56 protein-coding genes are annotated in these 54,865 nt (G+C 67.2%); 21 read left to right on the top strand and 35 right to left on the bottom strand.

Annotated features, from left to right (window positions below; genetic code table 11):
• Nucleotides 1-89 precede the first annotated feature (89 nt).
• Nucleotides 90-548 carry a GNAT family N-acetyltransferase gene (locus DK459_RS08055; protein WP_054471979.1) on the top strand — a complete coding sequence of 153 codons (459 nt, stop codon included), beginning with the start codon at nt 90-92 and terminating at the stop codon, nt 546-548.
• 77 nt (nt 549-625) lie between these two features.
• On the opposite strand, the gene DK459_RS08050 is transcribed toward DK459_RS08055, so the two are convergent.
• The 3 genes from DK459_RS08050 to DK459_RS08040 all read right to left on the bottom strand — a co-directional run bounded on the left by DK459_RS08050 (nt 626) and on the right by DK459_RS08040 (nt 2,737).
• Nucleotides 626-1,279 (bottom strand): CoA transferase subunit B, encoded by a 654-nt coding sequence (locus DK459_RS08050; RefSeq protein WP_006389331.1) that lies wholly within the window; start codon nt 1,277-1,279, stop codon nt 626-628.
• 12 nt (nt 1,280-1,291) lie between these two features.
• On the bottom strand, nt 1,292-1,990 hold the full coding sequence (locus DK459_RS08045; protein ID WP_006389330.1) for a CoA transferase subunit A: 699 nt from the start codon (nt 1,988-1,990) through the stop codon (nt 1,292-1,294).
• A 297-nt stretch (nt 1,991-2,287) separates the two neighbouring features.
• Nucleotides 2,288-2,737, bottom strand: coding sequence for a thioesterase family protein (locus tag DK459_RS08040; RefSeq protein ID WP_006389329.1), 450 nt, complete (start codon nt 2,735-2,737; stop codon nt 2,288-2,290).
• Nucleotides 2,738-2,849: 112 nt separating this feature from the next.
• Here DK459_RS08040 and DK459_RS08035 point away from each other — a divergent pair, with 112 nt between their 5' ends.
• From DK459_RS08035 to DK459_RS08010, 6 genes are all read left to right on the top strand, one after another.
• Nucleotides 2,850-4,496: an electron transfer flavoprotein-ubiquinone oxidoreductase gene (locus tag DK459_RS08035; protein WP_006389328.1), complete on the top strand. Its 1,647-nt coding sequence runs from the start codon at nt 2,850-2,852 to the stop codon at nt 4,494-4,496.
• Between the two features lie 13 nt (nt 4,497-4,509).
• Nucleotides 4,510-5,355 (top strand): NAD-dependent epimerase/dehydratase family protein, encoded by an 846-nt coding sequence (locus DK459_RS08030; protein ID WP_054496674.1) that lies wholly within the window; start codon nt 4,510-4,512, stop codon nt 5,353-5,355.
• A gap of 71 nt (nt 5,356-5,426) precedes the next feature.
• The gene (locus DK459_RS08025) at nt 5,427-6,545 is read left to right on the top strand and encodes a cytochrome (protein WP_110134632.1); all 1,119 of its coding nucleotides are present in this window, start codon (nt 5,427-5,429) and stop codon (nt 6,543-6,545) included.
• On the top strand, nt 6,542-6,886 hold the full coding sequence (locus tag DK459_RS08020; RefSeq protein WP_110134631.1) for an antibiotic biosynthesis monooxygenase: 345 nt from the start codon (nt 6,542-6,544) through the stop codon (nt 6,884-6,886). Before DK459_RS08025 ends, DK459_RS08020 begins: the two co-directional genes overlap by 4 nt.
• A 50-nt stretch (nt 6,887-6,936) precedes the next feature.
• A complete protein-coding gene (locus DK459_RS08015) occupies nt 6,937-7,818 on the top strand; it encodes a GntR family transcriptional regulator (RefSeq protein WP_110134630.1) in 882 nt (293 codons plus the stop codon).
• 196 nt (nt 7,819-8,014) lie between these two features.
• The gene (locus DK459_RS08010) at nt 8,015-9,349 is read left to right on the top strand and encodes an aspartate aminotransferase family protein (protein WP_110134629.1); all 1,335 of its coding nucleotides are present in this window, start codon (nt 8,015-8,017) and stop codon (nt 9,347-9,349) included.
• A gap of 38 nt (nt 9,350-9,387) precedes the next feature.
• Here DK459_RS08010 and ltaE read toward each other — a convergent pair whose 3' ends face one another.
• The 6 genes from ltaE to DK459_RS07980 all read right to left on the bottom strand — a co-directional run bounded on the left by ltaE (nt 9,388) and on the right by DK459_RS07980 (nt 17,358).
• On the bottom strand, nt 9,388-10,398 hold the full coding sequence (gene ltaE / locus DK459_RS08005; RefSeq protein WP_024068121.1) for a low-specificity L-threonine aldolase: 1,011 nt from the start codon (nt 10,396-10,398) through the stop codon (nt 9,388-9,390).
• Between the two features lie 42 nt (nt 10,399-10,440).
• Nucleotides 10,441-11,328 (bottom strand): DMT family transporter, encoded by an 888-nt coding sequence (locus DK459_RS08000; RefSeq protein ID WP_109442165.1) that lies wholly within the window; start codon nt 11,326-11,328, stop codon nt 10,441-10,443.
• A 152-nt stretch (nt 11,329-11,480) separates the two neighbouring features.
• On the bottom strand, nt 11,481-13,460 hold the full coding sequence (gene acs, locus DK459_RS07995) for an acetate--CoA ligase (protein WP_110134628.1): 1,980 nt from the start codon (nt 13,458-13,460) through the stop codon (nt 11,481-11,483).
• A gap of 267 nt (nt 13,461-13,727) precedes the next feature.
• Nucleotides 13,728-15,068 (bottom strand): MFS transporter, encoded by a 1,341-nt coding sequence (locus DK459_RS07990; protein ID WP_006389320.1) that lies wholly within the window; start codon nt 15,066-15,068, stop codon nt 13,728-13,730.
• On the bottom strand, nt 15,065-15,472 hold the full coding sequence (locus DK459_RS07985; protein ID WP_024068118.1) for a heme-binding protein: 408 nt from the start codon (nt 15,470-15,472) through the stop codon (nt 15,065-15,067). Before DK459_RS07985 ends, DK459_RS07990 begins: the two co-directional genes overlap by 4 nt.
• Nucleotides 15,469-17,358: a propionate--CoA ligase gene (locus DK459_RS07980; RefSeq protein WP_006389318.1), complete on the bottom strand. Its 1,890-nt coding sequence runs from the start codon at nt 17,356-17,358 to the stop codon at nt 15,469-15,471. Before DK459_RS07980 ends, DK459_RS07985 begins: the two co-directional genes overlap by 4 nt.
• Before the next feature lie 314 nt (nt 17,359-17,672).
• On the opposite strand from DK459_RS07980, the gene DK459_RS07975 reads away from it, so the two are divergent.
• Nucleotides 17,673-18,332 (top strand): C40 family peptidase, encoded by a 660-nt coding sequence (locus tag DK459_RS07975; RefSeq protein ID WP_026382559.1) that lies wholly within the window; start codon nt 17,673-17,675, stop codon nt 18,330-18,332.
• Between the two features lie 190 nt (nt 18,333-18,522).
• Here the strand turns inward: DK459_RS07975 and DK459_RS07970 are convergent, their stop codons facing one another.
• The 4 genes from DK459_RS07970 to DK459_RS07955 all read right to left on the bottom strand — a co-directional run bounded on the left by DK459_RS07970 (nt 18,523) and on the right by DK459_RS07955 (nt 22,935).
• The gene (locus DK459_RS07970) at nt 18,523-18,852 is read right to left on the bottom strand and encodes a DUF2325 domain-containing protein (RefSeq protein ID WP_006389316.1); all 330 of its coding nucleotides are present in this window, start codon (nt 18,850-18,852) and stop codon (nt 18,523-18,525) included.
• 237 nt (nt 18,853-19,089) lie between these two features.
• Nucleotides 19,090-20,034, bottom strand: a complete 945-nt coding sequence (locus DK459_RS07965) for a CysB family HTH-type transcriptional regulator (protein WP_006389315.1) — start codon at nt 20,032-20,034, stop codon at nt 19,090-19,092.
• Between the two features lie 93 nt (nt 20,035-20,127).
• A complete protein-coding gene (locus DK459_RS07960; RefSeq protein ID WP_006389314.1) occupies nt 20,128-21,621 on the bottom strand; it encodes a CoA-acylating methylmalonate-semialdehyde dehydrogenase in 1,494 nt (497 codons plus the stop codon).
• Nucleotides 21,622-21,717: 96 nt separating this feature from the next.
• Nucleotides 21,718-22,935 carry an ABC transporter substrate-binding protein gene (locus DK459_RS07955; RefSeq protein WP_006389313.1) on the bottom strand — a complete coding sequence of 406 codons (1,218 nt, stop codon included), beginning with the start codon at nt 22,933-22,935 and terminating at the stop codon, nt 21,718-21,720.
• Nucleotides 22,936-23,106: 171 nt separating this feature from the next.
• Here DK459_RS07955 and DK459_RS07950 point away from each other — a divergent pair, with 171 nt between their 5' ends.
• The gene (locus DK459_RS07950) at nt 23,107-24,027 is read left to right on the top strand and encodes a LysR family transcriptional regulator (protein WP_054499405.1); all 921 of its coding nucleotides are present in this window, start codon (nt 23,107-23,109) and stop codon (nt 24,025-24,027) included.
• A gap of 102 nt (nt 24,028-24,129) precedes the next feature.
• Here the strand turns inward: DK459_RS07950 and lptF are convergent, their stop codons facing one another.
• Nucleotides 24,130-25,230 carry an LPS export ABC transporter permease LptF gene (gene lptF / locus DK459_RS07945; RefSeq protein WP_026382561.1) on the bottom strand — a complete coding sequence of 367 codons (1,101 nt, stop codon included), beginning with the start codon at nt 25,228-25,230 and terminating at the stop codon, nt 24,130-24,132.
• Nucleotides 25,231-25,285: 55 nt separating this feature from the next.
• Between lptF and DK459_RS07940 the strand changes: the two genes are divergently transcribed.
• The 9 genes from DK459_RS07940 to DK459_RS07900 all read left to right on the top strand — a co-directional run bounded on the left by DK459_RS07940 (nt 25,286) and on the right by DK459_RS07900 (nt 34,095).
• A complete protein-coding gene (locus DK459_RS07940; protein ID WP_054496679.1) occupies nt 25,286-26,791 on the top strand; it encodes a leucyl aminopeptidase in 1,506 nt (501 codons plus the stop codon).
• A gap of 22 nt (nt 26,792-26,813) precedes the next feature.
• Nucleotides 26,814-27,275: a DNA polymerase III subunit chi gene (locus DK459_RS07935; RefSeq protein WP_020924681.1), complete on the top strand. Its 462-nt coding sequence runs from the start codon at nt 26,814-26,816 to the stop codon at nt 27,273-27,275.
• Between the two features lie 60 nt (nt 27,276-27,335).
• Entirely contained in the window at nt 27,336-27,782 is a 447-nt protein-coding gene (locus tag DK459_RS07930; protein WP_054437432.1) for a hypothetical protein, read from the top strand.
• Nucleotides 27,783-27,945: 163 nt separating this feature from the next.
• On the top strand, nt 27,946-28,656 hold the full coding sequence (locus DK459_RS07925) for a Bax inhibitor-1/YccA family protein (protein WP_006389307.1): 711 nt from the start codon (nt 27,946-27,948) through the stop codon (nt 28,654-28,656).
• A 66-nt stretch (nt 28,657-28,722) separates the two neighbouring features.
• Nucleotides 28,723-29,640 carry an aldo/keto reductase gene (locus tag DK459_RS07920; protein ID WP_024068112.1) on the top strand — a complete coding sequence of 306 codons (918 nt, stop codon included), beginning with the start codon at nt 28,723-28,725 and terminating at the stop codon, nt 29,638-29,640.
• A 4-nt stretch (nt 29,641-29,644) separates the two neighbouring features.
• Nucleotides 29,645-30,931 (top strand): NTP/NDP exchange transporter, encoded by a 1,287-nt coding sequence (locus DK459_RS07915; protein ID WP_006389305.1) that lies wholly within the window; start codon nt 29,645-29,647, stop codon nt 30,929-30,931.
• Nucleotides 30,932-31,022: 91 nt separating this feature from the next.
• A complete protein-coding gene (locus DK459_RS07910; RefSeq protein WP_006389304.1) occupies nt 31,023-31,985 on the top strand; it encodes a tripartite tricarboxylate transporter substrate binding protein in 963 nt (320 codons plus the stop codon).
• 31 nt (nt 31,986-32,016) lie between these two features.
• On the top strand, nt 32,017-32,994 hold the full coding sequence (locus tag DK459_RS07905; protein WP_024068109.1) for a succinylglutamate desuccinylase/aspartoacylase family protein: 978 nt from the start codon (nt 32,017-32,019) through the stop codon (nt 32,992-32,994).
• Between the two features lie 3 nt (nt 32,995-32,997).
• The gene (locus DK459_RS07900) at nt 32,998-34,095 is read left to right on the top strand and encodes a pyridoxal-phosphate dependent enzyme (RefSeq protein WP_110134627.1); all 1,098 of its coding nucleotides are present in this window, start codon (nt 32,998-33,000) and stop codon (nt 34,093-34,095) included.
• A 71-nt stretch (nt 34,096-34,166) separates the two neighbouring features.
• Here the strand turns inward: DK459_RS07900 and DK459_RS07895 are convergent, their stop codons facing one another.
• The 19 genes from DK459_RS07895 to DK459_RS07805 all read right to left on the bottom strand — a co-directional run bounded on the left by DK459_RS07895 (nt 34,167) and on the right by DK459_RS07805 (nt 51,142).
• Complete coding sequence (locus tag DK459_RS07895; protein WP_020924688.1) at nt 34,167-35,084, bottom strand: LysR substrate-binding domain-containing protein; 918 nt, start codon at nt 35,082-35,084, stop codon at nt 34,167-34,169.
• 19 nt (nt 35,085-35,103) lie between these two features.
• Entirely contained in the window at nt 35,104-35,691 is a 588-nt protein-coding gene (recO, locus tag DK459_RS07890; protein ID WP_026382568.1) for a DNA repair protein RecO, read from the bottom strand.
• Nucleotides 35,684-36,574, bottom strand: coding sequence for a GTPase Era (gene era, locus DK459_RS07885; RefSeq protein ID WP_006389299.1), 891 nt, complete (start codon nt 36,572-36,574; stop codon nt 35,684-35,686). Before era ends, recO begins: the two co-directional genes overlap by 8 nt.
• The gene (gene rnc, locus DK459_RS07880; protein WP_006389298.1) at nt 36,571-37,332 is read right to left on the bottom strand and encodes a ribonuclease III; all 762 of its coding nucleotides are present in this window, start codon (nt 37,330-37,332) and stop codon (nt 36,571-36,573) included. Before rnc ends, era begins: the two co-directional genes overlap by 4 nt.
• A 2-nt stretch (nt 37,333-37,334) precedes the next feature.
• Nucleotides 37,335-38,219, bottom strand: a complete 885-nt coding sequence (lepB, locus tag DK459_RS07875) for a signal peptidase I (protein WP_006389297.1) — start codon at nt 38,217-38,219, stop codon at nt 37,335-37,337.
• 22 nt (nt 38,220-38,241) lie between these two features.
• Nucleotides 38,242-40,035 carry a translation elongation factor 4 gene (gene lepA, locus DK459_RS07870; RefSeq protein ID WP_006389296.1) on the bottom strand — a complete coding sequence of 598 codons (1,794 nt, stop codon included), beginning with the start codon at nt 40,033-40,035 and terminating at the stop codon, nt 38,242-38,244.
• Nucleotides 40,036-40,259: 224 nt separating this feature from the next.
• Nucleotides 40,260-41,681 (bottom strand): DegQ family serine endoprotease, encoded by a 1,422-nt coding sequence (locus DK459_RS07865; protein ID WP_370445592.1) that lies wholly within the window; start codon nt 41,679-41,681, stop codon nt 40,260-40,262.
• A 109-nt stretch (nt 41,682-41,790) separates the two neighbouring features.
• Nucleotides 41,791-42,867, bottom strand: coding sequence for a MucB/RseB C-terminal domain-containing protein (locus DK459_RS07860; RefSeq protein ID WP_006389294.1), 1,077 nt, complete (start codon nt 42,865-42,867; stop codon nt 41,791-41,793).
• A complete protein-coding gene (locus DK459_RS07855; protein ID WP_006389293.1) occupies nt 42,867-43,376 on the bottom strand; it encodes a sigma-E factor negative regulatory protein in 510 nt (169 codons plus the stop codon). The genes DK459_RS07860 and DK459_RS07855 overlap by 1 nt, the downstream gene beginning before the upstream one ends.
• 12 nt (nt 43,377-43,388) lie before the next feature.
• Nucleotides 43,389-43,988: an RNA polymerase sigma factor RpoE gene (rpoE, locus tag DK459_RS07850; RefSeq protein ID WP_006389292.1), complete on the bottom strand. Its 600-nt coding sequence runs from the start codon at nt 43,986-43,988 to the stop codon at nt 43,389-43,391.
• Nucleotides 43,985-44,479: a hypothetical protein gene (locus DK459_RS07845; protein WP_006389291.1), complete on the bottom strand. Its 495-nt coding sequence runs from the start codon at nt 44,477-44,479 to the stop codon at nt 43,985-43,987. The genes rpoE and DK459_RS07845 overlap by 4 nt, the downstream gene beginning before the upstream one ends.
• Nucleotide 44,480: 1 nt before the next feature.
• Entirely contained in the window at nt 44,481-45,710 is a 1,230-nt protein-coding gene (gene fabF / locus DK459_RS07840; protein ID WP_020924694.1) for a beta-ketoacyl-ACP synthase II, read from the bottom strand.
• A gap of 189 nt (nt 45,711-45,899) precedes the next feature.
• The gene (gene acpP / locus DK459_RS07835; protein WP_005012191.1) at nt 45,900-46,139 is read right to left on the bottom strand and encodes an acyl carrier protein; all 240 of its coding nucleotides are present in this window, start codon (nt 46,137-46,139) and stop codon (nt 45,900-45,902) included.
• Nucleotides 46,140-46,355: 216 nt separating this feature from the next.
• Entirely contained in the window at nt 46,356-47,108 is a 753-nt protein-coding gene (gene fabG / locus DK459_RS07830) for a 3-oxoacyl-ACP reductase FabG (protein ID WP_006389289.1), read from the bottom strand.
• Between the two features lie 4 nt (nt 47,109-47,112).
• Nucleotides 47,113-48,048, bottom strand: a complete 936-nt coding sequence (gene fabD / locus DK459_RS07825; protein WP_054499409.1) for an ACP S-malonyltransferase — start codon at nt 48,046-48,048, stop codon at nt 47,113-47,115.
• An 89-nt stretch (nt 48,049-48,137) separates the two neighbouring features.
• On the bottom strand, nt 48,138-49,124 hold the full coding sequence (locus DK459_RS07820; protein ID WP_020924696.1) for a beta-ketoacyl-ACP synthase III: 987 nt from the start codon (nt 49,122-49,124) through the stop codon (nt 48,138-48,140).
• Complete coding sequence (gene plsX, locus DK459_RS07815) at nt 49,124-50,191, bottom strand: phosphate acyltransferase PlsX (RefSeq protein WP_026382573.1); 1,068 nt, start codon at nt 50,189-50,191, stop codon at nt 49,124-49,126. Before plsX ends, DK459_RS07820 begins: the two co-directional genes overlap by 1 nt.
• Nucleotides 50,192-50,250: 59 nt before the next feature.
• A complete protein-coding gene (rpmF, locus tag DK459_RS07810; RefSeq protein WP_006389284.1) occupies nt 50,251-50,433 on the bottom strand; it encodes a 50S ribosomal protein L32 in 183 nt (60 codons plus the stop codon).
• A gap of 52 nt (nt 50,434-50,485) precedes the next feature.
• Nucleotides 50,486-51,142: a DUF177 domain-containing protein gene (locus DK459_RS07805; RefSeq protein ID WP_049055362.1), complete on the bottom strand. Its 657-nt coding sequence runs from the start codon at nt 51,140-51,142 to the stop codon at nt 50,486-50,488.
• Between the two features lie 140 nt (nt 51,143-51,282).
• On the opposite strand from DK459_RS07805, the gene DK459_RS07800 reads away from it, so the two are divergent.
• From DK459_RS07800 to DK459_RS07790, 3 genes are read left to right on the top strand one after another with little or no spacing between them, the layout of a single operon-like run.
• Complete coding sequence (locus tag DK459_RS07800) at nt 51,283-51,885, top strand: Maf-like protein (RefSeq protein ID WP_006389282.1); 603 nt, start codon at nt 51,283-51,285, stop codon at nt 51,883-51,885.
• Nucleotides 51,882-52,592: an SAM-dependent methyltransferase gene (locus DK459_RS07795; protein WP_020924700.1), complete on the top strand. Its 711-nt coding sequence runs from the start codon at nt 51,882-51,884 to the stop codon at nt 52,590-52,592. The genes DK459_RS07800 and DK459_RS07795 overlap by 4 nt, the downstream gene beginning before the upstream one ends.
• Nucleotides 52,589-53,380, top strand: a complete 792-nt coding sequence (locus DK459_RS07790) for an N-acetylmuramoyl-L-alanine amidase (protein ID WP_370445591.1) — start codon at nt 52,589-52,591, stop codon at nt 53,378-53,380. The genes DK459_RS07795 and DK459_RS07790 overlap by 4 nt, the downstream gene beginning before the upstream one ends.
• Nucleotides 53,381-53,434: 54 nt before the next feature.
• Here DK459_RS07790 and msrQ read toward each other — a convergent pair whose 3' ends face one another.
• Nucleotides 53,435-54,088: a protein-methionine-sulfoxide reductase heme-binding subunit MsrQ gene (gene msrQ, locus DK459_RS07785; RefSeq protein WP_058207261.1), complete on the bottom strand. Its 654-nt coding sequence runs from the start codon at nt 54,086-54,088 to the stop codon at nt 53,435-53,437.
• Nucleotides 54,085-54,865 (bottom strand): protein-methionine-sulfoxide reductase catalytic subunit MsrP (gene msrP / locus DK459_RS07780; protein WP_233256780.1); only part of this gene is annotated, 781 nt, incomplete at its 5' end. The genes msrQ and msrP, both read right to left, overlap by 4 nt.

The raw sequence follows: 54,865 nt of genomic DNA, 5'->3' as shown, positions 1-54,865 counted from the left end.
AATTTATGTAACAGTGCATCAAAAGAAACGGGGTCGGTTTGAGGTACGCTAACCGCCCTGCCCCACCCACCCTTTTCGGACTATCTCGAATGCCCGTCTGGACCTGCAAACCCCACGCCGAACTGACCCTGGCCGAGCTGTACGCCGTGCTGCGCCTGCGCTCGGAAGTCTTCGTGGTGGAACAGAATTGCGTCTTCCTCGACCTGGACGGCAAGGACCTGCTGGGGCAGACGGAACACCTGATGGCATGGGAAAACGGCGAGCTGCTGGCCTATTGCCGCCTGCTGGAACCGGCGCTCAATGACGGCCAGGCGGTCATCGGCCGCGTCATCACGGCGCCTGCGGCACGCGGCACGGGCCTGGGCCACGAGCTGATGCGCCGCGCCAAGGACGAAGTGGCGCGGCTGTGGCCCGGCGCGCCGGTCTACCTGGGCGCGCAGGCCCGGCTCAAGGGCTACTACGGCGGCCACGGCTTTGTGCCGGTGACCGACGAATACATCGAGGACGGCATCCCGCACGTCGGCATGCTGCTGCGGGAATCGGCCTGAACGGCCATCCCGCGCGCCGCCGTCCCAAATGAAAAACGCCCTTTGCGGGGCGTTATTCATGATGCCTTGGCGGCGGATTACTTGACCGCCGACACGTCCAGCTTGGCGAGCGTCTTGGACTGGATCTCGTCCACGGTGACGCCCGGCGCCGTTTCCAGCAACTTCAGGCCCTTGTCGGTGACTTCCATCACGCCCAGGTCGGTGATGATCAGGTCGACCACGCCCACGCCGGTCAGCGGCAGGTTGCATTCGGGCAGCAGCTTGATGTCCTCGGTGCCGTCTTTCTTCTTGGCCACGTGTTCCATCAGCACGACCACGCGGCCGACACCGGCCACCAGGTCCATCGCGCCGCCCATGCCCTTGACCATCTTGCCCGGGATCATCCAGTTGGCCAGGTCGCCCTTTTCGGACACCTGCATCGCGCCCAGGATGGCCAGGTTGATCTTGCCGCCGCGGATCATCGCGAACGAGTCGGCCGACGAGAAGATCGACGAGCCGGGCAGCGTCGTGACCGTCTGCTTGCCGGCGTTGATCAGGTCGGCGTCGACCTCGGCGTCGGTCGGGAACGGGCCGATGCCCAGCAGGCCGTTTTCGGACTGCAGCCAGACTTCGACGCCCTTAGGCACGTGGTTGGCCACCAGGGTCGGCAGGCCGATACCCAGGTTCACGTAAAAACCGTCTTGCAGCTCGCGCGCGGCGCGCGCCGCCATTTCATCGCGGGACCATGCCATGTCGTCTTCTCCTTAGGCCGGGCGAGTGGTGCGTTGTTCGATGCGCTTTTCCGGATTGGCGTTCAGCACGATCCGGTGCACATAGATGCCGGGCAGGTGGATCTGGTCGGGGTCCAGGCTGCCGGTGTCGACGATCTGCTCGACCTCGACCACGGTGAACTTGCCGGCCATCGCCACGTTCGGGTTGAAGTTGCGCGCCGTCTTGCGGAACACCAGGTTGCCGCTGCGGTCGGCGATGTGCGCCTTGACCAGCGACACGTCCGGCACCAGCGAGCGTTCCATCACGTATTGCTGGCCGTCGAATTCGCGGATTTCCTTGCCGTCGGCGACGATGGTGCCCACGCCGGTGCGGGTGAAGAAGGCCGGGATGCCGGCGCCGCCAGCGCGCAGCTTCTCGGCCAGCGTGCCCTGCGGCGTGAATTCGAGCTCGAGTTCGCCCGACAGGTACTGGCGTTCGAATTCCTTGTTCTCGCCCACGTACGACGCGATCATCTTGCGGACCTGGCGTGTATTGAGCAGCTGGCCCAGGCCGAAGCCGTCGACGCCCGCGTTGTTGCTGACGCACGTGAGATCCTTCACGCCCGAATCGCGCAGCGCGGCGATCAGGGCCTCGGGAATGCCGCAGAGGCCGAAACCGCCGACGGCGATCATCTGGCCGTCCTTGACGATGCCTGCCAGCGCCTCCTGGGCGCTTGCAAAAACCTTGTCCATCGCTCCAACTCCTAGTTAAGGTCGAACTGAAGAGAGTCCGCCCGCCTGCCGGAACGCATGCCTCGAGAAGGAGGCGGGCGATCCTGGGTGGACCCTGTTTTACTTGGGGCGCGGCTGCCGGTTTCGCGGCCCGGCGGCATCGCGGCGTGGCCCGATGCCTGCTGGTTCGCGGCGCCGAGGGTGGCGCGCCCTGTCATTCGTATTGTGGTTCTGTCGTGGATTTTAACGGCATGGCCGGCAAATGCGGGCGCCGTTTCAAACGCCGCATTGAAGTCGGACTGCCGCCGCTCCCTTGCGCTAGGCGGCCGGCCGGAACTGCGTGGCCATTTTCGCCAGCACTTCGGGCGGCCACGGGGCGGACGTATTGGCCACGTAATCCATCCACACCAGTACGTTGCGGCCGCGGGCGTATGGGCCGCCATCATCGCCGACCTTCTCGAGCAGCAGCTCGAATTCGGCGCTGGAACGGCCGATACGCGTCACCTTGTGCGTCACGCGCACGGTCGCCGGATAGGTCAACGGGCGCAGGAAATCGCAGGATGCGTGGGCCAGAATGGCGCCGTCGTCGGCCGGCAATTCGAAGCCCGCGTCATACAGGATCCGCATGCGCGCCTCTTCCATGAGGCGGAAATACAGCGTGTTGTTGAGATGGTTCAAGGCGTCGGAATCGCCCCAACGCAAAGGCAAATCCACCTGGTGGGTATCGCCCACCGTCAGAATCCGCGCAGACAGTGTGTCCGGGTTCACCAAATACTCCTGATGGCTGAAAGAAATGCGAAGACGTGCAAGGTCTCCGCCTGCAATACAATCGCCGATAATACTTCCAGCCATATATGGAATACATACGGGGAGCTTTGCAATGTCTGAACGCGAGTCGATGGAATATGACGTGGTCGTGGTTGGCGGGGGTCCCGCCGGTCTGGCCACCGCTATCCGTCTGAAGCAGCTGGCCGCTGAAAAGAACCAGGAAATCGGCGTCTGCGTCCTGGAAAAAGGCGCCGAGCTGGGCGCCCACATCCTGTCCGGCGCCGTGATGGACCCGCTGGCGCTGACCGAACTGATCCCCGACTGGAAGGACAAGGGCGCGCCGCTGAACGTACCCGTGACGCAGGACAAGTTCCTGTTCCTGTCCGAGAACGGCGCGCGCGCCACGCCCAACTGGCTGCTGCCGCCCTGTTTCCACAATGAAGGCAACTACATCGTCCGCCTGGGCGACGTGGTCAAGTGGCTGGGCGAACAGGCCGAGGCGCTGGGCGTCGAGATCTTCCCGGGCTTTGCCGCGGTCGAGGTGCTGTACGACGAGAACGGCGCCGTGCGCGGCGTGGCCACCGGCGACATGGGCGTGGCCCGCGACGGCAGCCACACCGCCCACTACCAGCCCGGCATGGAACTGCACGCGCGCTACACGGTGTTCGCCGAAGGCGCGCGCGGCCAGCTCGGCCGCCAGTTGATCGAACGCTACAAGCTCGACGACGGCCGCGACCCGCAGGCCTACGGCATCGGCATCAAGGAAATGTGGGAGGTCGACCCGGCCCAGTCCAAGCCCGGCCTGGTGATCCACACCGCCGGCTGGCCGCTGGACGCCGACACCTACGGCGGCTCGTTCCTCTATCACCTGGACAACAATCTGGTCGCGGTCGGCATGATCGTCGGCCTGGACTACGCCAACCCCTGGCTGTCGCCGTTCGACGAATTCCAGCGCTACAAGACCCACCCCGCCATCCGCGGCACGTTCGAAGGCGGCAAGCGCATTGCCTACGGCGCGCGCGCCATCACCGCCGGCGGCCTGCTGTCGCTGCCCAAGCTGACGTTCCCCGGCGGCGTGCTGGTCGGCTGTGAGGCCGGCTTCCTGAACGCCTCGCGCATCAAGGGCAGCCACGCCGCCATCAAGTCCGGCAAGCTGGCAGCCGAAGCCGCGTTCGACGCGCTGGTGGCCGACCGCCGCCACGACGAACTGGCGGCCTATCCGGAAGCCTTCAAGAATTCCTGGCTGCACGCCGAACTGAACAAGGCACGCAACTTCAAGCAGTGGTTCAAGAAGGGCCGCACCGTGGCCACGCTGATGACCGGCATCGAGCAACTGGTGTTCAAGGGCAAGATGCCCTGGACGCTGCGCCACAGCAAGCCGGATCACGCCTGCCTGCAGCCGGCCTCGCAGTGCGCCCGCATCGACTATCCCAAGCCCGACGGCAAGCTGACCTTCGACAAGCTCAGCTCGGTGTTCATCTCCAACACCAACCATGACGAGAACGAACCCGTCCACCTGACGCTGAAGGATCCCTCGGTGCCGGTGCAGGTCAACCTGGCCAAGTACGGCGGTCCGGAATCGCGCTACTGTCCGGCCGGCGTCTACGAGTTCGTCAAGGACGATCACGGCGACGATCGCCTGCAAATCAACGCGCAGAACTGCGTGCACTGCAAGACCTGCGACATCAAGGACCCGACCCAGAACATCGTCTGGGTGGCGCCGCAAGGCGGCGAAGGGCCGGTCTACAGCGGCATGTAGCAGGCGCCCGGCCATGGCGGAACGCGTGCTGTTCATCGGTTGCGGCGACCTCGGCCAACGCGCCGCGCGCCGCCTGCTGGCGCGCGGCGACGCGGTCTACGCGTTGCGCCGCCATCCACCGGCGCACGACAGCAGCGGCATCCACTGGCTGCAAGGCGACATCACCCGCCCCGACGGCCTGCCGGCCTTGCCGGCGGGCATCACCCGCGTGATCCATGTGGCCACCGCCGGCGCGCGCGATCCGGCCGCCTATCGCGGCGTGTTCGTCGACGGACTGAACCACGTGCTGGATGCGCTCGACACGAACCGGGTCGAGCGCATCGTGTTCGTGTCATCCAGCGCGGTGTATGGCGAACATCACGGCGACTGGGTCGACGAAGACACCCCGCCGGCGCCCCAGGGCTTCAACGGCCGCATCCTGCTCGAGGCCGAAGCGACGCTTGCCGCGCGCGCGATCCCGCACACTACCTTGCGGTTTGCGGGCCTCTACGGTCCCGGCCGCCTCCAGTTGCTCGAGCGGTTGCGCGCGGGCAAGGCCAGCGCGCCGGTTGAGCCGCCGCACTGGGCCAATCGCATCCACATCGACGACGCCGCGGCCGCCATCGCGCACGTGGCGTTGCTGCCGGAGGCATCGCCGGTCTACATCGGCTGCGACGACACCCCCCTGCCGCTGCATGAACTCTATGCCGAACTGGCGCGGATGATCGGCGCGCCTTTGCCAGCCGACGGCCCGGCGCCCGCGGGCGTGGGCAGCAAGAAGCTCAGCAACGCCCGCCTGCGCGCCAGCGGGCTGGCGCTGCAATGGCCGGACTCGCGCGCCGGCTACGCCGCGCTGCTGGCCGACAGCATGCAGGCATAGTTCGGCCACGGCCGAATCGTCGAGGGCGCGACGCGGCGATACTGGCCTGCCCTCCACCCGCCGCGCCGCCCATGTCCACGCCTTTCCCGACCGATCCGCTGCAGGCGGTCACGCACGCCGATCCCTATCCCTATTACGCCGGCCTGGCCCGTGACCGGCCGCTGTACCGGGACGCCCGGCTGGGCCTGTGGGTGGCCAGCGCCCCGGGGACGATCCGCGACATCATGCGTCATCCCGCCGCCCGCGTGCGGCCCATGGCCGAGCCGGTGCCCAGGGGCATCGCCGCGGGACCGGCGGGCCTGCTGTTCGGCCGCTTCCTGCGGATGAACGATGGTCCGCGCCAGGCCCGTCTCAAGGCGCTGTTCCGCGCGTTCCTGGCGCGGCAGGCGCCGCTGGCGCCCGCGCCCGACTGGCCGCGGCTGGAGATGGACACCGGATCGGCCGGCGCCATCGACCGCTACCTGCATGCCGCGCCCGTTTTTGCGCAAGCCTGTGCCCTCGGACTGCCCGGCGCCGTGGCCGCCGACTGCGCGCGCGAGGTCGGCGCGTTCCTCGCCGCCCTGCCGCCGGCCGCGCCTGAAGACCGGGTCGCCGCAGGGCACACGGCCGCCGAGCGCCTCCTGGCACGGTTGGGCGCCCACCTGGACGATCGCGCCGCCAGCCCGGCCTTGCGCGAGTTGCGCGGCCAGGGCGCCGATGCCGGCCTGGAGCCGGCGCTGCTGGCCGCCAATCTGGCGGGCCTGCTGTTCCAGTCCTGTGAAGCCGGCGCCGGCCTGCTGGGCAATGCGCTGCTGCGGGCGGGCCGCCAGCGCGCGGGCGCCGCCCTGACGCTGGCGCAGGCATGGGAACTGGTCGACGCGACGCTGCGGCACGATCCCCCCATTCACAACACCCGTCGCTTCCTGGCCGGCCCCATCGAACTGGAAGGCCAACTCATGCAGGCCGGCGAGACCGTGCTGCTGGTGCTGGCCGCGGCGGCCATGGCGCAGCCCGAGGCGCACTGGACCTTCGGCGCCCAGGGCCATGCATGTCCCGGGCGCGACGCGGCGCGCCGCGATGCGGCCGGCGCGCTGGTCCATCTGCTGCGGGCCGGCGTCGACGACGCCGCCCTGGGGGCGCGCTTTCGCTACCGCCCCCTGCCCAATGCCCGCATTCCCCAATTTGATTTCACCGAGGAGCCCACCCCATGATCGCCGTGATATTCGAAGTCGAGCCCGCCGCCGGCGACCCCGCGCCCTATCTGAACATCGCCGCGGGCCTGATCGACGAACTGAAGACGATCGACGGTTTCATCTCGGTCGAACGCTTCCAGAGCCTGGCCACGCCGGGCAAGCTGCTGTCGCTGTCGTTCTGGCGCGACGAAGATGCGGTCAAGCGCTGGCGCACGCTGGAATCCCACCGCCTCGCCCAGGAGGCAGGACGGGGCGGCGTGTTCGCCAACTATCGCCTGCGCGTTGCCCAGGTGCTGCGCGACTACGGCATGCAGGAACGCGACCAGGCGCCGGGCGACAGCCGCGCCCGCCATGGCTGACGGCGCGCCGGTCCGTTACCATTGCTGCACCGTCGCTGCCACGCCCATCCATGCCTCCTGCCGCTCCCGCCCGCCCCACTGCGCTGCAAGTCGATCTGGCGCGCCTGATCGCGCAGGACATCGTGGCGCGGCGCCACGCCCCCGGCGCCCACCTGTCCGAGGAAGCGTTGGCGGCAGGCTACGAGGTCTCGCGCACGCCGGTGCGCGGCGCGCTCAGGCTGCTGGCCGCGCAGGGATTGATCACGCACCGCCCCAACAGCGGCTACACCGTAGCCGAAAACGCCGCCTTGGCCTCGCCCGCGATCACCGGTGCGGGTCCGACCCAGGATGAACTCTACCGCCGCCTGATCGCCGACCGCGCCACGCGCGCATTGCCCGAGCAGTTCACGGAACGCGAGCTGCTGCAGCGCTATCCCGCGCCCCGCAGTGTGCTGGCCAAGGCCCTGCTGCAATTGTCGGCCGACGGCCTGCTTGAAAAACGCAAGGGCCACGGCTGGCAGTTCGCGCCATCGCTGGAAAACCGCGAAGCGCTCGACGAAAGCTACCGCTACCGCATGATCATCGAATGCGCCGGCCTGCTGGAGCCGACCTTCAAGCTCGACCGCGACGCCCTGGCGCGCATGCGCGCGGCCCACGAAGCGCTGGTCCAGCGCGGCGATGGCGAGATCTCGGCCACCGAATTCTTCGGCCTGAATGCCTCGTTCCACGAAATGCTGGCGCGCTGCTCCGGCAACCGCTACATCCTGCAGGCGGTGCAGCAGCAGAACCAGCTGCGCCGGCTGGAGGAACACGCCGCGTTCCACCGCGATGCGCGCTTTCTCGATTCCAGCAACGAGCACCTGCGCATCATCGCCGCGCTGGAGGCCGGCGACCAGGAAGGCGCCTCGCAACTCATGCGCGAACACCTGCAGACCTCGCTGCGGCAATCCTGATCCCCCCAACTCCCGGGCCATCGCCCCGTCTTTTTCCGTTCCACCTGCTTCGTCTACGCATTCACCAGCGGGCCACCCTCCGCGGGGACTGCGGAGACGACGGTCGCGCCAGATCCGGCTCGCACACCCAAAATTGTATTTTTATTTTTATTAATACAAAATAGGCACACCTGAACTCCCTTGAAGCAGGAAGCCCATGCCCTCGTCCGCGCCTCTTTCGTCGTCTCCCCTCAATACCGACGCCTATTGGATGCCCTTCACCGCCAACCGGCGCTACAAGCGCGATCCGGTGCTGTTCAGCGCGGCCGAGGGCATGCACTACATCCGCCCCGACGGCCGCCGCGTGCTGGACGGCATCGCCGGCCTGTGGTGCGTCAACGCCGGCCACCGGCGCGCGGAGATCATCGAGGCCATCGCGCGCACCGCGCACGACCTGGACTATGCGCCGTCATTCCAGATGAGCCATCCCCTGGCATTCGAACTGGCCGAAAGGCTGTGCCAGCAAGCGCCGTCCGGCTTCTCCAACGTGTTTTTTTCGAACTCCGGTTCCGAGGCGGTCGACACCGCCCTCAAGATCGCGCTGGGCTATCACCGCGCGCGCGGCGAGGGCCAGCGCGTGCGCCTGATCGGCCGCGAACGTTCGTATCACGGGGTGGGCTTCGGCGGCCTGTCGGTGTCGGGCATCGGCGGGCATCGCAAGCCCTTCGGCAACCTGCTGCCCTATGTCGACCACCTGCCGCATACCTATGACCGCGAACAGATGGCCTACAGCCGCGGCCAACCGGACTGGGGCGCGCACCTGGCCGATGCGCTCGAACGCATCGTCGCGCTGCATGACGCCTCGACCATCGCCGCCGTCATCGTCGAACCGGTGGCGGGTTCCACCGGCGTGCTGGTGCCGCCGCGCGGCTACCTGCAGAAGCTGCGCGAGATCTGCGACCGGCACGGCATCCTGCTGATCTTCGACGAAGTCATCAGCGCCTTCGGCCGCGTCGACGGCGCCTTCGCCTCGGCCCATTTCGGCGTCACGCCGGACCTCATCACCAGCGCCAAGGGCCTGACCAACGGCGCCATCCCGATGGGCGCCACGCTGGTGCGCCAGCACGTCCACGACGCCTTCATGCAAGGCCCAGACAACGCCATCGAACTGGCCCATGGCTACACCTACTCGGGCCATCCGGTGGCGTGCGCGGCCGCCCTGGCCACGCTCGACATCTGCCATCGCGAAGGCTTGTTCCAGCGCAGCCGCGAACTCGGACGCTATTGGGAAGACGCGGCCCACAGCCTCAAGGGCCTGCCGCACGTGGTGGATATCCGCAACATCGGCCTGCTGGCCGCGATCGAACTGGCGCCCGAGGCCGGCAAGCCCGGTCAGCGCGGCTATGCGGCGCACCAGGCCTGCCTGGAACGCGGCTGCCTTATCCGCGCCGCCGGCGACACCATGCTGCTGTCGCCCCCGCTCATCATCGAGCGCGCGCAGATCGACGAGTTGTTCTCGGTATTGGCCGACGTGCTGCGCGCGGGCGCCTGACGCCAGCCCTCGTGGCCGCGCGGCCGGCCACGGCGGCATCAAGCCAGGTGACGCGCCACGGCCTCGATCACCCGGCGCACGTCGTCGCTGGACAGGTCCAGGTGCGTCACCATGCGCGTCGGGCCGCCATAGACGGCGCGCATCAGGATGCCGTCGGCCGCCAGCGCGGCGGTCAAGGCATCGCACCGCGCCGGCTCGAACTCCGCGAACACCATGTTGGTGTCCTGGCTCAGCACCCGCACGCCGGCGATGCCGCGCAGTCCTTCGGCCAGCAGGCGCGCGTTGGCGTGGTCTTCGGCCAGGCGCTCGACATTGTGTTCCAGCGCATACAGGCAGGCTGCCGCCAGCACCCCCGATTGGCGCAGGCCGCCGCCCAGCACCTTGCGCCAGCGGCGGGCGCGGGCGATCAGTTCGGCGCTGCCCGCCAGCACGGAGCCGACCGGCGCGCCCAGCCCCTTGGAAAAGCAGATCGACACCGAATCGAACGGCGCGCACATCTCGGCCAGCGGCTTGCCGCTGGCCACCGCCGCGTTGAACACGCGCGCGCCGTCCAGGTGCGTGGCCAGGCCATGGGCGCGGGCCCAGTCGGTGGCGGCACGCACGTAGTCGGCGGGAATCAGCTTGCCGTGGAACGTGTTTTCCAGCGCCAGCAGGCGGGTGCGGGCAAAGTGGGGATCGCCTTCGGGCTTGAGAGCGGCCGCCAGCTTTTCCAACGGCAGCGTACCGTCCTCGGCGTGTTCGATGGGTTGGGGCTGGATGCTGCCCAGCACCGCCGCGCCGCCGCCTTCGTACTTGTAGGTATGCGCCTGCTGGCCCACAAGATACTCATCGCCCCGCTCGCAATGCGCCATCAGCGCCGCCAGATTGCTCTGCGTGCCCGACGGGAAGAACAGCCCGGCGGCCTTGCCCGCGCGTTCGGCCACGGCTTGCTGCAGCTGGATGACGGTGGGGTCATCGCCCATCACGTCATCGCCCAGCGGCGCGCTGACCATGGCCTGCAACATGGCCGGGGACGGCCGGGTGACGGTATCACTGCGCAAATCGATCATGAAGCTTCCTTGAGGGAAAACGGAATCCGGTAAACGGGCCGGTCAGCCCGCGCGCGCGGCGGGCGCCGCTCGGCTCACGACAAAAATGCCGGCGAGAATCAAGGCCATGCCGCCCAACTCGACCGGCGACGGACGCTCGGACAGCATCGCCCACGCCATCAGCATCGCCACCACCGGCACGCCCAGGCTGGACAGGCCGGCGATCGAAGCCGGCACGCGCCGCACCACCTGCAGCCACAACAGCCAGCCGGCGGCCGTGGCGATCAGCACGATATAGACCATGCCGGTCCACAGTTGCCAGCCCCACTGCGCCGGGATCTGCGGCACCAGCCACGCCACCGGCGTCATCACCAGCCCGCCGAACAGCATCTGCCAGGCGGTGAAGGTCATCACGTCGGGCGCATGGCGATCGAACATGCGCTTGGACAGCACCGTGCCCACGCCCCAGCACAGGCCGCTGCCCAGTCCCAGCAGCACCGGCCGCAACTCGCCCACGCCGTGCCACGGTTCGATGAACAGCACCAGGCCGATCGCGGCCAGGCCGATGCCGACGCCGTGGCGGGCCGTCGGCCGCTCGCCCAGCAGGCCCCACGCGAACAGCACCACCCAGAACGGCATGGTATAGGCCATCAACGACACCTTGCCGACGCCGCCGGACACCAGCGCGGTCTGCACGAAGCCCTGGAAGCCGGCGGTCTGGGTCAGGCCGATCAGCAAGGTCAGCTTCCAGGAGGGCAAGCCGAGCGGCCGCCGAGTGGCGGCGGCCAGCGCGAACAGCACCAGCGCGCCGGTCACGTAGCGCAGCGCCACGAAATCGAAGGGGCCGATGTAGGGCACGATCAGCTTCATCGCGATCCAGCTACCCGCCCACACGAGGATGGTGCTGAACATCAGGGCAAGCCCTGCGCGATCGAAACTGCTGCGGCTCACGGCGGCGTCTCCGGTGGAAGATTGAACGGGAAAACTTGAATGGAAAAAACGACGATGCCCATGCCGGCAAACCGGCATGGGCACCTCACATTATGCTCCCGTCGAGGCGGGAACCGTCCACGCCGTCCGCATGACGGACGGCGCGCCCCGCATTACAGCGGCTTGGACAGCTGTTCCAGGATGGCGGGATTTTCCAGCGTCGACACGTCCTGCGTCACTTCCTCGCCCTTGGCCACCACGCGCAGCAGACGGCGCATGATCTTGCCGGAGCGGGTCTTGGGCAGGTTGTCGCCGAAGCGGATGTCCTTGGGCTTGGCGATCGGGCCGATTTCCTTGGCCACCCAGTCGCGCAGCGTCTTGGCGATGGCCTGGGCGTCGGCGCCTTCGGGACGAGCGCTCTTGAGCACCACGAAGGCCACCACGGCCTCGCCGGTGGTGTCGTCGGGACGGCCGACCACGGCGGCCTCGGCCACCAGTTCGTGCGCGACCAGCGCCGACTCCACCTCCATCGTGCCCAGGCGGTGGCCCGACACGTTCAGCACATCGTCGATGCGGCCCATGATCCAGAAGTAGCCGTCCGCGTCGCGCTGCGCGCCGTCGCCGGCCAGGTAATAACCGCGCAGTTCCGACGGGAAGTAGCTCTTCTTGAAGCGCTCCGGGTCGCCCCAGATGTTGCGGATCATCGCCGGCCACGGGCGCTTGATCACCAGGAAACCGCCATTGCCCTGGTCGACGTCGCCGCCGGTCTCATCGACGATGGCGGCGGCGATGCCCGGCAGCGGCAGCGTGCACGAGCCCGGCTTGGTCGGGGTGGCGCCCGGCAGCGGCGTGATCATGTGGCCGCCGGTCTCGGTCTGCCACCAGGTGTCGACGATCGGGCAGCGCTCGCGGCCGACGTTCTTGTGATACCAGATCCAGGCCTCGGGGTTGATGGGTTCGCCCACCGTGCCGATGATGCGCAGGCTGTCCAGGTCGTACTTGGACGGATGGGTGTCGGGCGCCGCTTCGGCGGCCTTGATCAGCGAGCGGATCGCGGTGGGCGCGGTGTAGAAGGTGGTGACCTTGTGGCGCGCGATCATGTCCCAGAAGCGGCCGGCGTTGGGGAACGTCGGCACGCCTTCGAACACCACCTGCGTCAGGCCCGCGGCCAGCGGGCCGTAGGTGATGTAGGTGTGGCCGGTGACCCAGCCCACGTCGGCCGTGCACCAGTAGACGTCGTCCTTGCGCGCGTCGAAGGTCCACTTGACGGTCAGCAGCGCCCACAGCAGGTAGCCGGCGGACGAATGCTGCACACCCTTGGGCTTGCCGGTGGAGCCGGACGTGTACAGGATGAACAGCGGATGCTCGGCGTTGACCGGCACCGGTTCGCAGGTGTCGGACTGGCCGGCCTCGACGTCGTGCATCCACAGGTCGCGGCCTTCGTTCCAGGCGACCTTGCCGCCGGTGCGGCGGTAGACGATGACGCGCGTGACGGCGTCGCAGCCGCCCATGGCGATGGCTTCCTCCACCGCCGGCTTGAGCGGGATGGTCTTGCCGCCGCGCACCTGTTCGTCGGCGGTGATGACCAGCGAGGCGCCGACGTCGACGATACGCTCCTGCAGGCTCTTGGCCGAGAAGCCGCCGAACACCACCGAATGCGTCACGCCCAGGCGGGCGCAGGCCTGCATGGCCACCACGGCCTCGATCGACATGGGCATGTAGATGATGGCGCGGTCGCCCTTCTTGTAGCCCAGCTTGGCGATGCCGTTGGCGAAGCGGCACACGCGCGCCAGCAGTTCGCGGTAGCTGACCTTGGTGACCTTGCCGTCATCGGTCTCGAAGATGATGGCGGTCTTGTCGGCGTTGCCGTTGGTCAGGTGCACGTCCAGGCAGTTGGCCGAGACGTTCAGTTCGCCGTCGCCGAACCAGCGGTAGAACGGCGCGTTGGACTCGTCCAGCACCTCGGTGAACGGCTTGGTCCATTGCAGGTTGTCGCGGGCCTGGCCGGCCCAGAAACCGTCGAAATCCTTCTCGACCTGCGCGCACAGCGCGTTGTACGCGTCCATGCTGGGAATCGCGGCGCCCTGCGCCGCGCGCTCGGGCGGCGGGAACACCCGGGTTTCCACCAGTACGGACTCAATAGCATTCGACATGATCTTGTCTCCAATCTGTGATTCTGTTGTTGATGCCGCTTTTATCTGACTGCCACTCGCAACCGTATCGCCGCGCTCTTACGGGCACCTTACGCAAAATACGGGCCATAAGCCCGTATTCCGCAGGAACGCGCGCCAATCGTGACGGCAACGGCATCGACAACCGACAACGCAATACGCAACCCGCCGGATGCCGCCGCGCCGCGAGGCGCCGCGGCGGCATCCGGGACTTCATAAGAATATCAGTTGCGGCGACCGCACGCGCCCTTACGCGGCGCGGCGCGCCAGGCCGCGCGCCATGTCCACGCGCGACAGCAGGACCAGGCCGCCGACGAAGAACAGTCCGGTCACCAGGATCGCCAGGCGGTGGTTGCCATGCGTGCCCCAGGTCACCAGACCGTAGGTCAGCGGTCCGATGACCGCGGCCAGTTGCACCGCGAACGTCCACAGCGAGAAGAACTCCGCCAGGCGCCCCGCCGGCGCCAGCGCGCCGGTCATGGCGCGGCCCGCGCTCTGGGTCGTGCCCATGCACAAGCCAGCCAGCGTCGCGGCCACCCAGAACACAGGCGCCGTCACCGCGGCGTAGGCCACCAGCACCATCAGGATCCAGCCGCACAGCGTGATCGCCAGCGCCGGCTTGTGGCCGATGCGATCCTGCACATAGCCGAACGAGAACGCGCCGGCCGCCGCGCCGATGTTCACGGTGAACACCAGCAGCATGATCTGCGGCGTGGTGAACCCCATGACCTCGGAGGCATACACCGCCGCCAGCGTGATCACGACCGAGATGCCGGCCTGATAACAGGCGATGCACATCAGCAGCCGGCGGAACTCGGGAAAATGCTGGCCTGTCTCGCGCCAGGCGTAGGCCAGCCGCTTGAGCATGGCCAGCGCCGCCTGCGGCTCGCCGGATGGCCGCGCGCGTTCGCGCAGCAGGAAGAACGAGGGCAGCGCCGCCAGCGCGAACACCGCGCAGGTCACCAGGATGACGCGCGGCACGAAGTGCTCGGCGTCGAGCCCGTCGGCCTCGGCCAGTTTCACCACCACCAGCGACAGGCCCAGGGTCAGCATGCCGCCGCAGTAGCCGAAGCTCCAGCCCCAGCCCGACACCCGCCCCAGCGCCGACGGCTTGGCCAGTTCGGGCAGGAACGCCGCCACCACGGACTCGCCGACGCAGTAGCAATAGTTGGAGACAACGATGGCGGCCAGCGCCAGCCAGACGTCGCCCGGCCCGGCCTGGGTCAGCACCAGCGTGGCCGCCACGCAACCGATGGTGCTGCTGTAGAGCAGCCGCCGCTTGCCGGCGCGGGCGTCGGCGCGCGCGCCCAGCGTGGGCATCGTCAACATGATGAGCAGGTAGGACAGCGACAGCGCCGCGGTCCAGGCCAGCGTGGCCCACGGCGCGCGGCCGCCGACCACACCGACGAAATACGTGCTGAACACCGCCGTGAGGATCACGGTGGTGTAGCCGGAATTGGCGAAGTCGTACATGGCCCAGGCCCAGACCTCGCGCTTGGCCACGCCGGGGTTCAGCGGACTGCCGTCCGCCTCCCCGCCGGCGGACGCGGCGGCGCCGGCGGGCGCCTGCCGCGGCGTTTCCTGGCTCACAGGCCCAGCGCGGCGATGCCAGCCTGGGCGATCTGGGCGTCTTCGGTCGACTTCACGCCCGACACGCCGACCGCGCCCACCACCTGGCCATTGGCCACGATCGGCACGCCGCCTTCCAGCATGCCTTCGATCAGCGGGGCCGACAGGAAGGAATAGCGGCCATTGTTGATGATCTCTTCGTAGACGCGCGATTCACGGCGGCCCAGGGCCGCGGTCTTGGCCTTGGCCGGGGCGATGTGCGAGGAAATGGGCGCGGCGTCGTCCAGTCGCAGCATGCCCAGCAGGTGGCCGCCGTCGTCCGACACGGCGATGGTGACTGCCCACTTGTTCTGCAGGGCGTGTGCCTCGGCCGCGGCCAGGATCTTCTTGACGTCTTCGGCGGTCAGCACGGGTTTGGTGTTCATTGCAGCGACTCCTTGATCTGTTCTAGGGCGGTGGGATCTTCGATCGTGGTCAGGTCGCCGGGATCACGGCCTTCGCATACCGCGACGATCGCGCGGCGCAGCACCTTGCCCGAGCGGGTCTTGGGCAACGCGCCCACGAACCGGATGCGGGCGGGCCGCGCCACGGCTCCCAGCTGATCTTCCACCAGCCGCATGATATCCGCTTCCAGCTGCTTTGCGCCCTCCGGCGTTTCGGCCGCGGCGGGATTCTTCAGCACCGCGAACGCCATCGCCGCCTGCCCCTTGAGCGCGTCGGCCACGCCCACCACCGCGCATTCGGCAATACCGCTGTGGCTGTTGACGGATTCCTCGATCTCGCGCGTGCCGAGCCGATGGCCGGCCACATTGATCACGTCGTCGGTGCGGCCCAGGATGAACCAGTAGCCATCCGCGTCGACCAGGCCCCAGTCGAAGGTGGAATACACCTGGCGCCCCGGGATCGACGTGAAATAGGTCTGGACGAAACGCTCGTCGTCGCCCCAGATGGTCGACATGGCGCCCGGCGGCAACGGCGGCACAATGGCGACCACGCCCTTCTGGTCGGGTCCCAGGTCCTCGCCGCTGGATTCGCTGACGATGCGCGCATCGAAGCCATAGACCGGGAACGACGGGCTGCCGAAGCGCGTCGGCACCTTTTCCACGCCCGGCTGCGCCGACAGGATCGGCCAGCCGGACTCGGTCTGCCAATAGTTGTCGATGATGGGCTTGCCCAGGCCTTCGGAAATCCACTGCGCGGTGGGTTCATCGAGCGGCTCGCCGGCCAGGTATACCGCCCGCAGCGAAGACAGGTCGTGCTTGCGCAGCAAGGCCGGGTCCTGGCGCTTGAGCACCCGCACCGCCGTCGGCGCCGAGAACAGCGTGTTGACGCCGAACTGCTCCACCAGCTTCCACAGGATGGCGCCGTCCGGGCGCACCGGCGTGCCTTCGTACAGCACCGTCGCCTGTCCGCCGATCAGCGGGCCATACACAATATAGGAATGCCCCACCACCCAGCCGATGTCGCTGGTGCAGAAGAACGTGTCGCCCGCCTTGCCGTTGAACAGGTACTCCATCGACGACGCCAGCGCCACGGCGTAGCCGCCGGTGTCGCGCTGAACGCCCTTGGGCTTGCCGGTGGTGCCGGACGTGTACAGAATGTAGCTGGGCTCGGACGACTCCAGCCATGCCACCGGCACGCGGGCGCCGCGCTGGGCGGCGCGCAGGGTGGCATAGTCCAGATCGCGGCCGGCCACCGGTTCGAACGGCGCCAGGCCGCGGTCGAACACCACCACCGAAGCCGGCGGCGTCTTGCACAGGGCCAGCGCCCGGTCCAGCAGCGGCTTGTAGGGCACCACCTTGCCGCCGCGCGAGCCGCCGTCCGTGCACACCACCACCTTGGGCGCGGCATCGTCGATGCGCTGCGCCAGGTTGACCGAGGCAAATCCGCCGAACACCACCGAGTGCACCGCGCCGATGCGGGCGCAGGCCAGCATGGTAAAGACCGCCTCGGGCACCATCGGCATGTAGAGCAGCACCCGATCGCCGCGCCCCACGCCCAGGTCCTGCAGCATGGCGGCTGCCGCGTTCACCTCTTCATAGACGTCCTGGCGGGTGTAGACCCGTTCGCGCTCGACCTCGGTGGAGACCCAGATCAACGCCGGCTTGTCGGCCTGGGTCGGCAACCAGCGGTCGACGGCGTTGTAACAGAGGTTGGTCGTGCCGCCCACGAACCACTTGGCGAATGGGGGCCGCGAAAAATCCAGGACGGATTCGAACGGCGTTTCCCAGTGCACCCGATCGGCCTGCTCGCGCCAGAAGGCATCGCGGTCGTGCACCGAGCGGTAATGGAAATCCCTGGTTTTTTGCATTTTTGTCTCCTGTTATTGTGCATACGCCTTATGGCTGATTGCTTTCTTTTTGAATCCTTCGGTCATTTTGGTCGGCAAACCTTGCACCAGGCTTGCCGCAGGTCAAAAAATTCTGCCACGCGTCTACGCCGCACGGGCGCCGGGCTGGTTACAGTAACGAACCAGTCTTAAAAGTTTGGTAGAATCCCCGCGAAGTTGTACACAACATATCTGTTGGTTGGCTGCTTGATTTCAGCTATTCAGGTGTTTTTTAGCGTTTTTGACGCTTTATTACCCCGAAAAATGCGAAACAGGCGGCAACCTTCCCCAGGCGAATGCATCGACACTCCAAAAGCGCGCGACTGAATTCATCCTCTGGCCAGGCGAACCGCGGTCTGCGTTTGCTGGCGCTGGTGGCGTGCGTCGCGGGTCTGGCGGGTTGTGCAAGCACCAATCAAAAGTCCACCGCCTATACGTCCGAGATCGATCCCTACGAGACGGAATGGGTTGCCACCGCCGATGATCCCATCGGCATGCTGGTGGTGCAGAAATTCAAGCGCGAGCGCCAACGCAGCCACAGCGGTGTCAGCAGCGACAACGCCATGGTCAGCGAAGCCCTGAACTACCTGGGCATCCGCTACCGCTTCGGCGGCAGCTCCCCCGATACCGGCTTCGATTGCAGCGGCCTGGTGGCCTACACCGCCGAGCGCTCGCTGGGCCTGAAACTGCCCCGCAACGCCGCCGAGATCGCGCAGCAAGGCGTTTCCATCGCCAAGAACGAGCTCAAGGCCGGTGACCTGGTCTTCTTCAACACCATGGGCCGCCGCTATTCCCACGTCGGCATCTACCTGGGCGACGACCGCTTCGTGCATTCGCCCAGCTCCGGCGGCGTGGTGCGCGTCGAGAACATGACCATGGCGTATTGGTCCAAGCGTTACAACGGCGCCCGCCGCATCGACAACAGCCTGCTCGCCACGGCTCGCGCCGCCAACTGAACCCAAGCCCGCGCAAGCATTCTCGCGCCCTCGCGCGCTGCCCGCAATCCTCCATACGGCAAAACGCCGCCGGACCATTCCAGTCCGGCGGCGTTTTACATTCCTCTTCGCGACCTTTGGGGCCGCAGGCCGTTTCGGCCTCCCCAGTAATCGGTGTGTACGGCGGTCCGTACGACGGTCAGGCGCGGTATCAGTGAACCGCGGCTCCCGCAGCTCCTGCGCACAGGCCGCATTGCTGCAGGGCCTGCTGCATGCTGCACACCGAACGGCGACAAGCCACGACACGGATGCCACCGCGCTGCGCCGCGTTGCGGAAGGTCTTCATGACGTTGTGGCCCAGGAAGTCGGTCAGCAGGATGACCAGCTGGGTGCCCGAGGGCAATTGCAACGTCTTCTTCTGATGCGAAGGATCACGGCCACTGATGTGGTGGGTGATCGAAATATTGTGTCCTTTGAGCAGATCCGGGATGTTGCCGAGCCTGTCGGCGCCCACTACCACTGCACTCAATCCTGCCGTCATGTTGAACCTCACTGGGTCGTTGAGACTGGATGTAATGATAATGATTCCTATTTTTTAGTCAACTCAAATGAGATCAGTTCTTATTTAATAATTTTTATGAGCTCGTGGAAAGGGATAGCGAGCCCCCCCTCTCCGGCCACCCGCCACGCCCCTGCCACGGGCGCGCGGGCAAAAAAAACGGCTCCCCGGAAGGGGCGCCGCCTTTCGTCCGACTGCTCCGGCGCGCGGCGGGCAGCCCTATTTCGGCGTGCCCTGCACCGCTTCCGTGACGACGGCGCGGGTCAGCGACGGCGCCAGCATTTCCAGGAACGTATAGACATAGTCCCGCAGGAACACCCCGGCCTTCACGCCGACGCGGGTGGTGTGCGTGCCGAACAGGTGCCCCACCGGCAAGCCCACCAGGCTGGAATCCCGACGCGGGTCATAGGCCACGCCCGCGATGATGCCGATGCCCAGGCCCACGTCGACGTAAGTCTTGATCACGTCCGCGTCGATCGCTTCCAGGACGATGTCCGGGTGGATGCCCTGGTTGGCAAAGACCTCGTCGATCGTGCTGCGGCCGGTGAAGGCGCGGTCGTAGGTCACGATGGGGTATTCGGCCAATTGCGCCAGCGACAGGCGCTTGGCGGCGCTGGAGGTCAGCTCGGCCAGCGGATGGTCGGGCCGCACCACCACGGTGTGCTCCCAGGCGTAGACCGGCAGGGTGGCCAGGCCGGGCGTCAGCGCCAGCGATTCGGTCGCCAGCGCCAGGTCGGCCTGCTCGTGCAGCACCATTTCGGCCAGTTGCGCCGGGCTGCCTTCGGCCAGCGACAGATGCACCTTGGGAAATTGCTTGCGGAATGCCGGGATCACGCGCGGCAGCAGATAACGCGCCTGGGTGTGGGTGCAGGCGATCACCAGGCCACCCTCGTCGCGGCGCGCGAACTCGTCGCTGACCTTCTTGAGGTTGTCGACCTCGCGCATGATGCGGTCGATGACCTGCGAAACCGCCAGGCCGGGCTTGGTCAGCCCTTTGATGCGCTTGCCGTGGCGCTCGAAGATCTTGATACCGAGCTCGTCCTCGAACTCGATGATGGCCTTGGACACCCCCGGCTGGGAGGTATAGAGCATCCGGGCGGCTTCGGTCAGGTTGAAGTCGCGCCGGATGGTCTCGCGCACGAAACGAAATTGCTGCAGGTTCATGAATTGGCCCCTGATAGACGGGCCAATTATAAGTAATAAGGACGCCTTGTTATATGACTTATTTATATAAGCTTAGGACAAGGCGTCCCTGTTTCAGCGCATCGAGATCGTGGTGTTCACGGTCTTGGCATGGGCGGACCAGCGCGCCGTGACGGTCTTGGTCTGGGTCCAGAACTGCACCGCCTGCTTGCCGTTGGGACCCAGGTCGCCCAGCTTGGAACCGCGCGAACCGGTGAAGCTGAACCATGCCACCGGCACCGGGATCGGCACGTTGATGCCGACCTGGCCGACGTCGATGTTGTTCTGGAAGTAACGCGCCGCGCCGCCATCCTGCGTGAACAGGGCCACGCCGTTGCCGTTGGGGTTGCGGTTGATGAATTCCACCGCTTCTTCCAGCGTTTCCGCGCCGACAACGCACAGCACCGGGCCGAAGATTTCCTCGGTGTAGATGGTCATGTTCTCGGTGACGCCCTCGAACACGGTCGGGCCCACGAAGTTGCCCTGCTCGAAACCGGCGACCTTCAGATTGCGGCCGTCCAGCAGCAGTTTGGCGCCTTCGTCCACGCCCTTCTGGATCAGGCTTTCGACGCGCTTCTTGGCGTTCGGCGACACCAGCGGGCCCAGGTCGGCGGCGCGGTCCGTGCCGGAATTGACCTTGAGCTTCTTGGCGCGCTCGACGAAATCAGGCAGCCAGTTGCGAGCCTCGCCCACCAGCACGGCCACCGACGAGGCCATGCAACGCTGGCCTGCGGCACCGAACGCGGCGCCCAGCAATTGGTTCAGCGCGACTTCCGGATCGGCGTCCGGCAGGATCACGCAGTGGTTCTTGGCGCCCATCATCGACTGGCAGCGCTTGCCGGCGGCCGAGGCGCGGTTGTAGATCTCGGTGCCGACGCGGGTCGAACCGATGAACGACACCGCCTTGATGTCGGGATGCTCGCACAGGCCGTTGGCCGTTTCCGGACCGCCATGCACCACGTTCAGCACGCCCGGCGGCAGGCCGGCTTCCAGCGCCAGTTGCGCCAGGAACAGCGACGAGGTCGGATCCTGCTCGGACGGCTTGAGCACGAAGGTATTGCCGCAGGCCACCGCGATGGGAAACATGAAGCACGGCAGCATCACCGGGAAGTTGAACGCGGTGATGCCCGCGCACACGCCCAGCGGCTGGATCAGGGTGTAGACGTCGATGCCGGAGGCGGCGTTCTCGGCGTACTCGCCCAGCTGCAGGTTGGCGATCGAGCAGGCGTGCTCGACCACTTCCAGGCCGCGTCCGACTTCGCCCTCGGCGTCCGGCAGGGTCTTGCCGTGCTCGCGGGTGATCATCTCGGCCAGCTTGGCGGTATTGGCGCGCAGCAGTTCCTGGAACTTCAGCATGACGCGCATGCGCAGGCCCTGGCCGCTGTTGCGCCAGGTCTTGAAGGCTTCCTTGGAATTGGCGATGGCCTCGTCCAGTTCGGCGCGCGTGGCGAACGGCACCTTGGCCACGACTTCCTGGGTGGCGGGGTTGATCACGTCGCGCCATTCGGTGGTCTTGGACTGCACGAGCTTGCCGCCGATCAATAGCGGAACGCGGGGGACTTCACTCATTTGATGCTCCTCACAACTGCATAGTCGATGCGGATGGAATCCGCGTTCTTGGATCTCGCGCGCGCGCCGCCGGGTCTGCCGGCGGCGCGCCGCGCCTTACTTCTGCACCAGCGGGCAGGCCGAATCGGCCAGCGGCTGGAAGGCCTCGGCCGCCGGGATGGTGGCCACCAGCTTGGAATAATCCCAACCGCCCTTGGATTCGGACGGCTTTTTCACCTCATACAGGTACATGTCGTGGATCACGCGGCCGTCGGGCCGGATCGAAGCATTGCGCATGATCGGATCCTTGATCGGCAGCTCGCGCATCTTGTCGGCCACCACCTTGCCGTCGGTGCTGCCCGAGGCCGCCACCGAACGCAGGTAGTGCAGCACGCTGGAATACACGCCGGCCTGCGTCATGGTCGGCTTCAGGCCGCGGAAGGCCTTCTCGAAGCGCGTCGACCACTGGCGCGTGGCGTCGTCGTAATCCCAGTAGAAGCCGTCCACGTACGACAGCCCCTGGGCGCTTTCCAGCCCCAGCGCGCGCAGGTCGGACAGGAAGATCAGCAGCGACACCAGGCGCTGGCCGCCGGCCACGATGCCGAATTCGCGCGCCTGCTTGACCGCGTTGACGGTGTCCTGGCCGCCGTTGGCCAGCGCCACCACCTGCGCCTTGGAGCTTTGCGCCTGCAGCAGGTACGAGGCAAAGTCGGGGGCGTTGAGCGGATGGCGCACGCTACCGGCGACAGTGCCACCCAGCGCCTTGACCGCCTTGGCCGTGTCGGCCTCGAGCGAATGGCCGAAAGCGTAGTCGACGGTGATGAAGTACCAGGACTTGCCGCCCGCCCTGACCGTGGCCTTGGCGCCGCCGGCGGACTGCGAATAGGTGTCGAACATCCAGTGGAACCCGACCGGCGAGCATTCCTTGTTGGTCAGCGCCGTGGTGGCCGGGCCGGAGAACATCACGACCTTGTTCTTTTCGCGCGCGATGCCCTGCACCGCCAGCGCCACGGCCGAGTTGGTCAGGTCGGCGATGGCAGTGACGCCGTCGCGGTCGAACCACTCGCGCGCCTTGGCCGCGCCCACGTCGGCCTTGTTCTGGTTGTCGGCCGACACCAGTTCGATCTTCATGCCCTTGCATTCCGCGGCCAGGCAATCGTCGATGGCCAACTGCGCCGCCGCCACCGAACCCGGCCCGCCCATGCCGGCGTAGGTGCCCGACATGTCGGTCAGGATGCCGATCTTCACGGGCGGTTTATCCGCCGCGTACGCCTGACTCAACAGGGCAGCGCCCAGACACAAGCCTGCGGCCAGCCCGCGTGCGTGCAATTCCATGGATTTGTCTCCTGAGTTTTATGCGTTATGGCGCCGTCTTTGCGGCCTGCGGCTCCTGGCGGTTGTCCCCCAGGGCTGCCGACCCAGTGTAGATGTGTGAAAATCAACAAGCAACACCAGAAATGCACATTCCTTGTGCATCAATGCACAAGCTTGTCAGGAGCGAAAAACGTGCTGGATTGGGACAGTCTGCGGTATTTCCTGGAGGTCGCCCGTACCCAGCGCGTCAGCGCCGCGGCGCGCAGGCTCGGGGTCGAGCACACCACGGTATCGCGCCGCATCCGCGCGCTGGAAACCGAGCTGGACACGCTGCTGTTCGAGAAGTCGCGCAGCGCCGGCTTCGTGCTGACCGAGGACGGCCAGCGCCTGTTCGTGCACGCCGAGCAGATGGAAAGCACGGTGCACAGCGCCCGCGAAACCCTGTCGGGGATCGGGCAGGCGCTGTCCGGCCACCTGCGCATCGGCGCCACCGAGGGCTTCGGCAGCTACGTGCTGACGCCGCTCGCCGCCGACTTCCAGCGGCGCTATCCGCACATCACGCTGGACATCCTGCCGGTGCCGCGCTTTGTCAGCCTGTCCAAGCGCGAGGCCGACCTGGCCATCACCATCGAGCGCCCCCAGCGCGGCCCGTACGTCTGCAGCAAGCTGTGCGATTACACCTTGCGCCTGTACGGCACGCCCGAGTACCTGGCCCGTCATCCATCGATCCGGGGCCGCGCCGACCTGGCCGGGCACAGCTTCATCGGCTACGTCGACGAACTGCTGTTCAGCGAACGCCTGCGCTACCTGGAAGACCTGCTGCCCGCCAGCCGCGTAGTGTTGCGCAGCACCAGCGTGGTGGCGCAATACCACGCGGCGCTGCAGGGCCAGTCGCTGGCCATCCTGCCCTGCTTCATCGCGGCGCAGGATCCGCGGCTCAAGCCGGTGCTGGAAAAGGAAGTGGAGATCACGCGATCGTTCTGGATGTACTGCCACGAGGACCTGCGCAAGCTCAAGCGCGTGACGGTGCTGTGGGAATTCATCCGCAAGTCGGTGCTACGGAACGCCGACCTGCTGGCCGGCAAGCGCGGCACCATGAAATACCTGCCCTGAGCAGGCCTGGCAATCCGGGACCGGGGCAGCCGCGCCGCAAGCGCGGCGCGGCCACCCTCGGCCGGCCGCCATGATTGCGTGGCGGGGCCGCGCTTTCCGCCCCTAGCTGTTCTTGGGCGCCTTGACCCGCAGGCGGCGCATCAGCAGGAATGCCGTGAACATGGCCACGACGACGTGGATCGCCACCGTGCCCACGCCGAAGCTGAGCTTACCATTGGAAATCCAGGCGCGCGACAGGTTGATCAGGTTCATGTAGAGCAGGCCCACCAGGCCGGCGATGAGCAGGTCGCCGGAACGGCCCAGGCGCGGATTCACCGCCCCCAGCGGGATCGCCAGCAACGCCAGGTTGAGCGCGGCCAGCGGCAGCGAAATGCGCCACATCACCTGCGACCAGCTGCTGCTGGTGTTGTCGGCCATCAGCTGCGGCGTGGTGCGGGCCTTGGACGAGCGTTCGGCGGCCGCGCGGGCCTCGGCGACCGGGTCATCGCCGCCCTTGCTCTCCAGGCGCAGGCCGTATTTCTCGAAGTGCACCAGGCGGATCTCGGGCGTGCCCGGCTTGAGGTCATAGCGGTGCCCTTCCCCCAGCACCAGGAAGCGGTCGCCATTGGGCAGGGTTTCGCTATGGGCGCTGCTGGCGGTCAGGACGCTCAGCCATTCGGGGCCGGTTTCGCGCGCGAACACATTGCCCAGTTCGTCGGTAGGCTTGGCCGGGTCCTCGGCGAAGAACACGCGATTGCCGCCAGCCGACTCCGCGAACTGGCCCGCGGTCACCTTGGACAGGTCGGAGCGTTGCTCGAAGCGTTCATGGTATTCGCCGATCTGGCGATAAGCCCACGGCGCGGCCACCAGCGTCAGGCCCGCGACCGCGATGGCCACGGGAACGGCGACGCGCAGCACCGGCTTGAGCCAGTCTGCCAGCGACAGGCCGCTGGCGAACCACACCACCATCTCGGATTCCCGGTAGTTGCGCGTGACCGTGGTGAGCACCGCGATGAAGACCGACACCGCCAGGATGGTCGGCAAGGCCGTGATGGTGGACAGCGCGGCCAGCACGAGCACGACGTCCGCCCCGATGTTGCCGCCCGCCGCCTCACCGAGCAGGCGCACCAGCAGCACGCTGAGCCATACGATGAGCAACGTGGAAAAGACAACGCCAGCGTGACTGGTGATCTCGCTGACGACAGAGCGTTTGAATAGAGACATGGGAGAATATGCGGGATAATCGACCGCATCATACAGACGCACACGGGAAACCCTCATGGAATTTAGCACACAGACCACCGCTTCCCTGCACCAGATCAAAACCGCCGCGCTGGCGGTCGGGATCTACGCCGACGGCGTGTTGAGCCCCGCCGCCGACCTGATCGACCGCGCCTCCAACGGCGCCGTGCGCGCCGTCGCCAAGAGCGAGTTCCGCGGCCGTGCCGGCTCGACCCTGGTGCTGCGTTCCCTGCCGGGCGTGTCGGCCCAGCGCGTGGTCCTGGTCGGCCTGGGCAAGCAGGACGAATACTCGGCCCGCGCCCACGCCTCCGCCGAACAGGCCTTCGCCGCCGCCTGCGTCGCCGCGCAACTGACCGAAGGCGTGTCGACCCTGGCCGCCAACCCCATCGCCGACGTGGCCCTCATCGCCCGCGCCCGCAGCGCGGCCATCGCCGCCGGCAGCGCCACCTATCACTACGACGCCAGCTTCGGCAAGCCCGACCGCGACGCCCGTCCCAAGCTCAAGAAGATCGTGCAGATCGTCGAGCGCGCCGACGCCAGCCAGGCGCAGAAGGGCCTGCGCGAAGGCGCCGCCATCGCCAACGGCATGGAACTGACCCGCACCCTGGGCAACCTGCCGGGCAATATCTGCACCCCCACCTACCTGGGCGACACCGCCAAGCGCCTGGCGCGCGAATTCAAGTCGCTCAAGGTCGAGGTCATGGACCGCAAGCAGGTCGAGGCCCTGGGCATGGGCTCGTTCCTGTCGGTGGCGCGCGGCTCCGAGGAAGCGCTGCGCTTCATCGTCCTGCGCCACGGCGGCAAACCCGCCAAGAAGGGCGCCAAGGCGTCCGACGGCCCCATCGTGCTGGTCGGCAAGGGCATCACCTTCGACGCCGGCGGCATCTCGCTCAAGCCCGCCGCCACCATGGACGAAATGAAGTACGACATGTGCGGCGCCGCCAGCGTGCTCGGCTCGTTCCGCGCGCTGGCCGAACTGGAACTGCCGCTGGACGTGATCGGCCTGATCCCGGCCTGCGAAAACCTGCCCAGCGGCAAGGCCAACAAGCCGGGCGACGTGGTCACCAGCATGGCCGGCCTGACCATCGAGATCCTCAATACCGACGCCGAGGGCCGCCTGGTGCTGTGCGACGCGCTGACCTACGCCGAGCGCTTCAAGCCGTCCACCGTCATCGACATCGCCACCCTGACCGGCGCCTGCGTCGTGGCCCTGGGTCATGTCAACACCGGCCTGTTCACCAAGGACGATGCGCTGGCCGAGGCCCTGTCCGCCGCCGGCCGCCAGTCCCTTGACACCGCCTGGCGCATGCCGATGGACGACGCCTACCAGGATCAACTCAAGTCCAACTTCGCCGACCTGGCCAACATCGGCGGCCCCCCGGCCGGCGCGGTCACGGCCGCCTGCTTCCTGTCGCGCTTCACCAAGTCGTACCGCTGGGCCCACCTGGACATCGCCGGCACCGCCTGGAAGAGCGGCAAGGACAAGGGCGCCACGGGCCGTCCCGTGCCGCTGCTGATGCAGTTCCTGCTGGACCAGGCTTGAACCGCCGCGCACGGAAACCGGCATGACGCGCATCGATTTCGCCTTCGGCGCGCCCGACCGCCTGCGCATGGCCTGCCAGGTGGTGCGCAAGCGCTACCTGGCGGGTCAGCGGCTGGTGGTGTACTGTAAGGAAGGCTCGCGCCTGGCGGCCTTCGATCGCATGCTCTGGGCCTTCGACGACACCTCGTTCGTGCCGCACGTCCTGGCCAACGATCCGCTGGCGGCCGAAACGCCCGTCATCCTGACCGCCGGAGATCCCTGGCAGGCGGCCCAGGCCGCCGTCGCGGACGGCCAGCCCCAGCCCTGGCTGCTCAATCTCGACGATGCCTGCCCCCCGGGCTTCGACGCCTTCGAGCGCCTGCTCGAAATCGTCTCCGACGATCCCGACGACAAGCAGGCCGCGCGCCAGCGCTGGCGCGCCTACCAGGGCGCCGGCCATACGCCGCAGAGCCACGACCTGAGCCAGCGCCAGTCGGGCGCCTGAGCGCCCTTTACGCCCCTCGCGCCGCCCCGGGCGGCGCCATCTCGATCCTCGGGAGCCCCCATGCCCCACCACCCTTCCGATCCCGGCATCCCCACCCTGACCCAGCGGGCCGAACCGACGCTGTCGCCATCCGCGCCGCCGGTCGGCGCGGCGCACGGCGCCACCGATGCGTACCCCGATGACGCCTTTCCCCTGCTGACGGAAGTGGCCGACGCGGATGTCCCCGTGCTGACGGATCCGGCCGGCGGCGACGATTTCCCGCTGCTCACCGACCCCGTCGACGACCACGGCGTGCCGCTACTCACGGACGCCCCGGATGACGGCGCCGGCACGGCCATGCCGTCCGACACGCCCCCGCCCGCGATCCTGGCCGCCCGCCTGCAGGCGGAAGTCGAGCAGGCCATGCGCGCCGCCCTGGCCGACGCCATCACCCGGATCCAGGCGCACATGGACGAAGAACTGCCCCGCATCGTCGCCCGGGTGCTGCGGGACGTCAGGCCAGGTTGAAACCGGCGCAAGCGTCCCCATAATGGGGTCATACCGCAGGATCATGCGGGTCCGCCCGATGCGTTAATTCCTTCGAAAACTGGATTCTTCAGGGAACTGTAAGGTATCCTTGGCATCTAAGCCTTCTAGGCAAATCAATTTCTGCCGTACACAGGAGTCCTCCATGAACGAATATCGTCCGTCCCCCTTCAACCGTTCCGGCGCCCTCGCCGGCGCGCCGGGCGAGGTCGTGCGCAACAAAGTGCTGCGCAACACCTATTGGCTCCTGGCGCTCTCGCTGATCCCGACCGTGCTGGGCGCGGCCGTCGGCCTGTACACCGGCATCAACCGGGTCATGGGCGCCAGCCCGGGCCTGTCCGCCATCGTGTTCCTGGTGGGCGCCTTCGGCATGATGTTCGCCATCGAGAAGAACAAGAACAACTCGCTGGGCGTGGTGCTGCTGCTCGCCTTCACGTTCTTCATGGGCGTGATGCTGTCGCGCCTGCTCGGTTTCGTGATGGGCTTCAGCAACGGCTCGCAGCTGGTCATGACGGCCTTCGGCGGCACCGCGATCGTGTTCGGCACGATGGCCACGCTGGCCACCACCATCAAGCGCGACCTGTCCGGCCTGCAGAAATTCCTGTTCATCGGCGCCGTCGTGATCCTGGTGGCGGCCCTGGCCAACATCTTCCTGCAGCTGCCCGCGCTGATGCTGACCATCTCGGTGCTGGCCATCGTGATCTTCTCGGCGTTCATGCTGGTCGACCTGCAGCGCGTCGTGAACGGCGGTGAAACCAACTACGTGTCCGCCACGCTGGCCATCTACCTGGACGTCTACAACGTCTTCTCGAACCTGCTGATGCTGCTGGGCATCTTCGGCGGCAACCGCGAATAAGCGCGCCGCGCTACAGTCGCAAGGGCCTGCATGCAACATGCAGGCCCTTTTTCATTGGAGCGAGCCATGCCCGACCGCCGCCGATTCCTGCAAGCCGCCGCCTGCGCTTCCCTGCTGGCCCAGCCGTGGGCGGCACGGGCGCTGACCACGCGACAGCCGATGCTGGCCCGCCCCATCTGGTCGACCGGCGAGATGCTGCCTGTGGTCGGACTCGGCACGGCCGACACCTTCAACGTATCGCCGTCGGATGCGGCCGCGATGGCGCCGCTGGCCCAGGTGGTGGACGCGCTGCTGGACGGGCGCGGTTCGCTGATCGACACCGCCCCCAGCTATGGCCTGGCAGAGACCGTCACCGGCGCGCTGCTGGCGCGCGAGCCGGACCGGCGTCCGCAGGTATTCCTGGCCACCAAGATCAGCGTCCAGGGACACGATGCGGCCAGGCGCCAGATCGAACAGTCGCGGCGCGCGCTGCGCACCGACAAGCTCGACCTGATCCAGGTGCACAACCTCATCGACACCCGCAACCAACTGGCGTTGTTGCGCGACCTGAAGCGGCAAGGCCTGACGCGCTACATCGGCATCACCCACTACACCGACCACGCCCACGACGAACTCACCGAACTGGTCGAACGCGAGAAGCCCGACTTCCTGCAGATCAACCTGTCGGTCGGCGCCCGCAACGCCGAAAAGCGCCTGCTGCCGGCCTGCCAGGCCAATGGCGTCGCGGTGCTCATCAACCGGCCCTTCCAGGACGGCGCGCTGTTCCGCCAGGTCAAGGGCCGGCCGCTGCCAGAGCTGGCCGCCGAAATCGGCTGCACCTCGTGGGCCCAGTTGTTCCTGAAGTTCATCATCGGCCACCCGGCCGTCACCGCAGTCATCCCCGCCACCTCCAAGCCGGCCAACATGGCGGACAACGCGCGGGCCGGTTTCGGGCCGCAACCGGACGCGGCGCTGCGCGAACGCATCGCCGCCCTGCTGGGCTGAAGCCATGCGCGCCGCCGGATCCTGGCGCCAGCGGGCGGCGCAAGCGCTGGGGATTCAACCCGACGAACTGCCTGCGGGCGCCTGCGGCTTTGCGTTTTTCTTTTGCCTGTTCTGCGGCTATTTCATGCTGCGGCCCATCCGCGAGACGCTGGGCATCCAGGCCGGCGTCGACCAGTTGCAGTGGCTCTTCACCGCCACCTTCCTTGCCATGCTGGCGGTGGTGCCGTTGTTCGGCTGGCTCTCGGCCCGGGTGGCGCGCGCCACGCTGGTGACGTGGGCCTACGCCGCCTTCGCCGTCACCATGGCCGGCTACGCTGCACTGTTCCACTGGCGGCCGGACAGCGTCTGGGCCGCGCGCAGCTTCTACGTCTGGCTGTCGGTCTTCAACCTGTTCGTGGTCTCGCTTGGCTGGAGCCTGATGGCCGACGTGTTCCGCATGGACTCGGCCAAGCGCCTGTTCGCCTTCATCGCCGCCGGCGCCAGCGCCGGCGGGCTGTGCGGCCCCTTGCTCGGCGGCCTGTTGGCCGGCGCGCTGGGTCCGGCGGGCCTGTTGCTGCTGTCGGCCCTGCTGCTGACGGCCACGCTGCCGCTCAAGCGTTGGCTGCTGCGCTGGCGCGCCGCCGTTCGCCCCGAGGCCGACACCGCCGAACTGGCGACGCCGATTGCGGGCGCGACGCTGGCCGGCCTGGCTCGGGTGTTCCAATCGCCCTTCCTGCTGGGCGTCGCCGTGCTGGTGCTGCTGCTGGCCACCCTCAACACCTTTCTCTACATGGAACAGGCGCGGCTGGTGGCCGGCGCCTTCACCGACACGGCGCAGCGCATCCGGGTCTTCGCCGCGCTGGACTTCACGGTCCAGGCGCTGTCGCTGTTGTCGCAACTGTTCCTCACCAGCCGCCTCGCCGCCCGGCTAGGGGTGCGCTTCCTGATGGCGGCGGTGCCGCTGGCCATGGCGCTGGCCTTCCTGGTACTGGCGATCCATCCGGTGTTCGCCGTGCTGGCGGGCGCGATGATCCTGCGTCGCGTGGGGGAATACGCCCTGGTCAAGCCGGGGCGCGAGATGCTGTTCACCGCGGTGCCGCCCGAAGACAAGTACAAGACCAAGAACGTCATTGACACCGTCGTCTACCGCGCCGGCGACGCGGCCAGCGGCTGGGTCAAGGCCGGCATCGACGCGCTCGGCCATGGCGTGGCGCTGATTGCCTTGCTGGGTGCGCTGTGCGCGCTGGCGGCCGCGGCGCTCGGCTATGGATTGGGCCGCCAGGCGGACCGGCGGGCGCCAGATAGCCATTAGATTTCTCCAAACATCCATCTGAGCAAGGCGAACGGATTTCCCTCGCGGCCGCCGCACAATAGCGCAGCCCATCCACGTTACGGGAATCGCCATGACACGCATTGCCAGCCTTGCCGCCCTGTTGCTCAGCCTGACCGCCGCGCCCGCGCTGGCCGATTACCCCGAACGTCCGATCACCTTGATCGTGCCCGCCGCCGCCGGCGGCAATGCCGACATCACCGCGCGCCTCATCGGCCAGGAGATGGCGCGCGTGCTGGGCCAGGCCGTGGTGGTGGAAAACCGCGTCGGCGCCGGGGGCCGCATCGGCACGCAGGCGCTGGTGCGCGCCCCGGCCGATGGATACACCATCGGCTACGCCCACGTCGGCACGCTGGTGCTGCATCGCTACCTCTTCAAGCAACAGCTGTACGACCTGGACCGCGATATCGCGCCGGTCGGATTGGTGGCAGAAACCCCCAACGTCATCGTCGTCAACGCAGCCTCGCCGTACCGCGATCTCAAGAGCTTCATCGACGCCAGCCGCGCCCAGCCCGACCGGCTGACCATGACCTCGGCCGACCCCGGCACCACCAGCGAGGTCGGCGTCAAGCTGTTCATCGCGCAGACGGGCGCCGCCGTGCGCCAGATTCCGTACAAGGCCACCGCCGCCCAGTTGGCCGACCTGCTGGGCGGCCACGTGGACTCGATGATGGAGAACCTGCCCCCCCTCATCGGCAACCTGAAGGATGGCCGCCTGCGCGCCCTGGCCGTAACCACCAAGCGCCGCGCCGCCTCCAATCCGGACGTGCCGACCGTGGCCGAGCAGGGCTACCCGGACTACGAGCAATCGGCCTGGAGCGCGCTGGTGGCGCCGGCCGGCACCCCGCCCGCCGTCATCGCGCGGTTGAACGCCGCCATGAACACGGCGCTGCATTCGGAAGCCGTCGCCCGCGAACTGCGCAGCCGCTCGCAGGAACCGCTGGGCGGCACACCCGCCGACGTCAAGACCCAGATTCAAAAGGAACTGCCCAAATGGGAAAACATCATCAAGGCAGCCGGCACCACGCTGGACTGATGACGGCCCGCCCCCACGCCGGAGACGCGCCATGGCCAAGGTAAGCCGAGAGGATTTCACCTGCGCCGCGGCCACCAATGCCTCGGCCTACCGGCGCATCACGGTGCCGGTGCTGAAGATCGAGGCCGGGCCCGGCCCCGCCGTGGCGCTGATGGCCGGTGTGCATGGCGACGAATGGGAAGGCCAGGCAGCCATCCTGCAGCTGTGGCAACTGCTGCCCGGCGTCCTGCAACGCGGCACGGTCTATCTGCTGCCCGCCGCCAACGCCGAGGCGTCGCTGGCCGGCACCCGCCTGTCGCCGTCGGATGACGGCAACCTCAATCGCGCCTTCCTGGGCGCCCCGGCGCGCGGCTATACCGAAAGCGTGGCGGCCGCGCTGGAAGCACGGCTGCTGCCGCGCATCCAGGCGCTGGTGGACGTGCACAGCGGCGGCGCCTCGCTGCGTTACCTGCCGTCGTCGGTGATCACCCGCTACGGCGACGATGCGCTCGATGAGCGCGTGCCTGCGCTGGCACGCGCCTTCGGCCTGCCGCATTGCGTGTTCTTTCGCGGCACCGAGAGCGGCTCTCTGCCGGCCGCCGCCAGTCGCCTGGGCGTGCTGCGGCTGAGCGCGGAGATCGGCGGCGGCCGCGAAACCACCCGCGCACTGGTCGAACGCTGCCGCGACGGCCTGCTCGGCTGCCTGGCCGAACTCGGCCTGCTGGCCGGCGCTTCCTCGCGCCAGGCCAGTCCCACACTGCACAACCTGGAACCCCCCGCCGCCACCCTGCGTGCGCGCGAGAGCGGCGTCTTCATCCCCGCGGTCGACCTGGGCCAGACCGTGACGGCGGGCCAGACCATCGGCCAGTTGATCGAACCGGCGCGGCCCGACCTGCCCGCGCGCAACCTGGCCAGCCCCCAGGCCGGCACCGTCGTCTGCCTGCGCGCCATCGCCCGCAGCGACGACGGCGACTGCCTGCTGCAGGTGGCCCCCGCCCTTTCCCTGGACTCCCTAGCCTCGTTGTACTGACCCATGCAGATGAATCCCCGCTTGTCCGGACTGCGCTGCCTGCGCTGCGAAGCCCTGCTGCCTCCCGCCGACTATCCCGAAGGCTGCCCCCACTGCCTTGAAGCCGGCCATCCCGCGTCGCTGGAATGCCGCTACGATGCGGCGCCCGGCGATGCCATGGACCTGCCGGTCTGGTCTCCGGCCACCCTTGGCGAGGGCGCCACGCCCTGCCTGGAGGCCGGGCCCCTGGCGCAGGCCGAAGGCGTCGGGCGGTTGTGGCTCAAGTGCGAAAGCGCCAATCCTACCGGCAGCCACAAGGACCGCATGGCGGCCCAGCTGGTGTCGCGCGCGCGCCTGGCCGGCGCCACACGCGTGGCGGCGGCCTCCAGCGGCAATGCCGGCGTGTCGCTGGCGGCCTACTGTGCCGCAGCCGGGCTGCAGGCCGACATTGCCATCACCCGCAATTGCCCGCCCCTGCAACGGGAGGCCATGCAGCGCTTCGGCGCCCGCCTCACGGCCTTCGACGACAGCCTGGCGCGCTGGCCGCACGTGGCGGACCTGTGCCGCAACCAAGGCGCCTTCGCCGGCACCAATTACCTGAATCCGCCGGTGGGCACGCATCCGTACGGGGTCGAGGGCTACAAACCCATTGCCCAGGAAATCCTCGATGCCTGCGGCCTGCCCACCGATATCGTGGTGCCGACCGCGCGCGGCGACCTGCTGTGGGGCATCCTGCTGGGTTGGCAGCACCTGCTGCACGCCGGCCGCATCCCGCGGCTGCCGCGGCTGCACGCGGTCGAGCCCTATGCCCGCCTGTCGCGGGCGCGCAGCACCGGCGACGCGCGCGGCCTGTGGGAAGGCGCGACCGACCAGTACTCGATCGCCGGCGGCACCGTCACGCTGCAATCGCTGGAAGCGCTGAAGCGCTCGGGCGGCTCGCCGGTCGAAGTCTCCGACGCCGCCGCCGCCCAGGCGCAGCAGCGGTTGGAACGCATGGGGGTGGCCACCGAACTGTCGTCGGCGGCGGCGCTGGCGGCGGTCACGCGCTTGCGGCGCGCCGGCCAACTGGACGCCGAATCGTCGGTGGTGCTGATCCTGACGTCCGACGGCCGCCGCGGCTGACCGCCAAGGCCGGCGCGAGGACCCGTCGCGCCGGATCGGCCGCCTCCCGGGCCTACGATCGACCTTCGGCCTCAGCCGCGCTTGAGGCCGTAGCGTTCCACCAAAGGCGCCAGGGCCGCGCGCAGGCAGGTCGCCCAGAACTTGCCGGCTTCCGACAATGGCCGGCTGCCATGCACGATCATGTGGCATTCGAAATGCACCGGCGCCGCCAGCGGCCGGTGGCACAGCCCCGCGGCCTCCAGGCCCACGGCCGTGGCGGGGTTGGCGATGCCGACGCCGTGTCCCGCCAGCGCCAGGTGGCACACGGTGCTCGAATACGGCGTCTCGATCGCGATCTTCAGCCCCAGGCCGGCCTGCAGCAACAGCGCGTCCAGGCGCTGGCGCGAGGCGTCCTCCGCATTGAGCGCAATCACATCGGCTTCGGCCAGTTGGGCCAGGCCGACCTGCTGCAGACGCGCCAGGGGATGCCCATCGGGAAATACCGCCACCGCCCGCAGGCTTGCCAGGCGATGGCCGCGCAGGCCTTCGAGTTCGGACTCATCGGCGACCGCGGCCAGGTCCAGCTCGCCCGAAACCACCATGTCGCGCAAGGTATTCGAATCGCGGATCTGCAGGTACAGCGGCGTATCGGGATAGCGCTGGCGAAAACGCGTGATCGCGTCGCTGACGATCGCGCCGCTGTAGGCATGGATACAGCCGATGCGCAGGCGCGGCTGGGCCGCGCCGCGGATGGCGCGGATCTTGCGGCCCAGGGTTTCCAGGCCCACGTTCAGGCGGCGGATTTCCTCGTACAGCAGCGTGGCCTCGGGGGTGCGCTGCATGCGCTGGCGCACGCGTTCGAACAGGCGCAGTTCAATCGCGGCTTCGAGCGCGGCCAGGGTGGCGCTGACGGTGGCCGGCGACACATCCAGGCGCCGGGCCGCGGCGGTGACGCTCTCCGTTTCGTAGACGGTGCGGAAAGTCTCGACCTGTTTGAGCGTGAAGGTCATGGCCGGGCGCGCCGCGGGTTCAGATGCGTTGCAGATCCATCAGCACCCGGCGCGTGGCCAGGGGCCGGCCCGCCAGGTTCTCGGCCAGCCGCTCGCGCAGATCGCGGCGCAGCGCCGGCTCGATGACGGGGTCGTCGAAGTCGGGCTCGGCCTCGTCCACGCCATAGCCGGTTTCGCGCAGCAGCGTCCATTCGAAGCGGCGCAAGGCGCCGGCCGCGCGCGTGCCGCCCGACAACTGCTGCAAGGCCATGTCGTAGGCGTCGAACAGCAGGGGATGGGCGTCTTCGCGCGGCAACAGCCGCAGCAACAGTTCATTCATGTACCAAGCCGACATCAGGGCGGTGCCGTTCAGGGCGCGCACGCCCATGATCTCGGCGCGGGTCAGGGTCTTGACCTCGCCGTTGCCGGTCCAGGACAGCAGCAGCGGTTGGAACGCCGACAACACCGGGCGCAGCACGGAATACGGGCGCTTGGCGCCCTTGGCGACCATGGCCACACAGCCGTGGTCGCGCGAGAAAGTCTGAACGATGAGGGACGTCTCGCGCCACGCCGTGGCGTGGAGCATGTATCCCGGGCGGTCCTGGACGCGAGGCGCCCGTCTACTCATAGCCAAGGTCGCGCAGCGCACTCTCGCGGTCGGACCAGCCCTTGCGCACCTTGATGTAGATCTCCAGGTGCACCGGCTTGTCCAGCAGCTTGGCGATGTCCTGCCGCGCCTCGGAGGCGATGCGTTTCATGTGCATGCCGCCGGTGCCCAGCAGGATGGGCTTGTGGCTGTCGCGCTCCACCACGACGCAGGCGGCGATGCGCGCGCCCTTGTCGGTCTCTTCCCATTGCTCGATCACGACCGTACAGCCGTAGGGCAGTTCGTCGCCCACCAGGCGGAAGATCTTCTCGCGCACCAGTTCGGCCGCGATGAAGCGCATCGGCCGGTCGGTCAGGGTGTCTTCCTCGAACATCGGCTCGCCTTCCGGCAGGCGCGCGGCGATTTCCTGCAGCAGCTGGTCGAGCTGCTGGTTCTTGGTGGCGCTGACCGGCACCACGGCGCCGAACGGATGCAGCGCCATGATCTTCGAGACGAAGGCGAACAATTCATCGCGGTTCTTGAGCGCGTCGATCTTGCTGACGGCCAGGATGGTGCGCTCCGGCGCCGGCAGCAACGGCAGCAGCTTGGCGTCGCCCTCCGACCACTTGCCAGCCTCGACCACGTGCACCACCACGTCGACGTCGGCCAGCGCCTGCGTCACCACGCGGTTCATCATGCGGTTCATGGCGCCGCCATGACGCGTCTGGAAGCCCGGCGTATCGACGAACACGAACTGCTCGTGGTCGCGCGTCAGCACCCCGTGGATGCGGTGGCGCGTGGTCTGCGCCTTGCGCGACACGATGGAAATCTTGGAACCGATCAACGCGTTCGTCAGCGTGGACTTGCCCACGTTGGGGCGGCCCACGATGGCCACGAAACCGGTACGGAAAGGGGTATCGCTCATTTAGTCTCTTGGGACACTGCCACGGGCAGCGACAACTGCGCGGTCTTGCGCGCCTTGCCCGACTTGCGGGCGGCCTTGGACGCCGGGCTGATGGCCTGCGCCGCCTCCAGCGCCAGCTTGGCGGCCGACTGCTCGGCCGCGCGGCGGCTGGCGCCGGGCGCGTTCACCTTGATCTCGAGCGCCGGAATGGCGCATTCGACCTCGAACTGCTGGCTGTGGGCCGCGCCATGCGTGGCCACCACGGTGTACACGGGCAAGGCCAGCTTGCGGCCTTGCAGGAATTCCTGCAGCAAGGTCTTGGCGTCCTTGCCCAGGGTCTTGGGATCGACCGAGGCCAGCACCGGCTGGTACTGGCGCACGATCACGCGGCGGGCGGCATCGAAACCGGCGTCCAGGAACACGGCGCCGAACAGGGCCTCGACCGTGTCGGCCAGGATCGACGGACGACGGAAACCGCCGCTCTTCAATTCACCCTCGCCCAGGCGCAGGTATTGGGACAGTTCCAGGCGCTGGGCGATATCCGCCAACGAGGCCTGCTTGACCAGATTGGCGCGCAGGCGCGACAGGTCTCCCTCGTCGATTTTCGAATAACGCTCGAACAGCATCGCCGCGACGACGAAGTTGAGCACGGAATCCCCGAGGAACTCCAGGCGCTCGTTGTGGCGCGCACCGTGGCTGCGGTGGGTCAGCGCCTGTTCAAGCAGTGCTGGGTCACCGAAGTGGTGATCCAGCCGGTTTTCTAGCGTGGCTAGCGACATAATCAGTTGAACCGGCCGATGCGGCTGAGATCGCTGAAATTCATCCAGATGAAGAACGCCTTTCCGACGATATTGGATTCCGGCACGAAACCCCAGTATCGGCTGTCGGCGCTGTTGTCCCGATTATCGCCCATGGCGAAGTATTGCCCCTCCGGTACTTTGCAGCGTACCCCATCGCGGGAATATTGGCAGTTCCCGAGGTTGGGAAATTGGTATTGCGGGCGATATTCCTGCGGCCTGCCTTCATCAAGCAGGATATTGTGGCTAACTTCGCCTAATTTTTCTTTATATTGTGCGATATAAGAGACACGGTCGGGTTCGAAATAATCGCCATCCCGCACATGCGTCACCAATTGGCCGTTCACGTACAGCTTTTTGTCGATGTACGCCACTTCGTCGCCCGGCAGGCCCACCACGCGCTTGATGTAGTCGACGTCCGGGTCCACCGGGTAGCGGAACACGAACACGTCGCCGCGCTGCGGCTTGCCGATATCGACCACCTTCTTGTCGATGACCGGAAGGCGCAGGCCGTAGCTGAACTTGTTCACCAGGATCAGATCGCCGGATTGCAGCGTCGGCAGCATCGAACCCGACGGAATGCGGAACGGTTCCACCACGAACGATCGCAGCACGAACACGAACAGGATCACGGGGAAGAAGCTGACCGCGTATTCGATCCACCACGGCACGCGACGGGCCTTGTCGCCGGCCTCGCGCCGCAGGCGCTCGGCTTCTTGCGAATCGCCGATCAGCGCCGCGTCGTACTGCGCCATCGCCTCTTGCGCCCGGCGCTCGCGGCCGCGCCGCAATACGGCCAGATCGAGCGCCCAGATAATGCCGGTCAGCACCAGCAGAACAAACAGGATCAGGGCAAAGTTCCAACTCATCAGCTAACCGCCTTCTCGGGTTCTATTTGTCTTCCACCTGCAGGATGGCCAGGAAGGCCTCTTGCGGAATTTCCACGGTACCGACCTGCTTCATGCGCTTCTTGCCCGCCTTCTGCTTTTCCAGCAGCTTCTTCTTGCGCGAGATGTCGCCGCCATAGCACTTGGCCAGCACGTTCTTGCGCAGCGCCTTGACGTTCTCGCGGGCGATGATTTCGGCGCCGATGGCGGCCTGGATCACCACGTCGAACATCTGCCGCGGAATCAGGCCGCGCATGCGCGTCACCACGTCGCGCGCGCGGTGGCGGGCGTTGCTGCGGTGGACGATCACGGCCAGCGCGTCGACGCGGTCGTTGTTGATCAGCAGGTCCACCCGCACCACGTCGGCCGAGCGGTATTCGAGGAACTCATAGTCCATCGAGGCATAGCCGCGCGACACCGACTTGAGCTTGTCGAAGAAGTCCAGCACGATCTCGGCCAGCGGGATCTCGTACACCAGGTGCACCTGGCGGCCGTGATAGCTCATGTTGATCTGCACGCCGCGCTTGTTGTTGCACAGCGTCATCACGGGACCGACGTAGTCCTGCGGCATGAACAGCGTGACCTTCACGATCGGCTCGCGGATGTCGGCGATCTTGCCGATCTCCGGCATGCGCGACGGGCTTTCGACGGTGATCACCGAACCATCGCGCTGCTCGACCTCGTACACCACCGACGGCGCGGTGGTGATGATGTCCATGTCGAACTCGCGCTCCAGGCGCTCCTGCACGATCTCCATGTGCAGCAGGCCGAGGAAGCCGCAGCGAAAGCCAAAGCCCAACGCCTGCGACACTTCGGGCTCGAACATCAGCGCGGCGTCGTTCAGCTTGAGCTTCTCGAGCGAATCGCGCAGTTGGTCGTATTCGGAGCTTTCGACCGGGTAGAGGCCGGCGAACACCTGCGGCTTGACTTCCTTGAAGCCGGGCAGCGGCGCGGCCGCAGGCTTGCTCGCGAGCGTCACGGTGTCGCCCACCTTGGCGTCCTCGAGTTGCTTGATGCCGGCGATGATGAAGCCCACCTCGCCCGCCGACAGGTGCGGACGCTGCTGCGACTTGGGCGTGAACACCCCGGTCTGCTCGCACAGGTGGGTGGCGCCGGAAGCCATCAGCAGGATCTTGTCCTTGGGCTTGAGCATGCCGTTGACGATGCGCACCAGCATCACCACGCCCACGTAGTTGTCGAACCACGAATCGATGATCAGCGCCTGCAGCGGCGCCTCGGGATCGCCCTGGGGAGCCGGCACGCGCGCCACGATGGCCTCGAGGATCTCGTCGATGCCCATGCCGGTCTTGGCGCTGGCCAGCACCGCCTGCGAGGCGTCAATGCCGATGACGTCCTCGACCTCCTGGCGCGCGCCGTCCGGATCGGCCTGCGGCAGGTCCATCTTGTTCAGCACCGGCAGCACTTCCACGCCCAGCTCGATGGCGGTGTAGCAGTTGGCCACGGTCTGCGCTTCGACGCCCTGCGAGGCGTCAACCACCAGCAGCGCGCCCTCGCAGGCAGAGAGCGAGCGGCTGACTTCGTACGAGAAGTCGACGTGCCCCGGGGTGTCGATCAGGTTCAGGTTGTAGATCTTGCCGTCCTGCGCCTTGTAGTGCAGGGCGGCCGTCTGGGCCTTGATGGTAATGCCGCGCTCACGCTCGATCTCCATGGAGTCGAGCACCTGGGCCGACATTTCGCGATCCGCCAATCCGCCGCAGCGCTGGATCAGGCGATCGGCCAGGGTCGATTTGCCGTGATCGATGTGGGCAATGATGGAGAAGTTGCGAATATGCTGCATGCTTGAGTTTAAAAGGGACGGAACATTCGGCAAACTGCCGGAAGACGCCGCCACCAGGGTAGGCACGGCTGACAGGGTTGCGGCTGGCGCGTCAAGGGCGGATGCCCGCGGTCGCGCCGCCCGGCCGCCCTGCCCGCCCGCGATCGACGGCGGCACGGGCAAAAACGAGGGGGCGCCAGGCGCCCCCTCTTGCGGCAACCAGCCATTTTAGCCGGTCTTGGGCCTTATTTGCTTGCGGGCACCGCCACCCACTGGGTCTGCTCGCCGCGGCGTACCAGCAGACCGACCGCGCGGCCCTTGTCCAGCTTGCCGACCAGCTCCGCGAACTGTTTGGCGCCGGTGACGTCGGTGTCGTTCAGAGCCAACACAATATCGCCTTCCTGCAGCCCGGCCTTGGCGGCCGCGCCTTCGGCGACCTTGACCTGCACGCCGCCCTTGATACGCAGCTTCTTCTGCACGTCGGCGGGCACGTCCACCACGCCAAGACCCAGCGCATTGGTGACTTCCGGCGCGGGCGTCGCGCCCTTCTTGCCCGGCACCGCCTTGTCCACGGGAATCTCGCCCACCTTGACCGACAGGGTCATCTTCTTGCCCTTGCGCCACACTTCCATGTCGGCGCGCGTGCCCGGCTTGGTTTCACCGACGATGCGGGGCAGATCGGTCCAGCGCTTGATCGGTTCCTTGTTGAAGGTCAGGATCACGTCGCCCGGCTGCACGCCGGCCTGTTCGGCCGGACCATCGACCTCGACACTGCTCACCAGGGCGCCTTCGGCCTTGGGCAGCCCGATGGCCTCGGCCACGTCCTTGCCCACTTCGCCGATCTGGACGCCCACGCGGCCGCGCGTGACCTTGCCAGTGGCGCGCAGCTGGTCCACCACCCGCATCGCCTCGTCGATCGGGATGGCCAGCGAAATACCCATGAAGCCGCCGCTGCGCGAGATGATCTGGGAGTTGATGCCCACCACCTCGCCCGCCAGGTTGATCAGCGGACCGCCCGAATTGCCCGGGTTGACCGCCACGTCCGTCTGGATGAACGGCAGGTATTCGCCCGTATCGCGGCCGATGGCGCTGACGATACCCGACGTGACGGTGGAATCCAGGCCGAACGGCGAGCCGATCGCCAGCACCCACTGGCCCTTCTTGAGCTTCTTGGGATCGCCGATCACCAGCGGCGTCATGTCCTTGGCTTCGATCTTGATCAGCGCCACGTCGGTGCGCTCGTCGGTGCCGATGACCTTGGCCTTGAACTCGCGGCCGTCGGTGAGGGTGACGTAGATGTCGGTTGCGTCGCTGACCACGTGGTTGTTGGTCATGATGTAGCCGTCATCCGAGATGAAGAAACCCGAGCCCACGCCACGCGGCACGGTACGCTCCTCGGGTTGCTGCGGCTGCGGGCGCTGGCGCGGACCGGGCGCCTGGCCCGGCGGCTGGAAATCGGGGCCGAAGAACCAGCGGAACAGCTCGGCGGGATCGTTGCCGCCCGGGCCCACTCCGCGGATCGGCACCGTCGCCGTGGTGCGGATGTTCACGACCGCCGGATCGGCCTTCTCGATGATGCTGGTGAAGTCAGGCAGCGCCACCGTCGGAGTCGGCGTGTCGGCCGCCGGGGCCTGCGCCAGGGAGACGGGCGCGAACGCGGCCGACATCAGGAGCCCCGCCGTCGCGGCCGCCAGGAAGCGGCGCAGACCGGGGTTCGACACCATCAATGCTTTCATATGTTGCTCCGAAATCACTTCTTGCCGCGGCGGCCGCGCTTCACTTGGAATCGGCCGCCGGAGCGTTCGTCACGGGTACGTATTCGGTCGCTTCCGCCAATTGTTCCAGCGTCGCCACGGGCACTTCGCCCACGGCCGTCAGCCAGTAGTCGGCGATGCGCGTGCCATACACGGTAATGGAACCGCGCTGCGCCGCGCCAGGCGGAGGATGATGGCCGCGCTGGCTGTCGTAAGGCTCGATGAACACCGAAATGGCCGCCAGTCCATCCGACAGCACCATCTGGTTGACCGTCGCGCCGCGCCCCATCGAGCGCGCCACCTGCATGACCACCACAAAGCCCTTGGGCGCCGGGATGCGCCAACCCTGGGCGCTCAGGTCCACGGACTTCATCGAAGGCTCGAGCACGCGCCAGTCGCGCGTGTTCCAGCGCGACGACAGCGATTGCGGGTCGACGTCGGCTCCCAGGCGCAGGGACGTGAACGACACCTGCTCGACCACGCCGCGGGCGGCATTGAGGGTCTGGGCCTTCAGCAGCAGATTGGTTTCGACATCGGCACAGAGGCGATAGCCATAGCGCAACTTGTCCAGCGGTTCGATAGTGATCAACCGGCATTCGCGCCCGGCGACGCGGTGCAGCGCCGACTCGGTGCGGATCTTGTAGTGTTCGGTCAGGTTGGCGGGATCGCCCAGCAGCAGCCCAGGGAAGCGATCGCCGCGGCGGCGTTCGAGCAACACCGTTTTGCGCTCGGGAATCAGGCACTGCACGTCTTCGTTGTGGCGCAGGTATTCGCGCGGCTGGCCATCGAGGATCTCGAGGCGCTCGCGCTCGCCGGTGCCGTCGACGACGTGCACCAGGCGCGACGACTGGATCGTCTCGCCCTGCTGATACATGAATACGCCGGCGTAGTCCTGCTTGCGCGCAGCCTGCTGGATGCGCGAGAGCAATTGGACCACGTCATCGCCCTGCTGGGCGGGAGCGGCGTCGGCGGCGCGCGCGGGGTCATGCGCGGCCAGAAAAGCGGTCAGAAGCGTAGCGGCGAACCAGCCGGCGCGGTGGGCCTGCCACGAGGCAGCCCTTCCCAGCACCGGCCAACGGGTCGGAAGCACAAGGGCCATCAGCGCCCCGCTCCGACATCGAACGACACCTGGCGCACCGCGCTGGGGCCGGCCATCTGGCGATGGGCCTCCAGGTAGTCGCTCAGGCCCGAAGTGTCGGTGGAGCTGCCCAGGCTGGCGTCGGCCAGCACGCGGGTTTCAGCGCCCGGATTGCCGCCCGCCAGGTAGGGCTGGGCCACCCAGGCCACCGTGGCGACCGCGGCCGCCACCGCCAGGCCGGACAGGCCCAGGCGCAGCGGCGAGCGGCGCCGCGGCGCGGCCACGATCGGCAGCTCGGCATCCAGCGCGCGCGACAGGCGGGCATGGAAACTGGCGCTGGGCGTCAGCGCCAGATCACTGTTGCGCAGGGCATCACCAATGAGGTGATAGGTATCCCAGGTCTGCCGCCCCTCGCGGGTCAACAGGCCGGGAAGAATATCGTCGGTTTCTTCTCCGTCCATCCAGGCGGAAACGGATTCCTCCCAGGAGGACTCCGAGGAAACGACGGACTTGGCTGCTGTAGTCTGCATGACTGCCACTCCTTACCAGCGACGCTCGGCATCGGTGCCTAGCAATGGGCGCAACTTGGTCGCGATGGCCTCTCGCGCACGGAAAATGCGGGAGCGCACCGTACCAATGGGGCAGTCCATGCTCTGGGCGATGTCTTCGTAACTCATACCTTCGATTTCACGCAGGACGATTGCGGTGCGCAGTTCCTCGGGCAATTCCTCGATGGCCGCGTTCACCGTCTCGGCGATCTCGCGGCTGGCAACCATCGACTCCGGCGTGCTTATATCGGTTAGGTTGTCGGTTTCGTTAAAAGTTTCACCGTCTTCCGTTTCTATCGCGTTGGGCGCGCTCGGCCGCCGCCCCTGCGAGGCGAGCCAATTTCGGGCCGTATTGATGGCGATACGATACAACCAGGTATAGAACGCGCTCTCGCCCCGGAACTGGGGCAGGGCCCGATAGGCCTTGATGAACGCTTCCTGGGCCACGTCCTCGATCTCGGCCGGATCGCGGATCATGCGAGCCAGCAGGCGCAGGATCTTGCGCTGGTATTTGAGCACCAGCAGATCGAACGCTTTCTTGTCGCCGCGCTGGACACGGGCGACAAGCTCGGCGTCGACTTCGCGCTCGCTCATGGAGCCTCCCGCAAGCGCACCGCCGCAGGCTCGCGCCGCGCCGCGCCAGCCAATAGGCACAGGCGCCGCCAGCCGTCGGCCGGCAAGGCCGTCTGCCAGACGGTAAAAGTTACTTGTTGGTCGTTAAAGGCCATACTCCCGGAGGGCAAGGGCTGCAGGGTGAGAGTGAGCCATGCCGGTCCGCGTCGCTGATCCACCAGCGACGCTTCCCGCCAGCCGCCCGGCAGGCGTACCTGCCAGCGGCCAGCCCCGGCTGCCGTGCGCAAAGCCGATACCGGGGACGGGCTGAAACGGATCGAGTGTAACAGCCCCGCCGCCAACAGCAATGCGGCCAGTGCGGCGCCGGCCAGCCAGGCCGTGCCGTGCCAGAAAGCCGCGGTCACGATGCTGGCCACCGCGGCGGCCAGCCCCAGGACTGGCAACGCCGCGACGCCGCGCGGCCGCAGGACAGGCACGCCAAACGTCCAGCGCCCCTTGCCTGGGCCTTCCAAATCAGATCCGGCGAACGGCCATGGAGCCGTTGGTGCCGCCGAAGCCGAAGGAGTTGGACAGGCCGACATCGATCTTCATCTGCCGCGCCTCGTTGGCGCAGTAGTCCAGGTCGCATTCCGGATCCTGGTTGAAGATGTTGATGGTCGGAGGCGAGACCTGGTTGTAGACGGCCAGCGTCGTGAACACGGCCTCGATGCCGCCGGCGGCGCCGAGCAGGTGGCCGGTCATGGACTTGGTCGAGTTCACCACCAGCTTCTTGGCGTGGTCGCCGAAAGCCAGCTTCAGCGCATCGGTTTCGTTCTTGTCGCCCAGGGGCGTCGAGGTGCCGTGCGCGTTGACGTACTGGACGTCTTCCAGGTTCAGGCCGCCGTTGCGCAGCGCGTTGAGCACGCCGCGGCGCGGGCCGTCCTTGTCGGGAGCCGTGATGTGATGCGCATCGGAGCTCATGCCGTAGCCCGCGAACTCGCCATAGATGCGCGCGCCGCGCTTCTTGGCGTGTTCGTATTCTTCCAGCACCAGCACGCCCGCGCCCTCGCCCAGCACGAAGCCGTCGCGGTCGCGGTCCCAGGGACGCGAGGCCGTCTGAGGATCATCGTTGCGCGTCGACAGCGCGCGCATCGCGGCGAAACCGCCGATGCCCAGCGGCGACACGGTCGATTCGGCGCCACCAGCCACCATGACGTCGGCATCGCCGTACTCGATCAGGCGGGCCGCGTCGCCGATGCAGTGCAGGCCCGTGGTGCAGGCCGATACGACGGCGTAGCTGGGGCCCTTCATGCCGTAGGCGATGGACAGATGGCCGGAGATCAGGTTGATCAGCGAACCCGGCACGAAGAACGGCGAGATGCGGCGCGGACCCTTGGCCATGTATTCGACCTGGGTTTCCTCGATGCGCGGCAGGCCGCCGATGCCCGAGCCGACGATCACGCCGATGCGTTCGGCGTTGGCTTCGGTGACTTCCAGGCCGCTGTCGCGCCAGGCCTGCATCCCGGCAGCCAGGCCGTAATGGATGAAGGTATCCATCTGGCGGGCTTCCTTGGCCGAGATATAGGCGCTGATGTCGAAGTCCTTGACTTCGCCGGCGATGTGGGTGGTGATGGCCGAGGGATCGAAACGGGTGATGCGGCTGATGCCAGAACGTCCGTTGACGATATTGTCCCAAGCGGTGGTCAGGTCGTTGCCGACAGGCGACACGATACCAAGGCCAGTGATGACGACTCGTCGCTTCACGGATGACTCCTCAAACAGACAAAAGAAAGGCGGTTTTCGGGATGCACTGCGCGTGCGGCACACGCAACAGCGGGTCGGGCGTCAATGCCCTTCCCGCGCGTGGACCACACGGCAAATTCCTGAAACCGCCCCGGTTCCCGGTTGGCGCCGAAATCGAATTCGGGGCAACCGGAAGGATATAGGCTGAGCTTACTGCTTACCGTTCGAATTGATGTAATCAATCGCTTGTTGCACGGTCGTGATCTTTTCGGCCTCTTCGTCGGGGATCTCGGTCTCGAATTCGTCTTCGAGCGCCATGACCAGTTCGACCATGTCGAGCGAATCGGCACCGAGGTCGTCAAGGAAGGAGGATTCGTTCTTGATCTCGGCTTCGTTCACGCCAAGTTGTTCAGCGACGATCTTCTTGACGCGCTGTTCGATGCTTTCCATGCAGATCTCCAAATGGGAAAAATCCCGCGAATTATAGCCAAGCGCAGAGTACTGCAAACGCCAGGCCGTGACAAAAATAACACCGCACACTTTGATCTGTCGCCTACGGGGCGCAGGAGTGCCGATATGCGGCGTTTCCGGATGAAGCGCGCGTTGCCCCGCGCCGGAAAGCCCGGCTGCGGCGCGGCGGCCTGGGCCGCCCACGCGCTTCGTGACTTATTGCATGTACATCCCGCCGTTGACGTGCAGGGTGGTGCCGGTAATGTAACCCGCCTGCGGCCCGGACAAAAAGGCCACCGCATGGGCGATATCCGTCGGCGAACCCAGGCGGCCCAGCGGAATCTGCTGCAGTAGCGCCGCCGTCTGGCTCTCGCCCAGGGCGCGCGTCATGTCGGTATCGATGAAGCCGGGCGCCACGCAATTGACGGTGATGTTGCGGCTGCCCAGCTCACGCGCCAGCGCGCGCGACATGCCCGCCACGCCGGCCTTGGCCGCGGCGTAGTTGGCCTGGCCGGGATTGCCGCTCGAGCCTACCACGGAGGTGACGTTGATGATGCGTCCCCAGCGGGCCTTCATCATGTTGCGCAGCACCGCGCGCGAGAGGCGGAAAACCGACGCCAGGTTGGTGTCGATGACGGCGGACCAATCGTCGTCTTTCATGCGCATTGCCAGCGTATCGCGGGTGATGCCTGCATTATTGACGAGGATATGGGGGCCACCGCCTTCTTTGCCGAGCGCGTCGATCAAGGCGTCGCAGGCTTCGGCATTGGTCACGTCCAGCACCACGCCACGGCCGCCGAACGGGGCCAGCGCCTCGGTGATGGCGGCAGCGCCGGATTCCGACGTGGCGGTGCCGACGACAACCGCGCCGCGCGCGGCCAGTTCCTGCGCAATGGCGCGGCCAATGCCGCGCGTGGCGCCCGTGACCAGGGCGATCTTGCCCTGCAGTTCGATCGAGGTGTTTTCCATGGTCTTAGTTTCCGTTGACCGCGGCCAGCGCGGCTTCGAGCGAGGCCGGATCCGTGATGGCCAGGCCGGTGAGCTCGGGGTCGATACGCTTGGTCAGGCCGGTCAGGACCTTGCCCGGACCGCACTCGATGACGTGGGTCACTCCCTGGGCCTTCATGGCGCGCAGCGTTTCGACCCAACGCACAGGATGCCACGCCTGGCGCACCAGCGCATCCCGGATTGCCCCGGGTTCGGTCGGGGCGGCGACATCGACGTTGTTGATGACGGGCATCTGCGGCGCCGCCACCGTCACCGCGGCCAGCGCGCCGGCCAGCACGTCGGCGGCGGGCTTGAGCAGGCTGGAGTGGAACGGCGCCGACACCGGCAGCAGCAGCGCGCGCTTGGCGCCGGCGGCCTTGGCCAACTCGCAGGCGCGCTCGACGGCGGCCTTGTGGCCAGCGATCACGACTTGCGCCGGCGCATTGAAGTTGACCGCTTCGACCACTTCACCCTGGGCCGCCGAGGCGCAGGCAGCGCGCACGGCGTCATCGTCCAGGCCGAGGATGGCGGCCATGGCGCCAGTGCCGACCGGCACGGCGGCCTGCATGGCGTCGGCGCGCACGCGCACCAGGCGCACGGCATCTTCGAGCGCCAGCGAGCCGGCGGCCGTCAGCGCGGCGTATTCGCCCAGACTGTGGCCGGCGACGACATCGGGGTTACGGCCGCCCGCCGCGCGCCAGGCCGCGAAGAACGCGGCGCCGGCCGCCAGCATGGCGGGCTGGGTGTTGGTGGTCAGGTTGAGCTGTTCGGTGGGGCCCTGCGCGATCAGCGCGCCCAGGTCCTGGCCCAGCGCCTGCGAGGCGCGCGCCACGGTGTCGGTCACGGCAGCGACGTCGGCCCAGGCATCGAGCATGCCGACTGCTTGCGAACCCTGGCCGGGGAAGACAAAAGCGATTTTCATGATTGACCGTGTGGATTGATTCTGAGTCTGTGGAATGTCGAGCGTGCCATCCGGCAGGCGCGGCACTCCGCGCCATGCCGGACTCGCCCTTACATGCGGGCCAGTACCGAACCCCAGGTGAATCCGCCGCCCACGCCCTGCATCAGGACCAATTGGCCGGCCTTGACGCGGCCATCACGGCGCGCGGCGTCCAGCGCCAGCGGCACGCTGGCCGCGGAGGTGTTGGCGTGGCTGTCGACGGTGATGACAACCTTCTCGACCGGCACGGCAAGCTTGCGCGCCAGGAAATTCAGGATGCGGACGTTGGCCTGGTGCGGGATCAACCAATCGACATCGGCGATCTCGATCCCGGCTTCCGCGCAAGTATCACGGGCCGAGCGGTCCAGCACCGTGACGGCCTGCTTGAACACCGCCTGGCCGTCCATGCGCAGGAACGGATCGCCGGTGACGTCACCATAGGCCACGTTGCCCGCGGCGCTGAGGATCTTCATCTGGCTGCCATCGGCATGCAGCTGCGCGGCCATGATGCCGGGCTTGTCGGAAGCCTTGAGCACCACCGCGCCGGCGCCGTCGCCGAACAGCACGCAGGTGCTGCGGTCGTTCCAGTCGAGGATGCGCGAAAACACTTCGGCGCCGATCACCAGCGCGCAACGCGCGCGGCCGGCGCGGATGAAGCTGTCGGCGGTGGTCAGGGCGTAGACGAAACCGCTGCACACGGCCTGCACGTCGAAGGCCGCGGAGCCCTTGGCGCCCAGGTTGGCCTGCACCAGGCAGGCGGTGCTGGGGAACACGAAATCGGGCGTGGAGGTGGCCAGCACGATCAGATCGACCTCGGACGCGTCGACACCGGCATCGGCCAACGCGCGGCGCGCGGCCTCGGTGGCCAACTGGCTGGTGGTCACGCCGCGCTCGGCCAGGTGGCGCTGCCGGATGCCGGTGCGTTCGACGATCCACTCGTCGGACGTGGCGATATCGCGCGTCGCCAGTTCGGCCGCCAGGGCGTCATTCGAAACCACGCGTTCCGGCAGGAAGCTGCCGGTGCCCGCGATCGCGGAATATTTCATTGCGGTATCCATCAAGCGGTGTCCCCAGCCGCGCCCGGTTCGAGCGCCGAAACCCCCGAAGCCGACTGGACGCGCTGGTTGATCTGCGCCACCGTCTGAGCGGTGCGCTCCAGCAGTTTACTCACCACGGCCTCGCGGGCCCGTTGCAAGGCGAAGCCGAAAGCGTAGGCATCGGCCGAACCGTGGCTCTTGATGACCACGCCACGCAAGCCCAGCAGCGCCGCGCCGTTGTAGCGGCGGTTATCGACGCGATTGCGCAGGCGGTTGAGTACCGGCTTGGCCAGGGCGCCGACCAGCAGCGTGATCAGGTTGCGTTTGAACTCTTCGCGGATGACGCTGGACAACATCTTGGCCAGCCCTTCCACGGACTTGAGCACGACGTTGCCGACGAAACCGTCGCAGACGACGACATCGACCGTGCCCTTGAAAATGTCATTGCCTTCCACGTTGCCGTAGAAGTTCAGCGGGCTGGCGCGCAGGAGCTCGGCGGCTTCCTTGACGACCTCGTTGCCCTTGATGACTTCTTCGCCGATGTTGAGCAGCCCCACCGTGGGGCTGTCGCGATGGTCCACCGCCTGCGACAGCGCGGCGCCCATGATGGCGAATTGCAGCAGGTGCTCGGCCGTGCAGTCCACGTTCGCGCCCAGGTCCAGCACCGTGGTGGCGCGGCCCGTCTGGTTCGGAATGGACGTGGCGATCGCGGGGCGGTCTATGCCGTCCAGCGTCTTGAGCACATAGCGGGAAATGGCCATCCATGCGCCGGTGTTGCCGGCGGAAACGCAGGCGTCGGCGCGCCCGTCCTTGACGGACTGGGCGGCCAGGCGCATGGAGGAGTCTTTTTTGCGGCGCAGGGCGACCTCGACCGGGTCGTCCATGGTGACGACTTCGGAAGCCGCCACGATCTCGAAGCGATCACGCTCGACGCCGCGATGCTCGGAGAGCGCCGCTTCGATAGCGTCCGGAAGCCCGACCAGCAACAGCCGGGTGTCCGGAAATTGCCGGGCGAACTCGATCGCAGCCGGAATCGTGACGGGCAGACCGAAGTCTCCGCCCATACAGTCTATGGCGATGCGTATCACGGGTGCCAGGTATCAGCGCTCAGCCGAAATGGTCCGAGTACGAGTTCGGCCCGGGGGCCTTATTCGTCGGCCTTGGTCTTCAGGACCTTGCGGCCACGGTAGAAGCCGTTGGGGCTGATGTGGTGACGCAGGTGCGTTTCGCCCGTGGTGGGTTCGATCGCGGTCGACGGATTCACCAGAAAATCGTGCGAGCGGTGCATACCGCGCTTGGACGGGGACTTCTTGTTTTGTTGAACGGCCATGATGACTCCTAGAAACGGGGCGCATTGTACGCGATGCGGCCCGATGTTGATCTCAATCTTTGTGCTTCAGTTGTTCCAGCACCGCAAACGGCGACGGACGCTTGACAACGGGCTCTTGGGAAGCCTCGCCGTCCTTGGCCTGCGCGCCCGGGCATACATCATGCTTGGGCACATACGGAACGCTCAGAATGAGCTCATCCTCGATCTGGGCCAACAGATCGAAGTGATGCGAACCCACCACCTTTTCAGGCTGGTTGGACACAAAACCATTTCCTGCGTTTCCTGCCTCGCCGTCCTCGTCCTCGTCGTCGAAACCCGCGGCGTGATCGCCGGAGGCAAAGCCGTCGTCGAGGTCGGCTTCGGACTTGACCAGTTGCAGCAGGACCTCGCTGTCCACCGGATAGGCGAACGGCTCATTGCACCGCTGACACACCACGACCGGATTCGCCCGCACATGTATGCGCAGGAGCGGCTGACCTTGCAGCAGCCCGGCCTTGCCCATCTCGCCGCGCACGGACCACGTCACAAGGCCGGCCTCACCCGCCGGTTGCTCGGGAAGTCCGTCAACCGCGCGCGTCAACCGCACAAGAGGTATGGTGCCTTGCGCTTCCTTGCCCGAATGGGCGAATGCGAATGCGTCGATGGGCTTGATGTTCTGTCCTTTCGCACGAGGCCGCCGGAAATGCGCATTCGCGCACAACCCGCACATCCCGTGCATTCGCGGCCATCCCAGGGCGCCAAACCGATGACTGACGCGGGGTGCGCCCCGCCCAAAGGTCATGCTGCCCTGCAAAAATGCCGCAAAACGTTAGATAATACTGTGACTTACGTCCCAGCGTCAAATATCGAATGCCCTCACAACCCAGCCTGATCCTCGCCTCCAGCTCGCGCTACCGCAAAGAACTGCTCACCCGCCTGCGCCTGCCCTTCACCGCCATTTCGCCCGATGTGGACGAAACGCCACAGCAAGGCGAATCACCCGAAGCGCTGGCGCTGCGCCTGTCGGTGGCCAAGGCCATGGCGGTGGCCGGCGGGCACCCCGGCAGCGTCGTCATCGGGTCGGATCAGGTTGCCACGGTGGACGGCCAACCCATTGGCAAGCCTGGCGATTTTACGCGCGCCCAGGCGCAATTGCGCGCACTTTCCGGGCAGATCGTGGAATTTCACAGCGCGTTGGCGGTGACTGACGGCCATCGCGTGGAAAAAGCCGATATCGTGACGCGGTGCAGATTCCGGCGCCTGAGCGACCAGGCCATCGACGCTTACCTACGCGCCGAGGAACCCTACGATACCGCAGGCAGCGCCAAGGCGGAAAGCCTGGGCATCGCCCTGATGGAGAGCATCCAGAGCGATGACCCCACCGCCATCATCGGCCTGCCGCTGATCGCCCTGACCCGGATGCTGGCCGGCTTCGGCCTGGACCCCCTGACGGCGCCCGGAGCGGCCGCATGAGTGGCTCGCTGCACCTGATCCCCGTGGGGCTGGGCGACGCCGCCCCCGAAAGCTGGCTGCCCGCCGACGCGCGCGAGCGGGCCGGCAGCCTGGACACCTACATCGCCGAAAACGCCAAGACGGCGCGGGCCTTCCTCAAGCAGGTCGGCACCACCCGGCCGCTGCAGGAAATCACCATCCATACCCTGAGCGACAAGACCGACGCCGCCCAGATCGGCGCCTGGCTCGAGCCGGTGCGCCGCGGCGCCGACATCGGCCTGGTATCCGAGGCCGGCTGCCCGGCGGTCGCCGACCCTGGCGCCAAGGTGGTGGACGCCGCCCACCGGCTCGGCATCACCGTCAAGCCCTGGGTCGGCCCCTCCTCCATCCTGCTGGGCCTGATGGCCAGCGGGCTGGACGGCCAGCGCTTCGCCTTCCACGGCTACGCGCCGGTGGACGCCGGCGAGCGCGCCAGGCAGCTCAAGGCGTGGGAACAGCACTCCGCGCGGCACAACCAGACGCAACTGCTGATCGAGACCCCCTACCGCAACGCCGCCATGTTCGCCACATTGCTGGCCAGCCTGAAGGGCGACACCAAGCTGTGCGTGGCGCGCGCGCTGACCACCGCCGACGAATGGATCGTCACCCGCACCATCGCCGACTGGAAGAAGCAGCCCGCCCCGCAGCTGGACAAGATGCCCACCCTGTTCCTGTACCTGGCGCGCTGACGATGATCCGATCTGCAGCGGTATTGCTGGCCCTGGCGGCCCTGGCCGGTTGCGCCCAGCGCGGCCCCGCGGGCCTGGACCTGGACACCTCCATCACCGCGGCCAGCCAGAGCAGCCGGGTGCGCTTCGTGGTCCTGCACTACACCTCGACCGACGACGCGCTGTCGATGAAGCTGCTGTCGCAGGGCAAGGTCAGCGCCCATTACCTGATCGATACGCCCGGCCGCGCCTACCGGCTGGTCGATGAGTCCCGCGCCGCCTGGCACGCCGGCGAAAGCGCCTGGTACGGCCTGAACGCCATGAACAGCACGTCGGTCGGCATCGAGATCGTCAACCCCGGCTGGACCGACGGCGATGACGGCAAACCGCAATGGCATGCCTACGGCGACCGCCAGATCCGGGCGCTGACCATCCTGCTGCGCGACATCATCCAGCGCCACGGCATCGCGCCCCGGAACGTGGTCGGCCACAGCGATATCGCGCCCCAGCGCAAGGTCGATCCCGGCCCGCTGTTCCCCTGGAAGCAACTGGCCGCGGCGGGCATCGGCCGCTGGTACGACGAAGCCGGCGCCGCCGCGCACCTGGCACGGCTGCAGGCCCAGGGCACGCCCGACGTGGCCTGGTTCCAGCAGCAACTGCAACGCCTGGGCTACACCAGCCCGCAAACCGGCACCCTGGACCGCGCCACCATCAATGTGCTGGCGGCCTTCCAGATGCACTATCGGCCCGCCCTGCACGACGGCCAGCCCGACGCGGAGACCGCGGCGATCATGCTTGCCATGCTGTAGCCCGACGCCCCGGGCGGTGACCGCGAAAGACACGACACGCCCGACGAGATGGGTTCACCCCGGGCGGCGGCGCCACCAGGCGACCAGCCGCCACCCCAGCAGCAGCGCCAGCACCGAGGCATAGAGGATCGGCTGCGACAGGTCGTTCTTGCCGGCCTTGTGCCACCAGTAATGCAACACCGCCAGCAGGCCGATGAGATAGATGGCGCGATGCAATTGCTGCCAGCGCCTGCCCAGCTTGCGCATGGCCCACTGGGTGGAGGTGGCCGCCAGCGCCGCCATCAGCACGAAAGCGGCGAAGCCCACCGTGATGAAGGGCCGCTCGCCAATATCCTGCAGCATGGCGACGGGATCGAGACCACGGTCCCACCAGACCCAGGCCATGAAGTGCATGGCGCCATAGAAGAAGGCGAACAGGCCGCACATGCGGCGCACGCGCACCAGCGCCGGCTGCCCGGTCAAGCGCCGCAAGGGCGTGATCGCCAGCGTCACGAGCAGGCACACCAGCGTCCAGGTGCCCGACGAACGGGTCAGGAATTCAACCGGGTTGGCGGTCAGGCCGTTGGAAAAACCCAGCCAGATCCAGCGCGCGAACGGCGCCAGGCCCAACAGGAACAGCCAGGGCTTGGCGCGCCCCACGGCCCGCGCCGACCATTGCGGCTTGCACGCCGCGGCCGCGGCCGCGCCATCGGCCACCGGCGGCTTCAATAGTTGGCCTTCAGGTCCATGCCCTGGTAGAGCGACGCGACCTGCTCGGCATAACCGTTGAACATCAAGGTCTTGCGCTTGGGCGAGAACAGGCCGTCCTCGCCGATGCGGCGCTCGGTGGCCTGGCTCCAGCGCGGATGCGGCACGGTCGGGTTGACGTTGGCATAGAAGCCGTATTCCTGCGGCGCGGCCTTGATCCACGACGATACCGGCTGCTTTTCCACCAAACGGATCTTGACCAGCGACTTGCCCGACTTGAAGCCGTATTTCCAGGGCACGGCCAGCCGCAGCGGCGCGCCGTTCTGGTTGGGCAGCATCTTGCCGTAGACGCCGAACACCAGCATGGCCAGCGGATGCATGGCCTCGTCGATGCGCAGCCCTTCGACGTAGGGCCAGTCGAGGATGGCGGCGCGCACGCCCGGCATGTTCTCGCGCTGCACGGCGGTCACGAATTCCACGTACTTGGCATTGCCGGTGGGCTCGACCTGCTTGAGCAGCGCCGACAGCGAATAGCCGACCCAGGGAATCACCATGGACCACCCCTCGACGCAGCGCAGCCGGTAGACGCGTTCTTCCATCGGCGCGAGCTTGAGCAGTTCGTCGATATCGAAGGTGCGCGGCTTGCCGACCTCGCCCTCGACGCTGACCGTCCAGGGCCGGGTCTGCAGCTTGCCGGCGTTGGCCGCGGGCTCGCCCTTGTCGACCCCGAATTCATAGTAGTTGTTGTATGACGTGATATCAGCGAAGGACGTCTGTTTGTCCATGACGCTGAACGCC

The sequence above is a fragment of the Achromobacter sp. RW408 genome (genome assembly GCF_003184165.1).
Lineage (GTDB): Bacteria > Pseudomonadota > Gammaproteobacteria > Burkholderiales > Burkholderiaceae_B > Achromobacter > Achromobacter xylosoxidans.
The sequence above is the reverse complement of the archived record's forward strand: the minus strand, read 5'-3'. Positions and strand labels throughout refer to the sequence as shown.

Coding starts and splice junctions, on each gene's coding strand:
- DK459_RS07930 (WP_054437432.1), top strand. CDS start 27,336: ATGCCCCACCACCCTTCCGATCCCGGCATCCCCACCCTGACCCAGCGG.
- DK459_RS07800 (WP_006389282.1), top strand. CDS start 51,283: ATGCCCTCACAACCCAGCCTGATCCTCGCCTCCAGCTCGCGCTACCGC.
- lepA (WP_006389296.1), bottom strand. CDS start 40,035: ATGCAGCATATTCGCAACTTCTCCATCATTGCCCACATCGATCACGGC.
- DK459_RS07905 (WP_024068109.1), top strand. CDS start 32,017: ATGGCCAAGGTAAGCCGAGAGGATTTCACCTGCGCCGCGGCCACCAAT.
- DK459_RS07975 (WP_026382559.1), top strand. CDS start 17,673: ATGCATCGACACTCCAAAAGCGCGCGACTGAATTCATCCTCTGGCCAG.
- DK459_RS08025 (WP_110134632.1), top strand. CDS start 5,427: ATGTCCACGCCTTTCCCGACCGATCCGCTGCAGGCGGTCACGCACGCC.
- DK459_RS07865 (WP_370445592.1), bottom strand. CDS start 41,681: ATGTCGGCCGCGTTCGCGCCCGTCTCCCTGGCGCAGGCCCCGGCGGCC.
- rpmF (WP_006389284.1), bottom strand. CDS start 50,433: ATGGCCGTTCAACAAAACAAGAAGTCCCCGTCCAAGCGCGGTATGCAC.
- DK459_RS07805 (WP_049055362.1), bottom strand. CDS start 51,142: ATGTGCGGGTTGTGCGCGAATGCGCATTTCCGGCGGCCTCGTGCGAAA.
- lptF (WP_026382561.1), bottom strand. CDS start 25,230: ATGTCTCTATTCAAACGCTCTGTCGTCAGCGAGATCACCAGTCACGCT.
- DK459_RS07860 (WP_006389294.1), bottom strand. CDS start 42,867: ATGGCCCTTGTGCTTCCGACCCGTTGGCCGGTGCTGGGAAGGGCTGCC.
- DK459_RS07960 (WP_006389314.1), bottom strand. CDS start 21,621: ATGAGTGAAGTCCCCCGCGTTCCGCTATTGATCGGCGGCAAGCTCGTG.
- DK459_RS07985 (WP_024068118.1), bottom strand. CDS start 15,472: ATGAACACCAAACCCGTGCTGACCGCCGAAGACGTCAAGAAGATCCTG.
- DK459_RS07965 (WP_006389315.1), bottom strand. CDS start 20,034: ATGAACCTGCAGCAATTTCGTTTCGTGCGCGAGACCATCCGGCGCGAC.
- DK459_RS08030 (WP_054496674.1), top strand. CDS start 4,510: ATGGCGGAACGCGTGCTGTTCATCGGTTGCGGCGACCTCGGCCAACGC.
- DK459_RS07910 (WP_006389304.1), top strand. CDS start 31,023: ATGACACGCATTGCCAGCCTTGCCGCCCTGTTGCTCAGCCTGACCGCC.
- DK459_RS07955 (WP_006389313.1), bottom strand. CDS start 22,935: ATGGAATTGCACGCACGCGGGCTGGCCGCAGGCTTGTGTCTGGGCGCT.
- DK459_RS07820 (WP_020924696.1), bottom strand. CDS start 49,124: ATGGATACCGCAATGAAATATTCCGCGATCGCGGGCACCGGCAGCTTC.
- DK459_RS08055 (WP_054471979.1), top strand. CDS start 90: ATGCCCGTCTGGACCTGCAAACCCCACGCCGAACTGACCCTGGCCGAG.
- DK459_RS07795 (WP_020924700.1), top strand. CDS start 51,882: ATGAGTGGCTCGCTGCACCTGATCCCCGTGGGGCTGGGCGACGCCGCC.
- DK459_RS07935 (WP_020924681.1), top strand. CDS start 26,814: ATGACGCGCATCGATTTCGCCTTCGGCGCGCCCGACCGCCTGCGCATG.
- fabD (WP_054499409.1), bottom strand. CDS start 48,048: ATGAAAATCGCTTTTGTCTTCCCCGGCCAGGGTTCGCAAGCAGTCGGC.
- DK459_RS08050 (WP_006389331.1), bottom strand. CDS start 1,279: ATGGCATGGTCCCGCGATGAAATGGCGGCGCGCGCCGCGCGCGAGCTG.
- acs (WP_110134628.1), bottom strand. CDS start 13,460: ATGTCGAATGCTATTGAGTCCGTACTGGTGGAAACCCGGGTGTTCCCG.
- DK459_RS07925 (WP_006389307.1), top strand. CDS start 27,946: ATGAACGAATATCGTCCGTCCCCCTTCAACCGTTCCGGCGCCCTCGCC.
- DK459_RS07940 (WP_054496679.1), top strand. CDS start 25,286: ATGGAATTTAGCACACAGACCACCGCTTCCCTGCACCAGATCAAAACC.
- DK459_RS08035 (WP_006389328.1), top strand. CDS start 2,850: ATGTCTGAACGCGAGTCGATGGAATATGACGTGGTCGTGGTTGGCGGG.
- DK459_RS07855 (WP_006389293.1), bottom strand. CDS start 43,376: ATGCAGACTACAGCAGCCAAGTCCGTCGTTTCCTCGGAGTCCTCCTGG.
- DK459_RS07970 (WP_006389316.1), bottom strand. CDS start 18,852: ATGACGGCAGGATTGAGTGCAGTGGTAGTGGGCGCCGACAGGCTCGGC.
- lepB (WP_006389297.1), bottom strand. CDS start 38,219: ATGAGTTGGAACTTTGCCCTGATCCTGTTTGTTCTGCTGGTGCTGACC.
- DK459_RS08010 (WP_110134629.1), top strand. CDS start 8,015: ATGCCCTCGTCCGCGCCTCTTTCGTCGTCTCCCCTCAATACCGACGCC.
- DK459_RS07915 (WP_006389305.1), top strand. CDS start 29,645: ATGCGCGCCGCCGGATCCTGGCGCCAGCGGGCGGCGCAAGCGCTGGGG.
- DK459_RS08015 (WP_110134630.1), top strand. CDS start 6,937: ATGCCTCCTGCCGCTCCCGCCCGCCCCACTGCGCTGCAAGTCGATCTG.
- era (WP_006389299.1), bottom strand. CDS start 36,574: ATGAGCGATACCCCTTTCCGTACCGGTTTCGTGGCCATCGTGGGCCGC.
- DK459_RS07980 (WP_006389318.1), bottom strand. CDS start 17,358: ATGCAAAAAACCAGGGATTTCCATTACCGCTCGGTGCACGACCGCGAT.
- fabG (WP_006389289.1), bottom strand. CDS start 47,108: ATGGAAAACACCTCGATCGAACTGCAGGGCAAGATCGCCCTGGTCACG.
- rnc (WP_006389298.1), bottom strand. CDS start 37,332: ATGTCGCTAGCCACGCTAGAAAACCGGCTGGATCACCACTTCGGTGAC.
- acpP (WP_005012191.1), bottom strand. CDS start 46,139: ATGGAAAGCATCGAACAGCGCGTCAAGAAGATCGTCGCTGAACAACTT.
- DK459_RS07895 (WP_020924688.1), bottom strand. CDS start 35,084: ATGACCTTCACGCTCAAACAGGTCGAGACTTTCCGCACCGTCTACGAA.
- recO (WP_026382568.1), bottom strand. CDS start 35,691: ATGAGTAGACGGGCGCCTCGCGTCCAGGACCGCCCGGGATACATGCTC.
- DK459_RS08045 (WP_006389330.1), bottom strand. CDS start 1,990: ATGGACAAGGTTTTTGCAAGCGCCCAGGAGGCGCTGGCAGGCATCGTC.
- DK459_RS08020 (WP_110134631.1), top strand. CDS start 6,542: ATGATCGCCGTGATATTCGAAGTCGAGCCCGCCGCCGGCGACCCCGCG.
- rpoE (WP_006389292.1), bottom strand. CDS start 43,988: ATGAGCGAGCGCGAAGTCGACGCCGAGCTTGTCGCCCGTGTCCAGCGC.
- ltaE (WP_024068121.1), bottom strand. CDS start 10,398: ATGATCGATTTGCGCAGTGATACCGTCACCCGGCCGTCCCCGGCCATG.
- DK459_RS07920 (WP_024068112.1), top strand. CDS start 28,723: ATGCCCGACCGCCGCCGATTCCTGCAAGCCGCCGCCTGCGCTTCCCTG.
- DK459_RS07900 (WP_110134627.1), top strand. CDS start 32,998: ATGCAGATGAATCCCCGCTTGTCCGGACTGCGCTGCCTGCGCTGCGAA.